56 protein-coding genes and 1 riboswitch (2 of these 57 cut by a window edge) are annotated in these 55,547 nt (G+C 72.8%); of the genes, 40 read left to right on the forward strand and 16 right to left on the reverse strand.

Translation table 11 applies throughout. The features are described 5' to 3' along the window. From IF00_RS0102315 to IF00_RS0102325, 3 genes are all read left to right on the forward strand, one after another. Positions 1-541, forward strand: partial view of a Xaa-Pro dipeptidyl-peptidase gene (locus tag IF00_RS0102315; RefSeq protein ID WP_388308167.1) — the final stretch only. The gene continues 1,505 nt to the left of window position 1, outside the view; the window shows 541 of its 2,046 coding nt (coding positions 1,506-2,046); its start codon lies beyond the left edge, outside the window; its stop codon occupies positions 539-541. Then, on the forward strand, positions 538-1,845 hold the full coding sequence (locus tag IF00_RS0102320; RefSeq protein WP_030313644.1) for a M14 family metallopeptidase: 1,308 nt from the start codon (positions 538-540) through the stop codon (positions 1,843-1,845). The genes IF00_RS0102315 and IF00_RS0102320 overlap by 4 nt, the downstream gene beginning before the upstream one ends. A 118-nt stretch (positions 1,846-1,963) precedes the next feature. Beyond that, positions 1,964-2,266: a hypothetical protein gene (locus IF00_RS0102325; protein ID WP_030313646.1), complete on the forward strand. Its 303-nt coding sequence runs from the start codon at positions 1,964-1,966 to the stop codon at positions 2,264-2,266. An 83-nt stretch (positions 2,267-2,349) separates the two neighbouring features. Here IF00_RS0102325 and IF00_RS0102330 read toward each other — a convergent pair whose 3' ends face one another. Beyond that, on the reverse strand, positions 2,350-3,306 hold the full coding sequence (locus tag IF00_RS0102330; protein WP_030313648.1) for an FAD-dependent oxidoreductase: 957 nt from the start codon (positions 3,304-3,306) through the stop codon (positions 2,350-2,352). 83 nt (positions 3,307-3,389) lie between these two features. Between IF00_RS0102330 and IF00_RS42510 the strand changes: the two genes are divergently transcribed. The 4 genes from IF00_RS42510 (at position 3,390) to IF00_RS0102350 (ending at position 7,151) form a co-directional block, all read left to right on the forward strand. Then, a complete protein-coding gene (locus IF00_RS42510) occupies positions 3,390-4,118 on the forward strand; it encodes a hypothetical protein (RefSeq protein WP_158710423.1) in 729 nt (242 codons plus the stop codon). A gap of 162 nt (positions 4,119-4,280) precedes the next feature. Further along, positions 4,281-5,918 carry an ABC-F family ATP-binding cassette domain-containing protein gene (locus IF00_RS0102340; protein ID WP_030313652.1) on the forward strand — a complete coding sequence of 546 codons (1,638 nt, stop codon included), beginning with the start codon at positions 4,281-4,283 and terminating at the stop codon, positions 5,916-5,918. Between the two features lie 106 nt (positions 5,919-6,024). Further along, the gene (locus IF00_RS0102345; protein ID WP_030313655.1) at positions 6,025-6,753 is read left to right on the forward strand and encodes a 2-phosphosulfolactate phosphatase; all 729 of its coding nucleotides are present in this window, start codon (positions 6,025-6,027) and stop codon (positions 6,751-6,753) included. Further along, on the forward strand, positions 6,750-7,151 hold the full coding sequence (locus IF00_RS0102350; protein WP_030313656.1) for a hypothetical protein: 402 nt from the start codon (positions 6,750-6,752) through the stop codon (positions 7,149-7,151). The genes IF00_RS0102345 and IF00_RS0102350 overlap by 4 nt, the downstream gene beginning before the upstream one ends. A 33-nt stretch (positions 7,152-7,184) precedes the next feature. On the opposite strand, the gene IF00_RS0102355 is transcribed toward IF00_RS0102350, so the two are convergent. From IF00_RS0102355 to IF00_RS0102365, 3 genes are all read right to left on the reverse strand, one after another. Next, a complete protein-coding gene (locus tag IF00_RS0102355; protein WP_030313658.1) occupies positions 7,185-7,634 on the reverse strand; it encodes a DUF2690 domain-containing protein in 450 nt (149 codons plus the stop codon). A gap of 182 nt (positions 7,635-7,816) precedes the next feature. Continuing rightward, positions 7,817-10,309, reverse strand: a complete 2,493-nt coding sequence (locus tag IF00_RS0102360; protein WP_030313660.1) for a Tex family protein — start codon at positions 10,307-10,309, stop codon at positions 7,817-7,819. 120 nt (positions 10,310-10,429) lie between these two features. Next, positions 10,430-11,299 (reverse strand): SCO6745 family protein, encoded by an 870-nt coding sequence (locus IF00_RS0102365; protein ID WP_030313661.1) that lies wholly within the window; start codon positions 11,297-11,299, stop codon positions 10,430-10,432. A 146-nt stretch (positions 11,300-11,445) separates the two neighbouring features. Here IF00_RS0102365 and IF00_RS0102370 point away from each other — a divergent pair, with 146 nt between their 5' ends. Then, on the forward strand, positions 11,446-12,417 hold the full coding sequence (locus tag IF00_RS0102370; protein ID WP_030313663.1) for a GlxA family transcriptional regulator: 972 nt from the start codon (positions 11,446-11,448) through the stop codon (positions 12,415-12,417). 11 nt (positions 12,418-12,428) lie between these two features. Then, the gene (locus tag IF00_RS0102375) at positions 12,429-13,073 is read left to right on the forward strand and encodes a DJ-1/PfpI family protein (protein ID WP_030313665.1); all 645 of its coding nucleotides are present in this window, start codon (positions 12,429-12,431) and stop codon (positions 13,071-13,073) included. Between the two features lie 18 nt (positions 13,074-13,091). Here IF00_RS0102375 and IF00_RS0102380 read toward each other — a convergent pair whose 3' ends face one another. Continuing rightward, positions 13,092-13,835 carry an enoyl-CoA hydratase/isomerase family protein gene (locus IF00_RS0102380; protein ID WP_030313666.1) on the reverse strand — a complete coding sequence of 248 codons (744 nt, stop codon included), beginning with the start codon at positions 13,833-13,835 and terminating at the stop codon, positions 13,092-13,094. 66 nt (positions 13,836-13,901) lie between these two features. On the opposite strand from IF00_RS0102380, the gene IF00_RS0102385 reads away from it, so the two are divergent. Together IF00_RS0102385 and IF00_RS0102390 are read left to right on the forward strand one after the other, a co-directional pair. Further along, positions 13,902-14,564, forward strand: a complete 663-nt coding sequence (locus IF00_RS0102385) for an HdeD family acid-resistance protein (RefSeq protein ID WP_106975753.1) — start codon at positions 13,902-13,904, stop codon at positions 14,562-14,564. 94 nt (positions 14,565-14,658) lie between these two features. Then, on the forward strand, positions 14,659-15,216 hold the full coding sequence (locus IF00_RS0102390; protein ID WP_030313670.1) for an ATP-binding protein: 558 nt from the start codon (positions 14,659-14,661) through the stop codon (positions 15,214-15,216). Here IF00_RS0102390 and idi read toward each other — a convergent pair. The 3 genes from idi to IF00_RS0102415 all read right to left on the reverse strand — a co-directional run bounded on the left by idi (position 15,182) and on the right by IF00_RS0102415 (position 18,349). Further along, the gene (gene idi, locus IF00_RS0102395; protein ID WP_030313671.1) at positions 15,182-15,811 is read right to left on the reverse strand and encodes an isopentenyl-diphosphate Delta-isomerase; all 630 of its coding nucleotides are present in this window, start codon (positions 15,809-15,811) and stop codon (positions 15,182-15,184) included. The genes IF00_RS0102390 and idi overlap by 35 nt on opposite strands. A gap of 152 nt (positions 15,812-15,963) precedes the next feature. Beyond that, the gene (locus IF00_RS0102400) at positions 15,964-17,211 is read right to left on the reverse strand and encodes a bifunctional class I SAM-dependent methyltransferase/N-acetyltransferase (protein ID WP_030313674.1); all 1,248 of its coding nucleotides are present in this window, start codon (positions 17,209-17,211) and stop codon (positions 15,964-15,966) included. 196 nt (positions 17,212-17,407) lie between these two features. Further along, positions 17,408-18,349 (reverse strand): cation diffusion facilitator family transporter, encoded by a 942-nt coding sequence (locus IF00_RS0102415; RefSeq protein WP_030313675.1) that lies wholly within the window; start codon positions 18,347-18,349, stop codon positions 17,408-17,410. Between the two features lie 427 nt (positions 18,350-18,776). Between IF00_RS0102415 and IF00_RS0102420 the strand changes: the two genes are divergently transcribed. The 19 genes from IF00_RS0102420 to IF00_RS46005 all read left to right on the forward strand — a co-directional run bounded on the left by IF00_RS0102420 (position 18,777) and on the right by IF00_RS46005 (position 37,522). Next, positions 18,777-20,567, forward strand: coding sequence for a DUF5941 domain-containing protein (locus IF00_RS0102420; RefSeq protein WP_030313677.1), 1,791 nt, complete (start codon positions 18,777-18,779; stop codon positions 20,565-20,567). Then, positions 20,564-21,301, forward strand: a complete 738-nt coding sequence (locus IF00_RS0102425) for a phosphocholine cytidylyltransferase family protein (RefSeq protein WP_030313679.1) — start codon at positions 20,564-20,566, stop codon at positions 21,299-21,301. Before IF00_RS0102420 ends, IF00_RS0102425 begins: the two co-directional genes overlap by 4 nt. Further along, on the forward strand, positions 21,289-22,350 hold the full coding sequence (locus IF00_RS0102430) for an iron-containing alcohol dehydrogenase family protein (protein ID WP_030313680.1): 1,062 nt from the start codon (positions 21,289-21,291) through the stop codon (positions 22,348-22,350). The genes IF00_RS0102425 and IF00_RS0102430 overlap by 13 nt, the downstream gene beginning before the upstream one ends. Then, positions 22,328-23,107 carry a CDP-alcohol phosphatidyltransferase family protein gene (locus IF00_RS0102435; RefSeq protein ID WP_078944524.1) on the forward strand — a complete coding sequence of 260 codons (780 nt, stop codon included), beginning with the start codon at positions 22,328-22,330 and terminating at the stop codon, positions 23,105-23,107. Before IF00_RS0102430 ends, IF00_RS0102435 begins: the two co-directional genes overlap by 23 nt. Positions 23,108-23,154: 47 nt before the next feature. Continuing rightward, positions 23,155-24,000 carry a glycosyltransferase family 2 protein gene (locus IF00_RS0102440; protein WP_051819794.1) on the forward strand — a complete coding sequence of 282 codons (846 nt, stop codon included), beginning with the start codon at positions 23,155-23,157 and terminating at the stop codon, positions 23,998-24,000. A gap of 49 nt (positions 24,001-24,049) precedes the next feature. After that, entirely contained in the window at positions 24,050-24,979 is a 930-nt protein-coding gene (locus IF00_RS0102445; RefSeq protein ID WP_030313686.1) for an ABC transporter permease, read from the forward strand. Beyond that, positions 24,972-25,769 (forward strand): ABC transporter ATP-binding protein, encoded by a 798-nt coding sequence (locus IF00_RS0102450; RefSeq protein WP_030313687.1) that lies wholly within the window; start codon positions 24,972-24,974, stop codon positions 25,767-25,769. The genes IF00_RS0102445 and IF00_RS0102450 overlap by 8 nt, the downstream gene beginning before the upstream one ends. 119 nt (positions 25,770-25,888) lie before the next feature. Beyond that, entirely contained in the window at positions 25,889-26,536 is a 648-nt protein-coding gene (locus IF00_RS0102455; RefSeq protein ID WP_030313689.1) for a TetR/AcrR family transcriptional regulator, read from the forward strand. 312 nt (positions 26,537-26,848) lie between these two features. Further along, the gene (hpnC, locus tag IF00_RS0102460) at positions 26,849-27,760 is read left to right on the forward strand and encodes a squalene synthase HpnC (RefSeq protein WP_030313691.1); all 912 of its coding nucleotides are present in this window, start codon (positions 26,849-26,851) and stop codon (positions 27,758-27,760) included. Beyond that, positions 27,757-28,707 (forward strand): presqualene diphosphate synthase HpnD, encoded by a 951-nt coding sequence (hpnD, locus tag IF00_RS0102465; protein WP_030313692.1) that lies wholly within the window; start codon positions 27,757-27,759, stop codon positions 28,705-28,707. The genes hpnC and hpnD overlap by 4 nt, the downstream gene beginning before the upstream one ends. Continuing rightward, positions 28,707-28,838 carry a hypothetical protein gene (locus IF00_RS47580; protein ID WP_280922602.1) on the forward strand — a complete coding sequence of 44 codons (132 nt, stop codon included), beginning with the start codon at positions 28,707-28,709 and terminating at the stop codon, positions 28,836-28,838. The genes hpnD and IF00_RS47580 overlap by 1 nt, the downstream gene beginning before the upstream one ends. Next, on the forward strand, positions 28,835-30,235 hold the full coding sequence (gene hpnE / locus IF00_RS0102475) for a hydroxysqualene dehydroxylase HpnE (protein WP_051819702.1): 1,401 nt from the start codon (positions 28,835-28,837) through the stop codon (positions 30,233-30,235). Before IF00_RS47580 ends, hpnE begins: the two co-directional genes overlap by 4 nt. Then, positions 30,232-31,332, forward strand: a complete 1,101-nt coding sequence (locus IF00_RS0102480) for a polyprenyl synthetase family protein (protein WP_209439725.1) — start codon at positions 30,232-30,234, stop codon at positions 31,330-31,332. Before hpnE ends, IF00_RS0102480 begins: the two co-directional genes overlap by 4 nt. Positions 31,333-31,439: 107 nt before the next feature. Further along, positions 31,440-33,467 (forward strand): squalene--hopene cyclase, encoded by a 2,028-nt coding sequence (gene shc, locus IF00_RS0102485; RefSeq protein ID WP_030313696.1) that lies wholly within the window; start codon positions 31,440-31,442, stop codon positions 33,465-33,467. Further along, positions 33,467-34,126, forward strand: a complete 660-nt coding sequence (locus tag IF00_RS0102490) for a phosphorylase family protein (protein WP_030313698.1) — start codon at positions 33,467-33,469, stop codon at positions 34,124-34,126. The genes shc and IF00_RS0102490 overlap by 1 nt, the downstream gene beginning before the upstream one ends. A 7-nt stretch (positions 34,127-34,133) precedes the next feature. After that, on the forward strand, positions 34,134-35,156 hold the full coding sequence (hpnH, locus tag IF00_RS0102495; RefSeq protein WP_030313699.1) for an adenosyl-hopene transferase HpnH: 1,023 nt from the start codon (positions 34,134-34,136) through the stop codon (positions 35,154-35,156). A 62-nt stretch (positions 35,157-35,218) separates the two neighbouring features. Continuing rightward, on the forward strand, positions 35,219-36,604 hold the full coding sequence (locus tag IF00_RS0102500; protein WP_030313700.1) for an aspartate aminotransferase family protein: 1,386 nt from the start codon (positions 35,219-35,221) through the stop codon (positions 36,602-36,604). Positions 36,605-36,677: 73 nt separating this feature from the next. Next, on the forward strand, positions 36,678-37,337 hold the full coding sequence (locus IF00_RS0102505; protein WP_245234406.1) for a helix-turn-helix domain-containing protein: 660 nt from the start codon (positions 36,678-36,680) through the stop codon (positions 37,335-37,337). Positions 37,338-37,369: 32 nt separating this feature from the next. Beyond that, the gene (locus tag IF00_RS46005; RefSeq protein ID WP_167346839.1) at positions 37,370-37,522 is read left to right on the forward strand and encodes a DUF6126 family protein; all 153 of its coding nucleotides are present in this window, start codon (positions 37,370-37,372) and stop codon (positions 37,520-37,522) included. A gap of 7 nt (positions 37,523-37,529) precedes the next feature. On the opposite strand, the gene IF00_RS0102515 is transcribed toward IF00_RS46005, so the two are convergent. Continuing rightward, positions 37,530-38,351, reverse strand: a complete 822-nt coding sequence (locus tag IF00_RS0102515; protein WP_030313704.1) for a tyrosine-protein phosphatase — start codon at positions 38,349-38,351, stop codon at positions 37,530-37,532. A 388-nt stretch (positions 38,352-38,739) separates the two neighbouring features. After that, positions 38,740-38,899, forward strand: a riboswitch (cyclic di-AMP (ydaO/yuaA leader). Between the two features lie 4 nt (positions 38,900-38,903). Between IF00_RS0102515 and IF00_RS0102520 the strand changes: the two genes are divergently transcribed. After that, positions 38,904-39,890 (forward strand): M23 family metallopeptidase, encoded by a 987-nt coding sequence (locus IF00_RS0102520; RefSeq protein ID WP_030313706.1) that lies wholly within the window; start codon positions 38,904-38,906, stop codon positions 39,888-39,890. 163 nt (positions 39,891-40,053) lie between these two features. Further along, a complete protein-coding gene (locus IF00_RS0102525) occupies positions 40,054-40,848 on the forward strand; it encodes an SGNH/GDSL hydrolase family protein (RefSeq protein ID WP_030313709.1) in 795 nt (264 codons plus the stop codon). Here IF00_RS0102525 and IF00_RS0102530 read toward each other — a convergent pair. From IF00_RS0102530 to IF00_RS0102550, 5 genes are all read right to left on the reverse strand, one after another. Further along, the gene (locus IF00_RS0102530) at positions 40,835-41,713 is read right to left on the reverse strand and encodes an STM4011 family radical SAM protein (RefSeq protein ID WP_051819796.1); all 879 of its coding nucleotides are present in this window, start codon (positions 41,711-41,713) and stop codon (positions 40,835-40,837) included. The genes IF00_RS0102525 and IF00_RS0102530 overlap by 14 nt on opposite strands. Positions 41,714-41,833: 120 nt before the next feature. After that, positions 41,834-43,171 carry an STM4012 family radical SAM protein gene (locus IF00_RS0102535; protein ID WP_030313713.1) on the reverse strand — a complete coding sequence of 446 codons (1,338 nt, stop codon included), beginning with the start codon at positions 43,169-43,171 and terminating at the stop codon, positions 41,834-41,836. After that, the gene (locus IF00_RS0102540; protein WP_037637411.1) at positions 43,168-43,989 is read right to left on the reverse strand and encodes an STM4013/SEN3800 family hydrolase; all 822 of its coding nucleotides are present in this window, start codon (positions 43,987-43,989) and stop codon (positions 43,168-43,170) included. The genes IF00_RS0102535 and IF00_RS0102540 overlap by 4 nt, the downstream gene beginning before the upstream one ends. A gap of 11 nt (positions 43,990-44,000) precedes the next feature. After that, complete coding sequence (locus tag IF00_RS0102545) at positions 44,001-45,152, reverse strand: STM4014 family protein (protein WP_030313717.1); 1,152 nt, start codon at positions 45,150-45,152, stop codon at positions 44,001-44,003. Continuing rightward, positions 45,149-46,138, reverse strand: coding sequence for an STM4015 family protein (locus IF00_RS0102550; RefSeq protein ID WP_030313719.1), 990 nt, complete (start codon positions 46,136-46,138; stop codon positions 45,149-45,151). The genes IF00_RS0102545 and IF00_RS0102550 overlap by 4 nt, the downstream gene beginning before the upstream one ends. Before the next feature lie 188 nt (positions 46,139-46,326). Between IF00_RS0102550 and IF00_RS0102555 the strand changes: the two genes are divergently transcribed. From IF00_RS0102555 to IF00_RS0102565, 3 genes are all read left to right on the forward strand, one after another. Next, positions 46,327-46,653 (forward strand): hypothetical protein, encoded by a 327-nt coding sequence (locus IF00_RS0102555; RefSeq protein WP_030313721.1) that lies wholly within the window; start codon positions 46,327-46,329, stop codon positions 46,651-46,653. A 25-nt stretch (positions 46,654-46,678) separates the two neighbouring features. Next, positions 46,679-47,788 carry a DUF6745 domain-containing protein gene (locus IF00_RS0102560; RefSeq protein WP_030313724.1) on the forward strand — a complete coding sequence of 370 codons (1,110 nt, stop codon included), beginning with the start codon at positions 46,679-46,681 and terminating at the stop codon, positions 47,786-47,788. Between the two features lie 171 nt (positions 47,789-47,959). Beyond that, complete coding sequence (locus IF00_RS0102565) at positions 47,960-48,727, forward strand: SIMPL domain-containing protein (protein ID WP_030313731.1); 768 nt, start codon at positions 47,960-47,962, stop codon at positions 48,725-48,727. Between the two features lie 42 nt (positions 48,728-48,769). Here the strand turns inward: IF00_RS0102565 and IF00_RS0102570 are convergent, their stop codons facing one another. Both IF00_RS0102570 and IF00_RS0102575 read right to left on the reverse strand, forming a co-directional pair. Beyond that, positions 48,770-49,474 (reverse strand): TetR/AcrR family transcriptional regulator, encoded by a 705-nt coding sequence (locus IF00_RS0102570; protein ID WP_280922603.1) that lies wholly within the window; start codon positions 49,472-49,474, stop codon positions 48,770-48,772. Between the two features lie 64 nt (positions 49,475-49,538). Continuing rightward, the gene (locus IF00_RS0102575; protein ID WP_030313735.1) at positions 49,539-50,717 is read right to left on the reverse strand and encodes a Glu/Leu/Phe/Val dehydrogenase dimerization domain-containing protein; all 1,179 of its coding nucleotides are present in this window, start codon (positions 50,715-50,717) and stop codon (positions 49,539-49,541) included. A gap of 165 nt (positions 50,718-50,882) precedes the next feature. Between IF00_RS0102575 and IF00_RS0102580 the strand changes: the two genes are divergently transcribed. The 5 genes from IF00_RS0102580 to IF00_RS0102600 all read left to right on the forward strand — a co-directional run. Further along, positions 50,883-52,178: an MBL fold metallo-hydrolase gene (locus IF00_RS0102580; protein ID WP_030313737.1), complete on the forward strand. Its 1,296-nt coding sequence runs from the start codon at positions 50,883-50,885 to the stop codon at positions 52,176-52,178. A gap of 392 nt (positions 52,179-52,570) precedes the next feature. Next, positions 52,571-54,493 carry a sensor histidine kinase gene (locus IF00_RS0102585; protein WP_030313738.1) on the forward strand — a complete coding sequence of 641 codons (1,923 nt, stop codon included), beginning with the start codon at positions 52,571-52,573 and terminating at the stop codon, positions 54,491-54,493. 5 nt (positions 54,494-54,498) lie between these two features. Further along, positions 54,499-54,933: a roadblock/LC7 domain-containing protein gene (locus IF00_RS0102590; RefSeq protein WP_030313740.1), complete on the forward strand. Its 435-nt coding sequence runs from the start codon at positions 54,499-54,501 to the stop codon at positions 54,931-54,933. Positions 54,934-54,935: 2 nt separating this feature from the next. Beyond that, the gene (locus tag IF00_RS0102595; RefSeq protein ID WP_037637413.1) at positions 54,936-55,307 is read left to right on the forward strand and encodes a DUF742 domain-containing protein; all 372 of its coding nucleotides are present in this window, start codon (positions 54,936-54,938) and stop codon (positions 55,305-55,307) included. Further along, a protein-coding gene (locus IF00_RS0102600; RefSeq protein WP_030313744.1) for a GTP-binding protein crosses the window boundary here: on the forward strand, positions 55,285-55,547 show its beginning. It continues 361 nt past the right edge of the window; only the first 263 of its 624 coding nucleotides appear in the window; its start codon is at positions 55,285-55,287; the stop codon falls past the right edge of the window. Before IF00_RS0102595 ends, IF00_RS0102600 begins: the two co-directional genes overlap by 23 nt.

Consider the following 55,547-nt stretch of genomic DNA (forward strand, 5'->3'; position numbering starts at 1 on the left):
GGACCTCGGACCGGACACGATCCGCGACTACGGGGCCGCGGGCGAGGGCATCACCACCCTCACCGACCGCACCTGCTGGGGCGCGAGCACCCCCGGTGACAGCGCCTGCTTCAAGGAGACCGAGGCGCGCACGGCGGACGTCGGGTACACGGTCGTCAGCCGGGGCTGGGCCGATCTCGGCACCTGGGCCGACCCGCGCGAGGAACGCCCGCTGACCCCCGGCAGGGCGTACACGATGACCCTGGACCTCGCCGCCACCGACCACGTCGTCCCGGCCGGACACCGCCTCGCCCTGATCGTCGGCGGTACCGACAAGGACCTGCTCGACCCTCCGTCGACCACCCCGACCCTGACCCTCGACCTCGCCCGCACCTGGGCGAAGCTGCCGCTGGTCGGCGGCGCCGAGGCCTTCGGCCGGGCCACCTCGGGGCCCTACCGGGCCGTGCCCTCGCTCACCCCCGTCGCCCCCTCGCCGAGCGCCGCCGTACCGCCGGCCGCCGTCGCCGGACCGCGCCTGCCGGGATTCGGAGCCGCCCGATGAACCCCCCGAGCGGACACCGGAGTTCCCGGCGCACCCTCGCCCTCGTGGCGGCCGCCGCCGCCCTCGCCCTGCCGCTCGTCACCGTCCCGGCGAAGGCCGCGGACAGCGCCCCCGTGAAGCCGCTGCCGCGCACCGGGTTCGAGACGAGCGGGGGTGCCCGATGGACCACCGAGGCCGAGGAGCGGGACTTCCTCGCGGCCGTCGACCGGGCCGGCGCACGGCTCTCGCTGCGGGTCATCGGCACCACCGCCCAGGGCCGCCCGCTCCGGCTCGCCTCCCTCGGTACGGGCCGCACCACGGTGCTGCTCGTCTGCAGCCAGCACGGTGACGAGCCCGCGGGCCGGGAGGCCTGTCTGAGCACGGTGCGGGACCTCGCCTTCGCCCAGGACCGGGAGACCCTGCGTTTCCTCGCCCGGACGACCCTCCTCGTCGTGCCCACCGCCAACCCCGACGGCCGGGAGGCCGACACCCGGGGCAACGCCGACGGCGTCGACGTCAACCGCGACCACATCGCCCTGCGCACCGCCGAGGCGCGTGCGGTCGCCGCCGTCATCCGCGACCGGAAACCCGAACTCGTCTACGACCTGCACGAGTACGGGGCCACCCCCCGGTACTACGACAAGGACCTGCTCGCCCTCTGGCCGCGCAGCCTCGACGCCGACCCGCACGTCCACGACGAGTCACGGACCCTCTCCGAGGAGTACGTGCGGCCCGCCGCCGGGCTCGCCGGATACAGCAGCGGCATCTACGGCATCTGGACCGACCCCCTCACCGGCAAGCCGCTCAAGCAGGTCGCGGGCGACGGCCAGGAGCGGATCCTGCGGAACACCGCCGGGATCAAGCACTCCGTCGGCCTGCTCGTGGAGACCCGGGTGGACGCCTTCGACGAGGCCGAGCAGAACGACCCGGCACGCAACCACCGGCGCCGTGTCGCCACCCAGCACGCCGCCCTGGAAGGCGCCTTCGACTACCTCGACGAGCGGCGCGGACCGCTCACGGCCGCCACCTCCGCCGCCCGGCGCGCCGGATACGCCGACCGGGGCCCGGTCTTCCTCGGCGGCGCCGACAACGACCCGGCGGAGGCGTCGGAGATCCTCGCCGACCCGCCCTGCGGCTACCGGCTGTCCGCCGCGCAGTACGCGGAGGCGGGCGACGAACTCGCCCTGCACGGCCTCGCCGTGCGGCCGGAGGGTACGGGAGTGTTCGTTCCTCTCGCCCAGTCGCGGCGCGCGCTCGTGCCGCTGCTCCTGGACGGGCGGGCCACCTATCACCTCGTCAGTGGGAGTCCTGTGGAGGAGTGTTGACGATCACGTGCCCCAGGGGCCGGGGTGGCGTGAATCCATCGTTTGCCGAGGTAAAGTTACCCACTGGTACTGACCATGCCTCGAACAGGTCCCCACGGCCTGGAAGTTGGAGAAAACCATGCGCACCACCACGACCGCACGTCGTGTCCTCACGTCCGTGCTCGCCACGACGCTGCTCGCCGGCGGCGTGCTGCTCGGGCAGACCGTGACCGCCGAGCCCGCGGCCGCGGCCAAGATGACCTGCAACATCACGCAGCTGAGGCACGACGCCCAGAAGGAGCGCAACCGCGCCGCGCAGCTCAGGGGCCTCGGCGCCCACGCGGAGGCCCGCAAGGCCCTCGCCAACGCCAACGCCCTGGAGACGCGCGCCCGTCAGTGCGAGGACGCTGAGAACAACAACAAGCCCCCGCTCTGGAAGTAGCAGAACGCGCCGGGCAAGCGATCCGGTGAGCAAACGCGGGGCGGGTGCTGTCCGAAAGGGCAGCACCCGCCCCGCGGCCGTTCTCACGCCTCCGCCAGCTCCGCCGCCCGCTCCGCGCAGCCCCAGGCCACCGTCACACCCGCGCCCCCGTGCCCGTAGTGGTGCACCAGGCGCCCACCGCCCGGCAGCGGCACCGCCTCGATCCGGACCCCGCCCACCCGCGCCGGCCGCAGGCCCACCCGGTGACCGAGCACCCGCGCCCCCGCGATCTCCGGCCGCACCCGCGCGCATCTGGCCACGATCGCCGCCGCCGTCGCCGGATCGGGCACCGTCCGCTCGTCGCCCTCCTCGGCCGTCCCGCCCAGGACCAGCCGCCCCGGCTGCGGGAAGAAGTACGTCGTCTCGCCGGCCGCCGCGTCCGCCGAGGTGAACCACTCCTCGATCCCCGGGTTCTCCACCAGGACCAACTGCCCCCGCACCGGCCGCAGTGCGGGATCCGGTACGAGTTCCCGCGCCGCGGCCCCCGTGCAGTCGACGACCACCCGCGCCCCGGCGGCCGCCTCCGCGAAGCCGGTGACCGTACGCCGCTCGAAGACCCCGCCCGCCGCCTCGAACCGGCCCCGCAGCCACGCCAGATGGACCGGCATGTCGATCAGGGGCAACCGCGCCGCGAGACCCACGTCGTACGGCCCCGGCACCTCCTCGGGCGTCAGCTGCCGAAGGCCCGGCACCTCCCGCGCCCAGGAGCCGAGCCCGTCCAGGACGGTGTCCGCGTGGACCCCGGTCACCCAGCGCACCCCCGTGCGCTCCGGATCAGCGGCGAGTTCCCCGTACACCCGCAGCGAGACCAACGCCCAGGCGCCCGCCTCCTCCTCGGGCTCGATCCGGTACGGCCACCACAGGGCTCCGGCCACCGCCGAGGTCGTCGCCGTCACCTCGTCCCGCGACCAGACCCGCACCCGAAGGCCGCGCTCCGCCAGCGTCACCGCGGTCGTCAGACCGACGACCCCGCCACCCACCACGATCACGTCGCTCTCCATGCCCGGGACCGTACCGGGACCGGGACATTTCCGGGACGGACCAGCCATGGAACGACGACCCCGACCGGGGAATGCTGGACGGCATGCCGGCCGTGTACACGACTCTCGACCTCGCCCCCGCCGTCCTCCCGGACGGTGGTGGTGTCCTTCCCGGGGCCTTCGCCCGCCCCCGCCCCGAGGACGTCGACCTCGTCGTCGACGGCAGGGCGCTGCTCCACCGGCTCGACGAGTCCGAGGGCGCCGACACGGTCTCGCCGCTGGCGGGCGACCTTCCGCCCGCCCTCCGCGCCGAGCACGTCCGCGCACTCCTCGACCCGGCCGCGGCCGCGGGCCCCGCGGCCTCGCTCCCGGGCGGCCGCCGGGTGATCTACTCCTGCCCCGACTGCGAGGACCTCGGCTGCGGGGCCGTCACCGCCGTGGTCGAGCACGACGGCGAGGACGTCGTCTGGCGCGACTTCGCCTGGCAGACCGGCCCCACCGCGGACCCGGCCCGCGAGGGCTACCCCGGGGTCGGCCCGTACCGCTTCCACCGGGCGGCCTACCGGACCGTCCTGCGCCGCCTCGGAACGGAGCCCCGGACCGAGCCCCGGACCGAGCCCGTGACGGAGAGCCGCGCGCGGTCCCGGGTCGAGCCCGTGACGGAGGCTCTCCCGGAGCTCGTGACGGGGGCCCGGACGAAGGCCACGGTGGAGCCCGCGACGGGGCCCCGCACCCGGCCCCGGGCCGAGCTCGCGACGGAGGCTCCCTCGGAGCCCGTGACGGCGCCCCGCACGCGGCCCCGGGGCGAGCCCCTGACGGAAGCACGCGGGTAGCCCTCATCCGTAGCCCCGTGTGGAGCCCCACATCCGTAGCCGCGTGCGGGCCCCGCACGCGGTCCCGCCGCGGCTCCGGACGGCGCCCCGCCCGGAGGTACCCGCCCCGCCCACCCTGACCGGGGCGGGGCGCGTCCGCCGTCGCCTAGGATTCGTACCCTGATGACTGCAACCCTCGTCGCCAAGGACCTCGCCGCCGGCCACGGCGAACGCACCCTCTTCGCCGGGCTCGACCTCGTCGTCGCCCCCGGCGACGTCATCGGCCTCGTCGGTGTCAACGGCGCCGGCAAGTCGACCCTGCTGCGGCTGCTCGCCGGGCTCGACACCCCGGAGGAGGGGGAGCTCCGGCTCTCCCCGCCCACCGCCGCCGTCGGCCACCTCCCGCAGGAGCCGGAGCGGCGCGTGGGGGAGACCGTGCGGGAGTTCCTCGCCCGGCGCACCGGCGTCGCCGCCGCCCAGACGGCGATGGACGAGGCCACCCAGGGCCTCGTCGACGGCACGCCCGGCGCCGACGACGCGTACGCGATCACCCTGGAGCGCTGGCTGAACCTCGGCGGCGCCGACCTCGACGAGCGCGCCGAGGAGGTCGCCGACTCGCTCGGCCTCACCGTCGGCCTCGACCAGCCGATGACCTCCCTCTCCGGCGGTCAGGCGGCCCGCGCCGGCCTCGCCTCCCTGCTGCTCTCCCGCTACGACGTCTTCCTGCTCGACGAGCCCACCAACGACCTCGACCTCGACGGGCTCGAGCGCCTCGAAGGCTTCGTGAAGGGGCTGCGCGCCGGCACGGTCGTCATCAGCCACGACCGCGAGTTCCTCACCCGTACGGTCACCAAGGTCCTCGAACTCGACCTCGCCCAGCAGCAGATCACCCTGTACGGCGGCGGTTACGAGGCCTACCTGGAGGAGCGGGACAGGGCCAGGCGGCACGCGCGCGAGGACTTCGAGGAGTACGCGGGCAAGAAGGCGGCTCTCGAAGCGCGCGGTCACATGCAGCGCTCCTGGATGGACAAGGGCGTCAGGAACGCCCGCCGCAAGTCCACCGACAGCGACAAGCTCGGCCGCAACGCGCGCAGCGAGGCCAGCGAGAAGCAGGCCGCGAAGGCCCGCCAGACCCAGCGCATGATCGAGCGCCTCGACGTCGTCGACGAGCCCCGCAAGGAGTGGGAGCTCCGCATGGAGATCGCGGCCGCTCCGCGCTCCGGCTCGGTCGTCGCCACCCTCCGCGAGGCCGAGGTGCGCCGCGGCGACTTCTCCTTCGGCCCCGTCACCCTGCAGATCGACTGGGCCGACCGGGTCGCCGTCACCGGGGCCAACGGCGCCGGGAAGTCGACCCTGCTCGCCGCCCTGCTCGGCCGGCTGCCGCTGGACTCCGGGGACGCGGTCCTCGGCTCGGGCGTCGTCGTCGGCGAGGTCGACCAGGCCCGCAAGCTCTTCCACGGTACGGAGTCGCTCCTGGAGGCGTTCTGCGCGGCCGTGCCGGAGACGGAGCCCGCCGAGGTCCGTACCCTGCTGGCCAAGTTCGGCCTCAAGGCCGTGCACGTGATGCGGCCCGCCACCACGCTCTCCCCGGGAGAGCGGACCCGCGCCGCGCTCGCCCTGCTCCAGGGCCGGGGCGTGAACCTGCTCGTCCTCGACGAGCCGACCAACCACCTGGACCTGCCCGCCATCGAGCAGCTGGAGTCCGCGCTCGACTCGTACACCGGCACGCTGCTGCTCGTCACCCACGACCGGCGGATGCTCGACGCGGTCCGCACCACGCGGCGCGTCGAAGTCGCCGACGGCAAGGTCACCGAGCTCTGATGACGGCCTCGCACAGGGCGGGCCGGCGCCGGCTCCTTGGAGCGACGGCCGCGCACGGGGCACGGCGGGCCGCGACGGCCGTCCCGTCGGCCGGCCGGGGCCGGCGATGACGGTCTCGTTCGGCTGGGGGCCCGTCGAGGCGCGGGTCCTCGCCCCCTCGGCCGCCTGTGTGGTCGTCGTCGACGTGCTGTCCTTCACCACGGCCGTGGGCGTCGCCGTCGAGGCCGGCGCGGCCGTCCATCCCTACCGGTGGCGGGACGCGACGGCCGTCGCGTACGCGGAGAGCGTCGGCGCGACCCTCGCCGTCGGACGCCGCGAGGCTGCCCCCGAGCACCCGTGGTCGCTCTCCCCGGCGGCCCTGCGCGCCGCCCCGATCCCGCCACGTCTGGTCCTGCCCTCGCCGAACGGCTCCACCATCTCCGCGGAGGCCGGGAGCGCGACCGTCGTCGCCGCCTGTCTGCGCAATCACTCGGCCGTCGCCCGCTGGCTCACGCGGCAGGGGTACGGCTCCGCCGAACGCCCCGTCGCGGTCATCGCGTCCGGCGAGCGGTGGCCGGACGGATCGCTGCGCCCGGCGCTGGAGGACCTGCTCGGCGCGGGCGCCGTCCTCGCCGGGCTGCGGGCCGCGGGCCCGCACATCCTCACTCCGGAGGCGAGCGCGGCGGCCACGCTGTGGTCGGCCACCGAGGACCCGGTCGCCGCCTTGCACGGCTGTGACTCGGGTCGTGAACTGTACGAGTACGGCTTTCCGCAGGACGTGGCCGTGGCCGCCGAGACCGACAGCTCGACGACCGTCCCCGTTCTCGTGGACGGCGCATTCCAGGAGGCACCATGACCGACCTACTGACCCGGCTGACCGAGATGCTGGACGATCTCGACGCCGACGTGGACGAGACGATCGACCTCGCCGACGAGATCGCCGCCTCGGGCGACGCCGGTCTCCTGCCGCGTCTCCAGGCGGAGCTGGACCGCGCCCTCACCGAGCGGAACGCGTACGCCCGTGAGCTGCTCGGCGGTGTCGTCGCGGCGATCGGGGGCCCGGAGGCCCTGCCGACCCTGATCCGCGCCTCCGCCGTCGACCTCGGTGACGACCAGGACGGTCTGGCCACCGAGATCGTCGATCTGGTCCAGGCCGACCCGAAGGCGGCCCGGGACCTCCTCCAGCCGCTGACGGAGGACGACGACCTCTCCGTCGCCAACCGCGCCGACTGGGCCCTGCGCTTCCTGCCGTAGCGGGTTTGCGGGGCCACGCGACCGGCTCAGGGTCTACCAGTAGCCGCTGCAGTCCACGTGGTTCGTGCCGGTGTCCTTGATGCAGACGCGGTAGTAGTAGCCGCTGCCGCCCAGCATGTTCGACCAGTCGGAGCCCGGGTTGGGGAACTTGACCGAGAGGCTGCGCAGGAGCGGTCCGGCGTATCCGTTGTGCTTCTCGATGTAGCCGTACTTGTCCCACCACTGGCCACCGGTGGAGTCGGTGACGCGGACCCAGGCCGCCTGACACGCGGGCGACCAGCGCAGCTCGGCCTTGAGTCCGCCGTCGGCGGTGGCGGTCTGCTTGGTGACCGCGTCGCCGTCGCAACTCTGCGAGACCGGGCCGAGGTTGTCGCAGCCGGCGCCGGTGCAGCCGGCGGCGTACGAGGTGCCGGCCAGCGGGACGAGGGTCATGGTCAGCGCGGCGGCCGAGACCGTCGCGATCTTCGTCAGGACGTGTTGCATCGGGAGACAACCTTCCGTAGCGGAATCGCCTGCGCCCTCCGAGGAGGCCGCAGACGATCTTGGTTGTCTGACCTGTGCGCGTCAACGGATAAAACGAGCAACTCGACGGCGAATCGGCCGGTCGGAGGTCGTCCCCATGGCCCGAACGGGACACACGGGGACGACTCCGACGACGCGTTCGGTCAGCGGCGCTTGCCGCCGCCCTCGCCCAGCAGACCCGCCTTGCGGAGGGCGTCGGCCATCGCGCTGTTCGCGGGCGCGGGCGCGGACGACCGGTCCCGGCCGCCCCGCTCGGACTGCCCGCCGCGACCGCCCTGGCCGCCTTGGCCGCCTTGGCCACCCTGTCCGTTCCGGCCGCCGCGGTCGCCCTGACCGCCACGGTCGCCGCGCTCGGCCCGGCGGCCACCGCCACCGCCCTGCCGCTGCTGCGGCGGTCGGCCGGAGCGCTCGCCCCGGTCACCGCGCTCGCGCTCGGGCGCCCCGTCCCCGGACTCCGCGGCGGACTGGTCGTCGAGCCGCAGCGTCAGCGAGATCCGCTTGCGCGGGATGTCGACGTCGAGGACCTTCACCTTGACCACGTCGCCGGGCTTCACCACGTCGCGCGGGTCCTTGACGAAGGTCTTCGACATCGCGGAGACGTGCACCAGGCCGTCCTGGTGCACACCGATGTCCACGAACGCCCCGAACGCCGCCACATTGGTGACGACGCCCTCCAGGACCATCCCGGACGCCAGGTCGCCGATCTTCTCGACGCCCTCCGCGAAGGTCGCGGTCCGGAACGCCGGACGCGGGTCGCGGCCCGGCTTCTCCAGCTCGCGCAGGATGTCCGTCACGGTCGGCAGACCGAAGGTCTCGTCCACGAAGTCGCCGGCCCGCAGCGAGCGCAGCGTCCCGGTGTCGCCGATGAGCGCCGCGACCTCGCCGCCCGTCGCCTTCACCATCCGACGCACCACCGGGTACGCCTCCGGGTGCACGGAGGAGGAGTCGAGCGGGTCGTCGCCGCCCCGGATGCGCAGGAAGCCCGCGCACTGCTCGTACGCCTTCGGGCCCAGACGGGCCACGTCCTTGAGGGCCCGGCGCGAGCGGAAGGGGCCGTTGGCGTCCCGGTGCGCGACGATGTTCTCCGCGAGGCCCGAGCTGATGCCCGAGACCCGCGAAAGGAGCGGCGCCGAGGCGGTGTTGACGTCGACGCCGACACCGTTCACACAGTCCTCGACGACCGCGTCGAGCGAGCGGGAGAGCTTCACCTCGGCCAGGTCGTGCTGGTACTGGCCGACGCCGATGGACTTCGGGTCGATCTTCACCAGTTCCGCGAGCGGGTCCTGGAGACGGCGGGCGATGGAGACCGCACCGCGCAACGACACGTCGAGGCCCGGGAGTTCCTGCGAGGCGAATGCGGAGGCCGAGTAGACCGAGGCGCCGGCCTCCGAGACCATCACCTTGGTCAGTTTCAACTCAGGGTGCTTGGCGAGGAGTTCGGCCGCCAGCTTGTCGGTCTCACGGGAGGCCGTGCCGTTTCCGATCGCGACCAGCTCGACCGCGTGCTCCTTCGCCAGCCGCGCCAGCCTGTCCAGCGCCTGGTCCCACTTGTTGGCCGGCACGTGCGGGTAGATCGTGTCGGTGGCGACGACCTTGCCGGTCGCGTCGACCACGGCGACCTTCACGCCCGTACGGAAGCCGGGGTCGAGGCCGAGCGTCGCCCGGGTGCCGGCCGGTGCGGCGAGCAGCAGGTCGCGCAGGTTCGCCGCGAAGACCCGGACCGCCTCATCCTCGGCGGCCGTCCGCAGCCGCAGCCGCAGGTCGATCCCGAGGTGCACGAGGATGCGGGTCCGCCACGCCCAACGGACCGTGTCCTGAAGCCACTTGTCCCCGGGGCGCCCCCGGTCGGCGACGCCGAAGCGACCCGCGACGATCCCCTCGTACGAGGAGGGGCCGGGGATCTCGGAGGGCTCCTCCGGCTCCAGGTCGAGGCTGAGCACGTCCTCCTTCTCGCCCCGCAGCATGGCGAGCACCCGGTGCGAGGGCAGAGCCGTGAAGGGCTCGGTGAAGTCGAAGTAGTCGGCGAACTTCGACCCCGCCTCCTCCTGTCCCGCGCGCACCGTGGCCACCAGCCGGCCGCGGCCCCACATGCGCTCGCGCAGCTCGCCGATGAGGTCGGCGTCCTCGGAGAACGTCTCGGCGAGGATCGCCCGCGCCCCCTCCAGGGCCGCGGCGGCGTCGGCGACGCCCCTGTCCGCGTCCACGAAGGCCGCGGCGGCCGCGGCAGGCTCCACGGACGGGTCGGCCAGCAGCCCCTCCGCCAGCGGCCCCAGACCGGCCTCACGGGCGATCTGGGCCTTCGTCCGGCGCTTCGGTTTGAAGGGCAGGTAGATGTCCTCCAGGCGCGCCTTGGTGTCGGCCGCCCGGATGCGGGCCTCGAGCTCCTCCGTCAGCTTGCCCTGCTCGCGTACCGAGTCGAGGATCGCCGACCGGCGGTCCTCCAGCTCGCGCAGATAGCGCAGCCGCTCCTCCAGGGTGCGGAGCTGCGCGTCGTCGAGCATCTCCGTCGCTTCCTTGCGGTAGCGGGCGATGAACGGCACGGTCGAACCGCCGTCGAGCAGCTCGACGGCTGCCTTCACCTGTCGCTCGCGTACGCCGAGTTCTTCGGCGATCCTTGCTTCGATGGACGTCGTCACGGTGTCCCGACTCGCCTTCTCGTGCCTCAAGCTTGCGAGTGCATTCTGCCGGGTCGGTCACCCGTACGCGGTAACCGGCCCGTCCCGCGCGCGTCCCGGGCGCCTCCGCGCGCCCCGCGGTCACCCCTTGCCGACGAGATCCGCCGGGAAGGCGCCCGCGACGGCGGCGGTGACCAGGAAGCCGCGCCCCAGCTCGGTGAGCCGCTCGACCCCGGCCGCGCCGAGGTGCTCGTACGGGGCGGCGTCGAGCCGGTCGGTGTGCTCCTCGATCTCGTCGCGGAGGGCCGTGCCCGCCCCGGTCAGCTCGCCCTCGGCGTCGAGCAGCCCGCGCCCGCGCAGCCGCTCCGCCGCGGCCTCCCAGTCGGCGCGCCGCCAGCCGCGGGAGCCGAGCACCCAGCGCGGGGCCATGCCCTTGCCGGTGGCGGTGTGGGAGACCAGGGCCTCGACGGGGTCGAGCCCGGCCGAGAGCAGGGCCGCGAGGTGCCCGTCGCCCCGGTGCTCGCGCAGCAGGGTGGCGGCGTACCAGTAGGCGAGGTGGGGCTCCTCGGGCACCGGCAGGTCCGCGTGGGCCGAGTAGAGCGGCCGGGCGTGCCGGGTGCAGGCCTCGGTGGCGCGCAGCGCGAGCTCCGCCGCCTCGGCCATCTCCGCCGAGGCGACCGTCTCCTCGCCGAGCAGCCGGCGCAGGGTGGCGTCGGCGGTGCGCAGCCGCGCGTCCAGGACCTGGGCGGGGGAGGCGGTCTCCCAGACGGCCGGGAGGTGCCGGGCGAGCAGCTCGTGGCTGTAGTTGTAGAAGGTCGCGGCGACCGTGCCCGCGCCCACCGCGCCGAGCGCGGCGCTGCGCGAGGCGAGCCGCATCGCCGACTGGTCGGTGAAGCCCAGGGCGCCGAACTCGCGGTCCAGATCGGGCGAGAAGTAGAGCGTGGAGTGCAGCGGGTTGAGGGCGTTGTGGCAGCGGCGTCCCGCGCGGGGCGGCAGAGCAGTCGTCGTCATGCCCGAAGGTTACCGACTGGTCGGTACGACGGGAACGGCCGGGACGGCTTCGGGGATCGCTCCGGGGCCGTTCCCCGGCACGCCATGGCAGAAAAGGTGGGATCGGCGTCATTGCGGCCGTCCCGGGCTCCTCGCAGGATGGAGACATGACGCAGCGACCCGTGCTCGTCGTCCTCTTCGACGGCGTGCAGAGCCTCGACGTCACCGGCCCCTACGAGGTGTTCGCCGGTGCCGGCCGCGCCTCCGGCGACCCGGAGGCCTACACGATCCGCACCGCCTCCCTGGACGGCGGCCCCGTCCGCACCCACAGCGGACTTCGCCTGCTTCCCGACACCACCCTCGCCGAGGCGGTCGCCGACGGCGCACCGCACACGCTCGTCGTCCCCGGCGGCGAGGGCACCCGGGAACCGGATCCGGCCCTGATCGACTGGCTCCGCACCCACGCCCCGGACGCCGGGCGGCTGGTCTCCGTCTGCACGGGGGCCTTGCTCCTCGCCGAGGCGGGGCTCCTCGACGGACACCGGGCGACCACCCACTGGGTGGCCTGCGACCACATGGCCCGCTGTTACCCCGAGGTCGAGGTGGACCCGGACCCCATCTTCGTCCGCGACGGGCGGCTCTCCACCTCCGCCGGGGTCACGGCCGGCATCGACCTGGCCCTCGCGCTGGTCGAGGAGGACCTCGGCCGGGACGTCGCCCTCACCGTCGCCCGCCACCTGGTCGTCTTTCTGCGCCGCCCCGGCAACCAGGCGCAGTTCAGCGTCCAGCTCGCCGCCCAGACCGCCCGCCGGGAGCCGCTGCGCGACCTCCAGCAGTGGATCACCGAGCACCCCGAGGGCGACCTCTCCGTGGAGACCCTCGCCGCCCGTGCCCGGCTCTCGCCCCGTCACTTCGCCCGCGCCTTCCAGGCCGAGACGGGCACGACACCCGGCCGCTACGTCGACCGCGTGCGCCTCGAACACGCCCGCCGTCTCCTGGAGGAGACCTCCCGCGGCGTCGAGGAGGTAGCCCGTGCCTCGGGCTACGGCACCCCCGAGGCGATGCGCCGCGCCTTCACCAAGACGCTCGGCACCGCACCTGCCGACTACCGCCGCCGCTTCCACTCACCCGTCAACTGAAAGGCTGCAGCATGCAGATCGCCGTCCTGCTCTACCCGGGCTTCACCACGCTCGACGCCGTGGGCCCGTACGAGCTCCTCGCCCGCATCCCCGGGGCCGAGACCGTCTTCGTCGCCAAGGAGAGCGGCCCCGTCCGCAACGACCAGGGCAGCCTCGCCCTCGTCGCCGACAAGACCCTCGCCGAGGTCCCGCGCCCCGACATCGTGCTCGTCCCCGGCGGCCCCGACTCGCGCGGTGCCATGAACGACCCGGAGATCCAGGCCTGGCTCCGGGCCGCCGACGAGACGAGCACCTGGACCACGTCCGTCTGCACCGGCTCCCTGATCCTGGCCGCCGCCGGCGTCCTCGACGGCCGCCGGGCCACCACCCACTGGCTCGCCCTCGAGGAGCTCAAGGAGCTGGGCGTCGACCCCACCGGCGAGCGGGTCGTCTTCGACGGCAAGTACGTCACCGCCGCCGGGGTCTCCTCGGGCATCGACATGGCGCTGCACCTGATCGGCCGGATCGCCGGGGACGAGGCCGCCCAGACGATCCAGCTGCTCACCGAGTACGACCCGCAGCCGCCGTACGACGCGGGCTCGCCGGAGAAGGCCCCGGCCGAGATCGTCGCGCGGTGGCGGAGCGTGAAGCCGGAGGACCTTCCCCAGGGGCGCTGAGCGGAGGCCTGCCGGGCCTCAGCTCCCGTACGTGAAGCGGGGCGCCCGGCGCTCCAGGAACGCGGCGACACCCTCCGCGGTGTCGCCGCTGCCGCGTGCCTGCTCCGCCCAGTGAGCGTCCCGGTCCAGCCGCCCGTCGGCGAACTCCTTGGCCGCCGACTGGGTCAGCAGTGAGCGTGAGGCGAGCACCCGGGCGAACTCGGCGACCCGCTTGTCCAGCTCGCCCACCGGGTGCAGCTCGTCCACGAGTCCGGTCCGCAGGGCTCGCTCCGCGTCGATCAACTCGCCGGAGAACAGCAGGTACTTGGCGGTCGAAGGGCCCACCAGGGCGGCGAGCCGCCGGGTCGACGAGGACGCGTAGACGATGCCGAGCTTCGAGGGCGTGATCCCGAAGCGGGCGCCCTCCTCGGCGAACCGCAGATCGCAGGCTGCGGCGAGCTGGCTGCCGCCGCCGACGCAGAAGCCCCGGACGGCCGCCAGGGTCGGCCGGGGGAACGCGGCGAGCGCCTCCTCGGCCCGTACCGCGAGCGTCTGCTGCTCGTCCCCGGGCTCCCGGAGTGCCGAGATGTCGGCCCCGGCGCAGAACGTGTCGCCCTCGCCGGTCAGCACCAGGACCCGGACGGCGGGGTCGGCGGCGAGCCGGTCCAGTACGCCGGGCAGCGCCCGCCACATGCCGGCGCTCATCGCGTTGCGCTTGGCGGGGTTGGCGATGACCACGGTGGCGACGCCGTCCGTGACGCTGTCCTTCAGCTGCGGCTCCATGGGCCGGATGCTATCCGCCCTGCCCGAACGTACGATCAGGAAGGGGTCGTCCCGAGGAGGCACCGCATGGCCGAGGACGCCCATGAGCCGGACGAGGCCCGGGACACGGTCCGGGAGATGGCACGCGAGGGGAGACGGCTCAACCGGAGCTTCAGCTGGCTGGCCGTGCTCGGCGCGCTGCTCGTGCTCGGCGGTGTCGTCGGTCTGATCTACACCGGTCTCGCCACCCTGACCTCGATGCTGCTCTTCGGCTGGCTGCTGCTGATCGGCGGAATCGTCGGACTCCTCCAGGCGATCCAGTCGCGCGGCACCAGCTACTTCTGGCTCGCCGTGGTCGTGGCCGCGCTGAACATCGCGGCCGGTGTCGTGGTGATCCGTCACCCGGAGGGCTCGGCCGAGGCGCTGACGATGTTCGCCGCCCTGCTCTTCCTCACCGGCGGTGTCTTCCGGCTGGTCGGCAGTGTCGTGGTGCGTGGGCCGCAGTTCGGCTGGACGCTGCTCCAGGGCGCCTTCGGCCTGCTGCTCGGTCTGCTCGTCCTGTTCGACTGGCCGGACAGCAGCCGGTACGTTCTCGGGGTCTTCTTCTCGCTCGCGCTGCTCTTCGACGGCCTCGGCCTGATCGCCATCGGAGTGGGCGGGCGGCGGATCGTCGGTATGGTGACGCCGGCCCCCTTGTCCAGCGCGCCTCCAGAGCGCTCAGAAAGCGCGCCCGATCAGTCGAACAACTGACATCGGCATACTCACCCGATCGGAAAGCAGCCGATAAGTGTCGACTTCTGGTCAGTAGGCCGGTCCGCCTGCGCGCATTGCCAAGACTCGATCCGTGGCGAGAATCGAGCACGAGGGTGGGAACCGTACCGTGGAGCACCACGGAGGTGGCCCCGCCCGGCATCCGTCCTACGAAGGAGTCTGGCGCTTCACCGCTGCCGCGGTCGACGTCTCCGTCCCGCAGGCCCGGCACGCCGTACGCGACCTGCTGGTCCGTCAGGGCGTCCCCGTCCATGAGGAGATCATGGACGGCCTGCTGCTGATCGTCTCCGAGCTGGTGACCAACGCCGTGCGGCACGCGGCGCTGCTGTCCCCGGAGATAGCGGTGGAGGTGGCGATCGGGCCCGAGTGGATCCGGGTGTCCGTCGAGGACAACCACCCTTACCGCCCCAAGGCCCTCGAGGCGGACTACGGGCAGACGGGTGGCCGCGGGCTGCTGCTGGTCCGCGAGATCGCCCAGGAGTCGGGCGGCGCGTGCGACGTGGAGCACACCGCGAGCGGCGGCAAGATCATCTGGGCGGCGATGCCCCTGGCCCCGATGGCACCGGGGCCGGGAGCGGCCATCCACCAGCCGGTCGTCACCAGCCCCCGGACGGACCCGTCAGTTCCCTGACCGCCGGACGCGCCGCGTCGAGCACCGTCATGAACCAGGCGGAGAACGGCGCGGCGGCATGGCGCTCGGCCAGCTCGGCCGCGGTGACGAAGACGGTGTCCTCGATCTCCTCCGGGTCCGGCCGCGGCGCGGCCTGGACCAGGCCGACGAAGAGGTGGTTGAACTCCTGCTCCACCAGGCCGGAGGCCGGGTCCGGGTGGTTGTAGCGGACCGTGCCGGCCTCCGCGAGCAGCGTGGGCGAGACGCCGAGCTCCTCGAAGGTCCGCCGGGCGGCGGCGGCGAACGGAGCCTCGCCCGGGTAGGGGTGGCCGCAGCAGGTGTTCGACCAGACACCGGGGGAGTGGTACTTGCCGAGTGCCCGGCGCTGGAGCAGCAGCCGGCCCGACTCGTCGAAGAGGAAGACGGAGAAGGCGCGGTGCAGCAGCCCGGGCGCCTGGTGGGCGGCGAGCTTCTCCGCCGTACCGATGGTCGTTCCGTCCTCGTCGACCAGTTCGAGCATGATCGGCGCCGGGGCCTCGGACGGCTGGACACCGTTCGACATCATCTCCGGCATCTCCGGCGAGATCTGAGCCGCGGTGGCTGGTGTGGTCGGCATACCCATCCTTCGCTTCGGTCCTCGCCCCGGCGGGGCGATCTCAGTCTGCCGTACAAAAGCGGCTTGTCCGTACTTCGGAGGCCGGACGTGGCCGCTCCCACCGCACCGGAGTACCACCGGCGCGGCGGGAGCGGAGCGACGGCAGGGGGTCACTAGACCCCGAAAGCCGCCGGATAAGCGATCGTGCCGGGCGGAACGGGCACGGAATCGTCCAGGACGAGCGCCATCATGGCCTCGTCCGGAACCTCGAAACCTGGCTTGATTCCATACTCGGACGCCCGTACGAACCCGAACTTCGGGTAGTAGTCCGGGTGCCCCAGGACGAGCACGAGCGACTCGCCCCGCAGCCGCGCCGCGTCGAGCACCGCCCGGACGACGGCCTTTCCGGCCCCCGTCCGCTGGTACGCGGGTGCCACCGCGACCGGAGCGAGCGCCGCCGCGGGAGCGCCGGCCACCAGGCAGCGGGTGATCAGGGCGTGTGCCGCGATCGAGCCGTCCGGGGCCTCGGCCACGTACGACAGGCCCGGGAGCCAGGCGTCCGGGTCCCGCCGGAGCGCGTCGACCAGCTCGGCCTCCGCCTCCGAGCCGAAGGCGGCCGCCACGAGCGGCCGCACCACCGAGGCCTCCTCTGCGGTCTCCGGGCGGGTGCGCCAGCGCGGATCCGCGGGTCGCAGGACGAATCCCGCGTACCCGTAGTCGGAGCCGTGCTCGCGCCGCATCGCGATCTCGGCGCGGGCCCCCGCCACCGCCTCGGCCATGCCGGGCGCGGTGGTGTCCGCCGCGTCGGCGTGTGCGGCGAGCGGTCCGTAGTACTCGGCCCAGTCGCCCTCGGGCTGGAGGACGGTCCCCAGGACGTGGTAGCCGCCCGCGACCGCCGCAGCCGAGAGCTCGGCGACGCTGCGGAGCGCGTAGTGCTCCTCCCAGAAGGCGCGGGCCGCCGGGCCGGGCTCCTCGGTGGTCCAGACGCACTCGGTGAGCACCAGGGTGCCTCCGGGGGCCAGCAGCCTGCGCCACTCGGCGAGCGCCCGGTCGAAGCCGAGGACGAAGACCGAGCTCTCGGCCCAGACCAGGTCGAAGGAGCCGTCCGGGAACGGCAGTGCGCCCATGTCGGCGCGGAGGGTGTGGATCGAGCCGTCGAGCCCGCGGTGGGCGGCGGACCGCCGCAGTTCCGCGAGGAACGGTTCGTGGAGATCGACGGCGGTCACCTCGGCGCCCGCCTCGGCCGCCAGGAGCAGCGCCGAACGGCCGGGGCCGCAGCCCAGGTCGAGCACACGCGGACGCTCGGGCAGTGACCCGGAGAGCGCGAGGAGCCGACGCGTGGTGGCGTCGGAGCCGGGACCCTGCCGCGGAAGACCGTGGTGCAGGGCGAAGAAGGAGTCGTGCAAGGCGTTGTCGGACAACGTGGGAAACCCTTTGTGAGAGGGCTCCGGCCGACGACGTGACGGACCGGTGGGAACCGGGATCAGGTCAGCCGGAGACCCGGAAGCTGAGGAAGGACCGGGTGCTGCCGCTCGGGACAGCCTCCATCGCGACGGTCATCAACCTCAGCTCCTCTCTCCACACGTCGGTGCGAAGAGGCTAACAGGCGGCCGGTTCTCACAGGCAGAGTTTCGCCTCGTGCTCCGCGTGCCCCACCGGCTCCAGCTGGAAGGTGCAGTGCTCCACGTCGAAGTGCGAGCCCAGGCATCCCTGGAGGGAGTGCAGCATCTTCTCGTGCCCGACCGAGTCGAGCGCGTCCTGGTCCACGACCACGTGCGCCGAGAGCACCGGCATCCCCGAGGTGATCGTCCAGGCGTGCAGGTCGTGGACGTCCTCGACGCCCGGCAGGGCCAGGATGTGGGCCCGCACCTCCGTCATGTCGACGCCCTTGGGAGCGGCCTCCAGGAGGACGTCCAGCGTCTCGCGCAGCAGCTTGACCGTACGGGGGACGATCATCAGGCCGATCAGGATCGAGGCGATCGGGTCGGCGTACTGCCACCCCGTGACCAGGATGATGCCGGCCGCGACGATCACGGTGACCGAGCCCAGCGCGTCCGCGAGCACCTCCAGATACGCCCCGCGCACATTGAGGCTGTCCTTCTGGCCCCGCATGAGCAGGGACAGCGAGATCACGTTGGCGACCAGGCCGATCGTCGCGACCGCGATCGCCAGACCGCCCTTGGTCTCGGCCGGCTCGAAGAACCGCTGGACCGCCTCGTACAGCACGTATCCGCCGACGCCGAGGAGCAGCAGACAGTTGGCGAGCGCCGCGAGGATCTCGGCCCGGGCGAAGCCGAAGGTGCGGTTCCCCGAGGGGGGCCGGTTGGCGAAGTGGATCGCGAGCAGCGCCATCGCCAGGCCGACCGCGTCGGTCGCCATGTGCGCCGCGTCGGCGATCAGCGCGAGCGAGTCGGAGAGCACGCCGCCGATGATTTCGATCACCATCACGGAGAGCGTGATGCCGAGCGCGATGCGCAACCGGTTCTTGTACGCGGCCCCGGCCGTACCCGTCGGCGCAGGGCCGCCGTGACTGTGCCCGTGGTCGTGTCCAGCCCCCATGACATGGCCTCCAGATCATCTGTTCGCAAGTGCCCCGAGTCGCAAGTCAACTACGGGTGGGGGGTATGTGCAACACGGTACTGAACACCGTTGTCATATGCTCTGACCTGCGGCGATGCATTCCGGACCGGTGGTGGCGGGAAGGTGTCGCCAGGGTCGCGGCCGGGTCCCCCGCCGACGGCCGTGGCCGTCGTTTTGTGAGGCGGGCCGCCGATCGCCCATGATGATCTCCACGGGGCGCGCGCACCCGTGCGGACACGGGTGGGCCCGGGGGAGTCCGGCCTGCGAAGCCTCGGTGAAATCATGCTCTGTCTCATCCGATAGCCTCAGCCGACGTGTCGCCGCCCCGACGTCGGGCCGCACCGCCGCGCCCGGGGCAGCCATGGGCCCCGCCGGCCCCTCCGTCAGCTCCAAGGAGTGAGTTCGTCTGTCGACCGCCATCCTCACCGGCCCGCCGGCACCCGGATCCTCGCTCGACGGAGATCTGCGGTCGCTCGGCTTCGACGTCCGGACCGCAGCCGGCCCCGACGAGACCGGGGCGCTGCTCGCCGCGGTCCCCGCGGGTGAGCGCGTCGCGCTCGTCGACCCCCGGTTCGTCGGCCATGTGCACGCGCTGCGCCTGGCCCTCACCGACCCCCGGTTCCCCGCGGCAGCCGCACCGGGCGCGCTGACCGTGCAGAACGGGGCCCGCCCCGCGCTCGTCCGCGCCCTGACCGCCGCCGGCACCGAAGGCGACGACCTCACCGGGACGCTCGCCGACGCCCTCGACGCCGACGGCGTCGCCGTGCACCGGCCCCAGCTCGGCACCCTCGTCGCCACCGTCCCCACCGACGCCGAGGCCCGCCACGAGGCCCGCGCCGCCGTGGACGCCGTGGACGACGAGGCCGTACGTCTCCGCTCCGCCGTGAAGGCCCACGACGGCTTCTTCACCACCTTCTTCATCAGCCCGTACTCGCGCTACATCGCCCGCTGGTGCGCGCGCCGCGGCCTGACCCCCAACCAGGTCACCACCGCCTCGCTGCTCACCGCGCTGATCGCGGCCGGCTGCGCGGCGACCGGCGAGCGCGGCGGCTACATCGCCGCCGGGGTCCTGCTCCTCGTCTCCTTCGTCCTCGACTGCACCGACGGGCAGCTCGCCCGGTACGCGCTGAAGTACTCGACGATGGGCGCCTGGCTCGACGCCACCTTCGACCGCGCCAAGGAGTACGCCTTCTACGCGGGCCTCGCCCTCGGGGCGGCCCGCAACGGCGACGACGTCTGGGGGCCGGCCCTCGGCGCGATGATCCTCATGACCTGCCGGCACGTCGTGGACTTCTCGTTCAACGAGGCCAACGCCGAGAGCACGGGCGCCACGGCCAAGACCAGCCTCGCCGTCTCAAGCCGGCTCGACAGCCTCGGCTGGACCGTCTGGGCCCGCCGGATGATCATCCTGCCCATCGGCGAGCGCTGGGCCATGATCGCGGTCCTCACCGCCGTCACCACCCCGCGGATCGTCTTCTGGGCACTGATCATCGGCTGCGCCTTCGGGGCCTGCTACACCACGGCGGGGCGCGTCCTGCGCTCCCTGACCCGCAAGGCGAAGCGCACCGACCGGGCCGCGCAGGCCCTGGCGGACCTCGCGGACTCGGGACCGCTCGCCGCGCTCACGAACCGGATCCTCGGCCGCACCGGCATCCTGATGCTGCCGCCGCTGGTCCTCGCCCTGATCGCCACGGGCGCCATGATCGCCGCGGCCCTGAGCCGTCCCTTCGGGTCCGACCAGACCGTCGTCGCCGCCGTCTTCTACGTGGTGTTCGCCGGCGCCGCCGTCGCCCGCCCCCTCAAGGGCGCCCTCGACTGGCTGCTCCCGCCGCTGTTCCGGGCCGCGGAGTACGGCACGATCCTGATCCTCGCGGCCCGCTCCGAGGTGAACGGGGCCTTGCCCGCGGCCTACGGACTGGTGGCGGCCGTCGCCTACCATCACTACGACACGGTGTACCGCATCCGCGGCGGCACCGGCGCGCCGCCCGCGTGGCTGGTGCGCACGATCGGCGGTCACGAGGGCCGCACGTTGCTGGTGACCGTCCTCGCCGCCCTGCTGGCGAGCCGTGGCAACGACTTCACCCTGGCGCTCACCGCCCTGGCGGTCACCATCGCGCTTGTGGTGCTCGTGGAGTCCATCCGTTTCTGGGTGTCCTCCGGAGCACCCGCCGTACATGACGAAGGAGAAACAGCATGATCGGTCTCGTACTGGCAGCCGGTGCCGGACGGCGTCTGCGCCCCTACACCGACACGCTTCCGAAGGCCCTCGTGCCCGTCGACGGTGAGACCACCGTCCTCGACCTCACGCTGAAGAACTTCGCCGAGATCGGCCTCACCGAGGTCGCGATCGTCGTCGGCTACCGCAAGGAGGCCGTCTACGACCGCAAGGAGGCCCTCGAGGCGAAGTACGGCCTCAAGCTCACCCTCGTCGACAACGACAAGGCCGAGGAGTGGAACAACGCCTACTCCCTGTGGTGCGCCCGTGAGGTCCTCAAGCGCGGTGTGATCCTCGCCAACGGCGACACGGTCCACCCGGTCTCCGTCGAGAAGACCCTCCTCGCCGCCCGCGGCGACGGCAAGAAGATCATCCTCGCCCTCGACACGGTGAAGAGCCTCGCCGACGAGGAGATGAAGGTCATCACCGCCGAGGGCAAGGGTGTCCAGCGCATCACCAAGCTGATGGACCCGGCCACCGCCACCGGTGAGTACATCGGTGTCACCCTCATCGAGGCCGAGGCCGCCGAGGAGCTCGCCGACGCCCTCAAGGCCACCTTCGAGCGCGACCCCGACCTGTACTACGAGGACGGCTACCAGGAGCTGGTCAACCGCGGCTTCACCGTCGACGTCGAGCCCATCGGTGACGTCAAGTGGGTCGAGATCGACAACCACGACGACCTCGCGAAGGGCCGTGAGATCGCGTGCCAGTACTGACCCGGCTGATCCCCTCGCCGGTCGTCGTCGACATCCGCAGGGGAGCGCTGGACGACCTGTCCGCGCTCCTCGCGGACCAGCGGATCTCCAGCAACGGCAAGATCGCCGTCGCCATCAGCGGCGGCTCGGGCCTCAAGCTGCGTGACCACTTCGCCCCCGAGCTGCCCGGCGCCGACTGGTACCCGGTCTCCGGCGGCACCATCGACGAGGCCGTGAAGCTCGCCGACGCCATGCGCGGCAAGCGGTACGACGCCGTGGTCGCCCTCGGTGGCGGCAAGATCATCGACGTGACGAAGTACGCGGCGGCCCGGGTCGGGCTGCCGCTGGTGGCGATCGCCACCAATCTCTCGCACGACGGGATCTGCTCCCCGATCTCGACCCTGGACAACGACAACGGCCGGGGTTCGTACGGTGTGCCCACCCCGATCGCCCTCGTCATCGACCTGGACGTGATCAGGGACGCGCCGGTCCGGTACGTGCGCTCCGGCATCGGTGACGCGATCTCCAACCTCTCCGCGATCGCGGACTGGGAGCTCTCGCACCAGGTGACCGGCGAGCCCGTCGACGGCCTCGCGGCCGCGATGGCCCGCAGCGCCGGAGAGGCCGTGCTCCGCCACCCCGGCGGCGTCGGCGACGACGACTTCCTCGTCACCCTCTCCGAGGGCCTGGTGATGTCCGGCATCGCGATGTCGATCAGCGGGGACAGCCGCCCCTCCTCGGGCGCCTGCCACGAGATCAGCCACGCGTTCGACCTGCTGTTCCCGGCCCGCGCCGCCAGCCACGGCGAGCAGTGCGGTCTCGGCGCGGCCTTCGCCATGCACCTGCGCGGAGCCCACGACGGGTCCGGCCGGATGGTCGAGACGCTGCGCCGGCACGGACTGCCCGTCACGCCGGAGGAGATGGGCTTCAGCGTGGACGAGTTCGTCCAGGCGGTGTCCTTCGCCCCGCAGACCCGGCCGGGCCGCTTCACCATCCTCGAACACCTCGACCTGTCCGACGACCAGATCAGGGACGCGTACGCCGACTATGCCAAAGCCATCGGTAGCTGAGCTCCGCCCGGTCGTCCACCCCCCGGGTGTGAAGGACCGGCGCAGCGGGGAGCACTGGGGCGGCCGCCTGTACATGCGGGAGATCTCACTCAGGATCACCCGGCGGCTCGTCGGCACCAGGATCACGCCGAACCAGCTCACGTACGTGATGACCCTCGCGGGCGTCCTCGCGGCACCGGCTCTGCTGGTGCCCGGGATCCCCGGGGCGCTGCTCGGCGCGCTCATGGTCCAGCTCTATCTGCTGCTCGACTGCGTCGACGGCGAGGTGGCCCGCTGGAAGAAGCAGTTCTCGCTGTCCGGCGTGTACCTGGACCGGGTCGGCGCCTATCTGTGCGACGCGGCGGTGCTCGTCGGCTTCGGCCTGCGCGCCGCCGACCCGTGGGGCTCGGGCCGGATCGACTGGCTCTGGGCCTTCCTCGGAACCCTGGCCGCCCTGGGCGCCATCCTGATCAAGGCCGAGACCGACCTCGTCGGCGTGGCCCGGCACCAGGGCGGGCTGCCGCCGGTCAAGGAGTCGGCCTCCGAGCCGCGCTCCTCCGGCATGGCGCTGGCCCGCCGGGCGGCCGGTGCGCTGAAGTTGCACCGGCTCGTCCTCGGCATCGAGGCCTCGCTGCTGATCGTGGTCCTGGCCATCGCGGACCAGGTCAGGGGCGACCTCTTCTTCACCCGTCTCGGTGTCGCCGTCCTCGCCGCCATCGCGCTGCTCCAGACCGTGCTGCACCTCGTGTCGATCATGGTTTCGAGCAGGTTGAAGTGAGGCCGGCCGTGAGCACGCCGCTCAGGGTGGGAGCCGTCGTCATCACGATGGGCAACCGCCCCGACGACCTGCGCGCGCTGATCGACTCGGTCGCCGGGCAGGAGGGCGACCGCATCGAGGTCGTCGTCGTCGGGCAGGGCACCCCGGTCTCCGGGGTGCCCGACTGGGTGCGGACCGTCGACCTGCCGGCCAACGTCGGCATCCCCGCCGGCCGCAACGTCGGCATCGAGGCCTTCGGACCCGGCGGCACCGACGTCGACGTCCTGCTCTTCCTGGACGACGACGGGCGGCTCGCGCACACGGACACCGCCGAACTGGTCCGGCAGGCCTTCACCGCCGATCCGCGCCTCGGCATCATCACCTTCCGGATCGCCGACCCGGAGACCGGGGCCACCCAGCGCAGGCACGTGCCGAGGCTCCGCGCCTCCGACCCGATGCGCTCCTCACGGGTGACGACCTTCCTCGGCGGCGCCAACGCCGTACGCACCAAGGTGTTCGCCGAAGTCGGCGAGCTTCCGGGTGAGTTCTTCTACGCACACGAGGAGACCGACCTCGCCTGGCGCGCGCTCGACGCCGACTGGATGATCGACTACCGTGCGGACATGGTGCTGCTGCACCCCACCACAGCACCCTCCCGGCACGCCTCGTACCACTTCAACGTGGCCCGCAACCGAGTCTGGCTGGCACGCCGCAATCTGCCCGCGCCCCTGGTGCCGGCGTATCTCGGCGTCTGGCTCCTGCTCACCCTGGCCCGTCGGCCCTCGCTCCCCGCGCTGAAGGCATGGTTCGGCGGATTCCGCGAAGGCTGGAAGACCCCCTGCGGACCGCGCCGTCCCATGAGGTGGCGTACGGTGTGGCGGCTGACCCGGCTGGGTCGCCCCCCGGTCGTCTGACATCGTGGTACCGACGTGCCGCGCATCTTGAACACGAAAGTTTCGACTTGTGAGTGACACACAGCAGGGCGGGGCGGTCGCGACGAGCGCGCCCCCGTCCGTCGACGACGGCCTGACCCCGGCCGCGCTCGCCGAGAAGTACGGGCTCTCGGTCAGCGGCGCCCGGCCCGGACTGTTCGAGTACGTCCGCGAGCTGTGGAGCCGCCGCCACTTCATCCTGGCCTTCTCCTCGGCGAAGCTGACCGCCCAGTACAGCCAGGCCAAGCTGGGCCAGGTCTGGCAGGTGGCGACCCCCCTGCTGAACGCCCTGGTCTACTACCTGATCTTCGGGCTCATCCTGGACGCCGGCCGCGGCATGACCAAGGACGTCTACATCCCGTTCCTGGTCACCGGCATCTTCGTGTTCACCTTCACCCAGAGCTCGGTCATGGCCGGTGTCCGGGCGATCTCCGGGAATCTGGGCCTGGTCAGGGCCCTGCACTTCCCGCGGGCCTCCCTGCCGATCTCCTTCTCGCTCCAGCAGCTCCAGCAACTGCTGTTCTCGATGATCGTCCTCGTGGCCATCGCGATCGCCTTCGGCAGCTACCCGTCGGCCCGCTGGCTGCTCCTGCTCCCGGCGCTGTTCCTGCAGTTCGTGTTCAACGTCGGCCTGGCCATGATCATGGCGAGGATGGGCTCCAAGACGCCCGACCTCGCCCAGCTGATGCCGTTCGTGATGCGGACGTGGATGTACGCGTCCGGTGTGATGTTCTCGATCCAGACGATGCTCGCCGACAAGCCGGCCTGGATCGCCGACATCCTCATGTACAACCCGGCGGCCGTCTACATGGACCTCATCCGGTTCGCGCTGATCGACGGCTACGGCGCCGAGAACCTGCCGGCGCACGTCTGGATGACCGCGCTCGCCTGGGCCCTGGTCTTCGGCATCGGCGGCTTCGTCTACTTCTGGAAGGCCGAGGAGAGGTACGGCCGTGGCTGACACCGACACGAACATCAAGCGGTCCGACGTTCCCACCGTCATCTGCGACGACGTCCACATCGTCTACCGGGTCAACACCGGTGGCGGCGGCAAGGGCAGCGCCACGGCGGCGCTCAGCCGGATCGTCGGCCGCGGCAAGGCCGAGGTCAGCCGGGGCGTCCGCAAGGTCCACGCGGTCCGCGGCGTCACCTTCACCGCCTACCGCGGCGAGGCCATCGGCCTCATCGGCTCCAACGGTTCCGGCAAGTCCACGCTCCTGCGCGCCGTCGCCGGGCTGCTCCCCACCGAGAGCGGCAAGGTCTACACGGACGGTCAGCCCTCGCTCCTGGGCGTCAACGCGGCCCTCATGAACGACCTCACCGGTGAGCGCAACGTGATCCTGGGCGGCCTCGCCATGGGCATGAGCCGCGAGGAGGTGCGCTCGCGGTACGACGGGATCGTCGACTTCTCCGGCATCAACGAGAAGGGCGACTTCATCAGCCTGCCCATGCGCACGTACTCCTCCGGCATGGGCGCCCGGCTCCGCTTCGCCATCGCGGCCGCCAAGAACCACGACGTCCTGCTTATCGACGAGGCGCTGGCGACCGGTGACCGCAAGTTCCAGATCCGCTCCGAGGAGCGCATCCGCGAGCTCCGCAAGGAGGCCGGCACGGTCTTCCTGGTGAGCCACAGCAACAAGTCCATCCGGGACACCTGTGACCGGGTGCTCTGGCTGGAGAAGGGCCAGCTCCTGATGGACGGGCCCACGGACGAGGTCCTCAGGGCGTACGAGCGGGAGACCGCCCGCTGATCTTCCGCGCCGTACCTTCGGGCCGCCCCCGCCGCTTTCCGGTGGGGGCGGTTCCGTTTTCCGCGCGTCGTGCCGTCACCCGGAATGTTCATGCTGGCAACATCGGGCAGGATGAGCCCATGGCAGCGATCTCGGGGGGAAAGACCTACCACCACGGCGATCTGCGCAACGCGCTGATCTGCGCCGCCGTCGACCTCGCCACCGAGGGCGGCCCCGAACGGGTCGTCCTGCGCGAGGCGGCCCGCCGGGTGGGCGTCTCGCCCACCGCCGCCTACCGGCACTTCGACGGCCGCGGCGAACTCCTCCGCACCGTCAGGACCCACGCCCGGTGCGTGCTCGCCGACGCCATGGAGCGCGCCGCGGGACGCGAGCCCGGGGCCGACGACCCCGCCCTCGCCGCGGAGCGCCGGCTCGCCGCCCTCTGCCGGGGGTACGTCGGCTTCGCCGTCGACCAGCCCGGCCTCTATCGGGCCGCGTTCTGCGTGCTCCGCCCGGACGGCACGGCCGGGGCGATGCCGGAGCGGCAGGTCCCCGAACCCGAGATCCGCGCCTTCACCCTGCTCCGGGACGCCATCGAGGGCCTCGCTCGCGTCGGCACGCCGCGCCCGGCCGTCCGCCCCGCCGCCGGTGCCGCAGCGTGGTCGGCCGTGCACGGACTGTCACTTCTCCTGCTCGACGGGCCTCTTCGGCGCCTCCCCGCACAGCGCAGGAACGCCGTCGTCGAGACCACCCTCGCCATGGTCGTCTCCGGCACGCGCGCCCTCTGACCTCCACGGAAGCCGAACTGCCTTGCGGTGCCGCAGGGTTGACGACTCGTACGGGTGACGCCGGGGACGCCTCGCACCCCGGAATGGCGACGGCCGTCGTACGACGTAAGCTGGACCGGTCTGTTTCGCGGCAAGTAGGGCGATACCCCACGACCATCGGGCCTCCGGGCGACGGCTCTACGGGCAGGGGTCGGCGGCGTGTCCGAAATAGGATGGATTGACTCGGCAGTGTAGAACGGGAGACGTGACGGCCATGACGCAGAATCTCCAGCTCCACGAGGGTCTCGCCGTCCCTCCGTCGGGCAGTGACCTGTGACGGAAACCCGGCAGGCGCGCATCGACGCCTCCTCGCGCACCACCCTCGGCAAGGCCGCGGACGAGAACTTCCCCGTGGCTCCCTTCTTCCTGCCCCGGGCCTGGCGCGACGACCTGATGGCGGTCTACGGCTTCGCCCGCCTCGTCGACGACATCGGGGACGGCGACCTCGCCCCCGGCGGGGCCGACGCCCGTCACCTCGGCCTCGACCCGGCGACGGCACAGGACCGGCTCTCCTTCCTCGACGCCTTCGAGGCCGACCTCCGCCGCGTGTTCGACGGCACCCCCCGCCACCCCCTCCTGCAGGGCCTCCTGCCGACCGTGCGCAGGTGCGGGCTCACCCCCGAGCCGTTCCTCGGCCTGATCGCCGCCAACCGCCAGGACCAGCAGGTCGGCCGCTACGAGACGTACGACGACCTCCTCGCGTACTGCGAACTCTCCGCCAACCCCGTCGGGCGGCTCGTCCTCGCCATCACCGGCACCGACACCCCCGAGCGGATCAGGCGCTCCGACGAGATCTGCACCGCCCTCCAGATCGTCGAGCACCTCCAGGACGTCGCCGAGGACCTCGGCAACGACCGCGTCTACCTCCCCGCCGAGGACCTCAAGCGGTTCCACGTCACCGAGAGCGACCTCGCCCTGCCCACCGCCGGCGCCTCCGTCCGCGCCCTGATCGCCTTCGAGGCCGGGCGGGCCCGCGACCTGCTCCACGCGGGCGCCCCGCTCGTCGGCAGCGTCCACGGCCGGCTCCGCCTCCTCCTGGCGGGCTTCACCGCCGGAGGGCTCGCGGCACTCGACGCGATCACCGACGCCGGATACGACGTGCTGACCGGCCCACCGAAAGCCACCAAGCCGAGCCTGATGCGCCAGGCGGGAGCGGTTCTGCTCCGGGCGCGGAGAGAGGGGTGAGCGCGACCGTGGAGGCACAGCCCCAGCCGTCCGCACCGGTACAGGCCGCCTACAGCTACTGCGAGGCGGTCACCGGACAGCAGGCACGGAACTTCGCCTACGGAATCCGGCTGCTGCCGACCGAGAAGCGCCAGGCGATGTCCGCGCTGTACGCGTTCTCCCGACGCGTCGACGACATCGGCGACGGCACCCTCGCGCCCGAGGCCAAGCAGGAACGCCTGGAGGCCACCCGCGAGCTGCTCGACCGGGTCCGCGCCGGGAAGATCGACGAGGACGACACCGACCCGGTCGCCGTCGCCCTCGCCGACTCGGCCCGCCGATTCCCCATCCCGCTCGGCGGACTCGACGAACTCATCGACGGCGTCCTCATGGACGTGCACGGCGCGCGCTACGAGACCTGGGACGACCTCAAGGTCTACTGCCGCTGCGTCGCCGGGGCGATCGGCCGGATCTCCCTCGGCGTCTTCGGCACCCAGCCCGGCGCCACGGGCGCCGACCGCGCCCCCGAGTACGCCGACACCCTGGGCCTCGCGCTCCAACTCACCAACATCCTCAGGGACGTACGCGAGGATGCCGGGAACGGGCGGACCTATCTGCCCGCCGACGACCTCGCCAAGTTCGGCTGCGGTGACGGCTTCGGAAGCGAGAAGCCGCCCGCCGGCGCCGACTTCGCGGGGCTCGTCCACTTCGAAGTGCGGCGCGCCCGCGCCCTGTTCGCCGAGGGCTACCGGCTGCTGCCGATGCTCGACCGGCGCAGCGGCGCCTGTGTGGCCGCCATGGCCGGCATCTACCGTCGTCTCCTCGACCGGATCGAACGCGACCCCGAGGCCGTGCTGCGCGGCCGCGTCTCGCTGCCGGGCCGGGAGAAGGCATATGTCGCGGTGCGCGGCCTCTCCGGCCTGGACACCCGCACCGTCGCCCGGCGCACCGTCAGGAGGCGTGCCTGATGCCTCCGCGCACCGCCACCGCCGCCCGCCGGGCAACCCCGGGCACCGCACCGGCGTCCCTGCCGTGGGCGGCCCGGGCCATGACGACCCCGACCGCGATGATCCCGACGACCCGAACGGAGGCCGTGTGACCCACGAAGGAACCGAGCAGCACGCCCGGAAGCCCCACGCCGTGGTCGTCGGCGGCGGGCTCGCCGGCATCACCGCGGCGCTCCAGCTCGCCGAGGCCGGCGTCGGCGTCACCCTGCTCGAAGGCCGGCCCCGGCTCGGCGGCCTGGCCTTCTCCTTCCGCCGGGGCGACCTCACCGTCGACAACGGCCAGCACGTCTACCTGCGCTGCTGCACCGCCTACCGCTGGTTCCTCGACCGGGTCGACGCCGCCCGGCTCGCCCCGCTGCAGGACCGTCTGGACGTCCCCGTCCTCGACGTCGGCCACCCGCGCGGGCCGAGGCTCGGCCGGATCCGCCGCGACAACCTCCCCGTACCGCTGCACCTGGCGCGCAGCCTCGCGACGTACCCGCACCTCTCGCTCGCCGAGCGGGCCTCCGTCGGCCGGGCCGCGCTCGCCCTGAGGAAGCTCGACCCCGCCGACCCGGCGCTCGACGGCATCGACTTCGCCACCTGGCTCGGCCGGCACGGCCAGTCCCCGCGGACCGTCGACGCCCTCTGGGACCTGGTCGGCATCCCCACCCTCAACGCCCCCGCCCCGCAGGCCTCCATGGGGCTGGCCGCGATGGTCTTCAAGACCGGTCTCCTCTCCGAGCCCGGTGCCGCCGACATCGGCTGGGCACACGTCCCGCTCGGCGAACTCCACGACACCCGGGCCGCGAAGGAGCTCGACGCCCTCGGGGTGCGCACCGCGCTCCGGACCAAGGCCGAGCGGATCTCCCGTACCGATGACGGGCGTTGGGCCGTCGACGTACCCGGCGAGACGCTCGTCGCGGACGCCGTCGTCCTCGCCGTACCGCAGGAGGAGACCCACGGCCTGCTGCCCGAGGGCGCCCTCGACGACCCCGACCGGCTCCTCGACATCGCCACCGCGCCCATCCTCAACCTGCACGTGATCTACGACCGCAAGGTGCTGAAGCGGCCGTTCTTCACCGCTCTCGGCTCCCCGGTGCAGTGGGTCTTCGACCGCACGGACTCCTCCGGGCTCACCGGCGAGGGCCAGTACCTCGCCGTCTCCCAGTCCGCCGCCCAGGACGAGATCGACGAGACCGTCGCCGCCCTGCGCGCCAGGTACCTCCCGGAGATGGAGCGGCTGCTGCCCGCCGCGCGCGGCGCCGGGATCCGCGACTTCTTCGTCACCAGGGAGCGGACGGCCACGTTCGCCCCCACCCCGGGCGTCGGCCGGCTCCGCCCCGGCGCCCGCACCCAGGCACCGGGGCTCTTCCTGGCCGGGGCCTGGACCGCCACCGGCTGGCCCGCGACCATGGAGGGTGCCGTCCGCAGTGGTTTCAGCGCCGCGGGTGCCGCGCTCTCCGCCCTCGGCCGCCGCCATGACCATCCGCTGCAGGAGGCGGCATGAGTGTGATTACCGGAACAAGAGGAGAGACCGTGCCGACTGTGCCGCCGGGTCATCCGGCCGTCGACACCGCGGACGTGTCCGCACTGCTGGAGCGGGGGCGGACCCTGTCCACCCCCGTACTGCGGGCGGCCGTCGACCGCCTCGCACCGCCCATGGACACCGTGGCCGCCTACCACTTCGGCTGGATCGACGCGCAGGGCAACCCCACGGAGGGGGACAGCGGCAAGGCCGTCCGCCCCGCGCTCGCCCTGCTGTCGGCCGAGGCCGCGGGCGTCGCCCCCGAGGTCGGGATCCCCGGGGCCGTCGCCGTGGAGCTCGTCCACAACTTCTCGCTGCTGCACGACGACCTGATGGACGGGGACGAGCAGCGCCGCCACCGCGACACGGTGTGGAAGGTGCACGGCCCCGCACAGGCCATCCTGGTCGGCGACGCCCTGTTCGCCCTGGCCAACGAGATCCTGCTGGAGCTCGGCACGGTGGAGGCCGGCCGGGCGACCCGCCGGCTCACCACCGCGAGCCGCAAGCTCATCGACGGCCAGGCCCAGGACATCTCCTACGAGCACCGCGAGCGGGTCACCGTCGAGGAGTGCCTGGAGATGGAGGGCAACAAGACCGGCGCCCTGCTCGCCTGCGCGGTCTCCATCGGTGCCGTCCTCGGCGGGGCGGACGACCGCACCGCCGACAAGCTGGAGGAGTACGGGTACCACCTCGGGCTCGCCTTCCAGGCCGTCGACGACCTGCTCGGCATCTGGGGCGACCCGGAGGCCACCGGCAAGCAGACCTGGAGCGACCTGCGCCAGCGCAAGAAGTCCCTGCCTGTCGTCGCCGCCCTCGCCGCCGAAGGGCCCGCATCCGAGCGGCTCGGCGAACTGCTCGCCGCGGACGCCAAGTCCAACGACTTCGACTCCTTCTCCGAGGAGGAGTTCGCCACCCGCGCGGCCCTCATCGAGGAGGCCGGAGGCCGCGATTGGACCTCCCAGGAGGCCCGCCGCCAGCACGCGATCGCGATCGAGGCACTCGACGAGGTCGACATGCCCGCCCGGGTGCGGGCGCAGCTCGTCGCGCTGGCCGACTTCGTGGTCGTACGGAAGAGATGATCACCATCACCCTGATATGAGTTCGCGGTCGCCGGCCGGTGCCACCCGGCGCCGGCCGACGGCAGACCCGTAGAAGCAGAAGTAACCGACTGCGCAAAGGGGAAGCCATGACAGCGACGACCGACGGAAGCGCCGGGGCCGTGGGCCCCCGGGCAGCCGCGGCCAGCACGACGAACGAGCTCCGACGGGGTGATGACGCCGCGTCGGGGATCGGCGGGACCGCCCCGCCCGACGCGTCCGGCCTCGACGGGGCCGCCGCGCGGGCGGCGGAACGGGCCGCCGGGCATCTGCTCGCCCGACAGGACCCCGAGGGCTGGTGGAAGGGCGACCTGGAGACCAACGTCACCATGGACGCCGAGGACCTCCTCCTCCGCCAGTTCCTGGGCATCCTCGACGCCGGCACCACGCACGCCGCGGCCCTCCACATCCGCCGCGAACAGCGCGAGGACGGCGCCTGGGCCACCTTCTACGGCGGGCCCGGCGACCTCTCCGCCACCGTCGAGGCCTATGTGGCCCTGCGGCTCGCCGGAGACGCGCCCGAGGCCCCGCACATGGCCCGGGCCTCCGCCTGGGTCCGCGCCGGCGGCGGCATCGCCTCCGCCCGGGTCTTCACCAGGATCTGGCTCGCCCTCTTCGGCTGGTGGCGCTGGGAGGACCTCCCCGAGCTGCCCCCGGAACTGCTGTTCCTGCCCAAGTGGTTCCCGCTCAACATCTACGACTTCGGCTGCTGGGCCCGGCAGACCATCGTGCCGCTCACCGTGGTCTCCGCGAAGCGCCCGGTCCGCCCCGCGCCCTTCCCGCTCGACGAGCTGCACACCGACCCGGACCTGCCCGCCCCGCCGCGGCCGCTCGCCCCGGCCACCGGCTGGGACGGGCTCTTCCAGCGCCTCGACAAGGCGCTGCACGTCTACCACCGGGTGGCGCCGCGCGCCCTGCGCAGGACCGCGATGAACCAGGCCGCGCGGTGGATCATCGAGCGCCAGGAGAACGACGGCTGCTGGGGCGGCATCCAGCCGCCCGCCGTCTACTCCGTCATCGCCCTCCACCTCCTCGGCTACGACCTCCAGCACCCCGTCATGCGCGCCGGACTCGAGTCGCTCGACCGGTTCGCCGTGTGGCGCGAGGACGGCTCCCGGATGATCGAGGCCTGCCAGTCGCCGGTCTGGGACACCTGTCTCGCCGCCATCGCCCTCGCCGACGCCGGGCTCGCACCCGACCACCCGGCCCTGGTGAAGGCCGTGGACTGGATGCTCGACGAGGAGATCACCCGGACCGGGGACTGGGCCGTACGGCGGCCCGGACTGCCCCCGGGCGGCTGGGCGTTCGAGTTCCACAACGACAACTACCCCGACATCGACGACACCGCCGAGGTGCTCCTGGCCTTCCGCCGGGTCAGGCACCCCGACCCCGCCCGGCTGGAGGCGGCCGTCGCCCGGGGCACACGGTGGACGCTCGGGATGCAGTCCAAGGGCGGCGCCTGGGGCGCCTTCGACGCCGACAACACCAGCGTCCTCCCCAACAAGCTGCCGTTCTGCGACTTCGGCGAGGTGATCGATCCGCCCTCCGCGGACGTCACCGCCCATGTGGTGGAGATGCTCGCCTTCGAGGGACTGGCCCAGGACCCCCGTACCCGCCGGGGCATCGAGTGGCTGCTCGCGGCACAGGAGCCGAACGGCGCCTGGTTCGGCCGCTGGGGCGTCAACCACGTGTACGGCACGGGCTCGGTGCTCCCCGCGCTCACCGCGGCCGGGCTCCCCGTCTCCCATCCGGCGATCCGCCGGTCCGTCCGCTGGCTCGGGTCCGTCCAGAACCAGGACGGCGGCTGGGGCGAGGACCTCCGCTCCTACCACGACGAGGCGTGGATCGGGCGCGGCGCCTCCACCGCCTCCCAGACCGCCTGGGCGCTGATCGCCCTCCTCGCCGCCGGCGAGCGGGACTCCGAACCCGTCCGCCGGGGCGTCGCATGGCTGGCCGAGACCCAGCGCGAGGACGGCTCCTGGGACGAGCCGTACTTCACGGGCACGGGCTTCCCCTGGGACTTCTCGATCAACTACCACCTCTACCGTCAGGTCTTCCCGCTCACGGCGCTCGGACGCTACGTGTACGGGGAGCCCTCGCCCGGCAAGGTCCGCTGATGGGCCGCGAGCCGGGACCCGGCGCCCCGCCGCCGCTGCTGATCGCCTGCGCCCTCGGCATCGAGCAGCTCGCCCTGCGCAGCGGGGACCGGGCCGGCGCCCCCGGGCCCGTCACCGTGCTCCGAACCGGCATGGGGCCCGACAAGGCCCGCCGGGCCGTCTCCCGGGCCCTCGGCGCGCCCGGATGGCAGGACGCCGCCGTCATCGCCTCCGGCTTCTGCGCGGGGCTCGCCCCCGGGATGCACCCGGGGGACCTGATCGTCGCCGACGAGACCCGCGGTCCCGACGGCACGATCTCCTGCACCGGGACCGAGCTCCTGGTGAAGGCCCTGGTCAGGGCCGTGCCCGGGCGGGCCGTCCACACCGGGCCGCTGACCGGCTCCGACCACGTGGTGCGCGGCCCCGAGCGGGCCGCGCTGCGCGCCACCGGCGCCATCGCCGTCGACATGGAGTCCGCCGCGACGCTGGGGACGGCCCGCGGCGGTCCGGGGCCGGACGCCCGCCCGGTTGCGGCCGTCCGGGTGGTCGTGGACGCTCCAGAACATGAACTGGTCCGGATCGGCACGGTACGCGGGGGAATATCGGCCTTCCGTGTTCTTCGTGCCGTCCTTCCCGCATTCTTCGAATGGCACCGTTCTTTGCTGCTCCCCAGGAGGTGAGCGAGTTATGGCCATGCCGCTCCGTCAGTCCATCCGGGTCGGGACCTACCTCTTCGAACAGAAGCTCCGCAAGCGTGAGAAGTTCCCGCTGATCGTCGAGCTCGAGCCGCTGTTCGCCTGCAACCTCAAGTGCGAGGGCTGCGGAAAGATCCAGCACCCGGCAGGTGTCCTCAAGCAGCGCATGCCGGTCGCCCAGGCGGTCGGCGCCGTCCTCGAGTCCGGCGCCCCCATGGTGTCCATCGCGGGCGGCGAGCCCCTGATGCACCCCCAGATCGACGAGATCGTGCGCCAGCTGGTGGCCAAGCGGAAGTACGTCTTCCTCTGCACCAACGCGATGCTGCTGCGCAAGAAGCTGGAGAACTTCACGCCCTCGCCGTACTTCGCCTTCGCCGTCCACATCGACGGCCTGCGCGAGCGGCACGACGAATCCGTCGCCAAGGAGGGCGTGTTCGACGAGGCGGTGGCGGCGATCAAGGAGGCCAAGCGGCGCGGCTTCCGCGTCACCACCAATTCGACCTTCTTCAACACCGACACCCCGCAGACCATCATCGAGGTGCTCAACTACCTCAACGACGACCTTCAGGTCGACGAGATGATGATCTCGCCCGCGTACGCGTACGAGAAGGCCCCCGACCAGGAGCACTTCCTCGGCGTCGAGCAGACCCGCGAACTGTTCAAGAAGGCCTTCGCCGGCGGAAACCGGCGCCGCTGGCGTCTCAACCACTCGCCGCTCTTCCTGGACTTCCTGGAAGGAAAGGCGGACTTCCCGTGCACCGCCTGGGCCATTCCGAACTATTCGCTCTTCGGCTGGCAGCGACCCTGCTATCTCATGAGCGACGGATACGTCCCCACGTACCGCGAACTCATCGAGGACACCGACTGGGACAAGTACGGCCGCGGCAAGGACCCGCGCTGCGCCAACTGCATGGCGCACTGCGGCTACGAACCCACCGCCGTCCTGGCCACCATGGGTTCTCTCAAGGAATCCCTGCGCGCGGTCAGGGAGACCGTATCCGGGAACAACGGGTGATCGACCGTGAAGGGGCGACCGCTCATGAGGCCGGAGACCGCCCATGAAACGGGTGAGCGACCGTGAAGGGTGAGTTCGACCTGAGGGCGCTGCTCGCCGAGCGCGGCGGCGAGCGGTACGAGCTGCACGCCCGCTATCTCAACCACCAGTTGCCGCGCATGCTCCACACCATCGGCTTCGACAAGGTGTACGAGCGGGCCGAGGGCGCCCACTTCTGGGACGCCGACGGGGTCGACCACCTCGACATGCTCGCCGGCTTCGGCGTGATGGGCCTCGGGCGGCATCACCCCGTCGTCCGCAAGGCCCTCCACGACGTCCTGGACGCCCAGCTCGCCGACCTCACCCGCTTCGACTGCCAGCCGCTGCCCGGGCTCCTCGCCGAGCGGCTGCTCGCCCACAGCCCGCACCTCGACCGGGTCTTCTTCGGCAACAGCGGCACGGAGGCCGTGGAGACCGCCCTCAAGTTCGCCCGGTACGCCACCGGGCGACCCAGGGTCCTCTACTGCACCCACGCCTTCCACGGGCTGACCACCGGCTCCCTCTCCGTCAACGGTGAGAACGGCTTCCGGGACGGCTTCGCCCCGCTGCTGCCCGACACGGCGATCGGGCTCGGCGACCTCGGCGCCCTGGAGCGGGAGCTGCGCAAGGGCGACGTGGCCGCCTTCGTCGTGGAACCCATCCAGGGCAAAGGCGTCCACGAGGCCCCGCCGGGCTTCCTGCGCGCCGCCCAGGAGCTGCTGCACCGGCACGGGGCGCTGCTCATCGCCGACGAGGTGCAGACCGGCCTCGGCAGGACCGGCGACTTCTACGCGTACCAGCACGAGGAGGGCGTCGAACCCGACCTGGTCTGTGTCGCCAAGGCGCTCTCCGGCGGTTACGTGCCGGTCGGTGCCACCCTCGGCAAGGACTGGATCTTCAAGAAGGTCTACTCGTCGATGGACCGGGTCCTGGTCCACTCGGCGAGCTTCGGATCGAACGCGCAGGCCATGGCGGCCGGGCTCGCCGTCCTCTCGGTCATGGAGGACGAGGGGACGGTCGCGCACGCCCGTCGGATCGGCGACCTGCTCTCCGGGCGGCTGAGGGAGCTCGTGCCCCGGTACGAGCTGCTCCACGAGATCCGCGGGCGCGGCCTGATGATCGGGATCGAGTTCGGCAGGCCGTCCTCCCTGGGGCTGCGCGGGCGCTGGACCATGCTCCAGGCGGCCCGGAAGGGTCTCTTCGCCCAGATGGTCGTCGTGCCGCTGCTCCAGCGGCATCAGATCCTCACCCAGGTCTCCGGGGATCATCTGGAGGTGATCAAGCTGATCCCGCCGCTGGTCGTCGACGAGGCGGATGTGGACCGGTTCGTCACGGCCTTCACCGCGGTCATGGACGACGCCCACGGTGGCGGCGGGCTGATGTGGGACTTCGGGAAGACCCTGGTGAAGCAGGCCGTCGCACAGCGCTGACCGTACGGCTCAGAGCTTTTGCCTCTGAGGTAAGAAACTTGCCTCAGAGGCACGATCCTGGCGGAATGGACGCATGGACCACGTCCCCGGGGACACCTCCCCGGACCCCGTCACCCCGGCTCCCGGCGCCCCTGGTGCCGTCGGCCCCGACGTCCTGCCCGACGTCGCCCCGCAGCTGCGGGCCCTGCGCCGCCGCCGGGGACTCACCCTGGAGGCCGCCGCCCAGCGGGCGGGCCTCTCGCCGGCCCACCTCTCGCGCCTGGAGACGGGGAACAGGCAGCCCTCGCTCCCGATGCTGCTCGCCCTCGCCCGCATCTACGGTACGACGGTCTCCGAGCTGCTCGGCGAGGCGCCCCCCGAACGCGACCCCGTCGTCCGCGCCGGGCGCTCCGAACCCGTCGAGGCCGACGGGTGGATCTACCGCCAGGCGGGCGGCGCCGGGCGCGCCCTGCAGTGCCTGCGGGTCCACGTGCCGTACGCCACCCGGGCCGACATCGTGCGCGTCCACCCCGGCGAGGAGTGGATCCACGTCCTGGAGGGCCGGGTGCGGCTCGCGCTCGGCGAGGCCGTCCATGTCCTCGATCCCGGGGACAGCGCGCACTTCGACTCGCCGACCCCGCACCGGATCGGAGCGGCGACCCCCGGAGGGGCCGAGCTGCTCTTCGTCCACACCCTGATGCAGAGCCCCGTCGCCGAGCTGTGTCTCGGCGACGGAACTCCGCACCGGCGCTGATCCCGTACTTCCTTCGAAAGAAAAGGACCGAGATGTCCGAGAAGTCACGAGCTGTCACCGGCGAAGAGCGAGGCGAGGGCAAGTTCCCCAAGGGTCTCGTCCTGCGCCTCTTCGCCTATCTGATCGCCGGGCACCTCTTCGCCGGCTTCCTCTACCTGCTCTTCATGCTCGGCGGGCAGCAGTAGGCCCGGGTCACGCCTCCGTGAGCAGCCGCTCGCGCAGCCGCTCGCGGGTCTCCGGGGACAGCTTCAGGCCGTCCGCGAGGTAGGCGTCCACCGAGCCCCAGGTCGCCTCGATCGTCTCGAAGGCGCCCCGCAGATACTCCACCCGCGCGTCGAACAGCGGGCTCAGCAGCTCCATCACCTCGGGCGACATCGCGTCCGGGGCGGTGGAGCTGCGGCGCACCTTGTAGCGGCGGTGCGGGTCGTTCGACTTCACGTAGTCGGCCTCGATCGCCTCCCGCTCGACCCCGACGGCCAGCAGGGTGATCGCGATGGAGAGCCCGGCGCGGTCCTTGCCGGCCGCGCAGTGCATCAGGGCGGGGAGGCTGTCCTCGGCCAGGGAGTGCAGGATCCGGCTGTGCTCCACGGTCCGCTCGACCACCATCTTCCGGTACGAGTCGGACATTCGGTCCGCGGCCTTGCCCTCGCCGAGGATGTCCCGCAGCTGCTCGATGTCGCCGTCGCGGACCAGCTTCCAGAACTCCTTGCCGTCGGCCGGGTCGTTGAGCGGTATGTTCACGTTCCGCACGCCCGGCAGTTCGACGTCCGGGCCCTCGATCTTCCGGTCGGCGAGGTTCCGGAAGTCGAAGACGGTGTGCAGGCCGAGCGAGTCGAGGAAGACGACGTCCTCCTCGGTGGCGTGGGCGAGGTGGCCGCTGCGGAAGAGGCGGCCGGGCCGCACGGCGCGCCCGTCCGTCGTCGGCAGGCCGCCCACGTCCCGGAAGTTGCGGACCTCGGCCAGCTCGGGTTCGTTCGCTTCGATGGGCGGGACCTGCGGCAGCTGCTGCGTCACGGATGCTCCTGATGGTCGACGTTCGGGTGCCCGACGCGAGATCGGTTCCAGGGACAATCATCCAGGTGGGGGCGCGATGACGCACCCCCCTGGACGGGAATGGGTGATCTGTCCGAATTGGGGCGTTGCTTATAACGCGCCCTGTTTACAGGCGAGATGAGCTCGGGCGCGTGAGCAGGGTCATAGAAGTGACGGATCGTGGCCGAAGGGCCGGAGCAATTCCCGTGCGGAAAAAGGAAATCGAGGGTCCGTCATCCACGGAGGGTGACCGGCATTCCGAGGGAAAGGCCGTGCCCGGAAAGCCGGGAAAAATCATTGGCTTGTTCGCGCCGACCCCGCTCGTCTAGCGTCACCGTCAATCCGGTCGGACCGCCGAATCCTGCCACCGTCCGGAATTCCACTCATCCCATGCGTGGCAGGAGCGGGGGACCCAGGAAGTACGCCGGTCCCGCGACGCAGGACGGCTCGGGGTGAAGCCGCGTGAGAGCGCGGCCGGACATCTCCAGTCCGAACCCGACAGCTCACCTCGTAGGCGCCGGAGAGGAATTCGCCATGCCCGCGAAGGGTAAGCACCGCCGCATCAAGTCCAACCGCCTCACCCGCGGAATCGCCGCCGCCGGTACGGGAGGCGCCGTCGTCGCCCTCCCGCTCCTCGGCGCCACCGGCGCCCACGCCGCCGAGCAGGCCCCGGTCGCCGCTCCCGGCCAGGCCGTCACCGCCGCCGCCCAGGTGAAGGCCCCCGCCGTCGCCAAGACGGCGCCCGCCGCCGCGAAGGCCGCACCCAAGACGTACTCCGTCGTGCGGGGCGACTACCTGTCGAAGATCGCCGCCGAGCACCACCTCGCCGGCGGCTGGCAGAAGCTGTACGCGGACAACCGTCAGGTGGTCGGCGAGAACCCCTCGCTCATCCTGCCCGGCATGAAGCTCACCCTCGGCGCCAAGAGCACCGCCAAGGCCGCCGCGCCGAAGAGCGCCGCTCCCAAGGCCGCCGCCCCCAAGGGCTCCGCGAAGAACGGCGACACCTCGCGCGCCTCCCGGAGCAGCGAGCGCTCCTCCGCCCCGGCCGCGAGCACCCCGTCCGCGGACACGTCCGCCGCGCAGACGTCGAAGTCCTCGGGCGCCGCGACCTCCGCGTCCGGCTGGTTCGCCCCGGTCAGCGGCGGCATGTCCACCCCCTACCGCGCCTCCGGCTCCATGTGGTCCTCCGGCTACCACACCGGTGTCGACTTCATGGCCTCCACCGGCACCACGATCGTCGCGGTCGGCCCCGGCACCGTCTACTCCGCGGGCGACGGCGGCGCGTACGGCAACCAGGTCGTCATCCAGCACGCCGACGGCACCTTCTCGCAGTACGCCCACCTCTCCTCGATCTCCGTCTCCGCCGGCCAGACCGTGAGCGGTGGCGAGCAGATCGGCCTCTCGGGCGCGACCGGCAACGTCACCGGCCCGCACCTGCACTTCGAGATGCGTACCGGGCCGGAGTACGGCTCCGACATCGACCCGATCGCCGCCCTGCGCCAGCACGGCGTGAACATCTGACGCCCCGTCGTCACGCGGAGGCCCGGCACGCATGTGCCGGGCCTCCGGCGTGTTCCCGGTCTATTCCGGCTTGGCGAATTCTTTATCGGTGGCATATGTCACCCGACGTCAACCCCTCCTTACGGTCGCGTAGGTCACATCCGAAGGGGAAAGATGTGCTCCCGTGGCAGACGATTCGAGATCAAGAGACAAGCACGCATTCGGGTCGTACGCGGCGATCGGTGACAGCTTCACCGAGGGCGTCGGAGACCCCGGGCCCGACGGGACGTACGTCGGCTGGGCGGACCGCTTCGCGGTGCTGCTGGCCGACCAGCTGCCGGAGCACGACGCCTTCCGCTACGCCAACCTGGCCGTACGCGGGCGTCTCCTCGACCAGATCGTGGCGGAACAGGTCCCCCGGGCGAAGGAACTCGCCCCCGACCTGGTGACCTTCTGCGCCGGCGGAAACGACATCATCCGCCCCGGCACGGACCCCGACGAGGTCGCCGAGCGCTTCGAGCGCGCCGTCGCCGAACTGACCTCCGCCGTCGGCACCGTGATGGTGACCACCGGCTTCGACACCCGAGGCGTCACGCTCCTCAAGCACCTGCGCGGCAAGATCGCCACGTACAACGGGCACGTCCGGGCCATCGCGGACCGCTACGACTGCCCGGTCCTCGACCTCTGGTCCCTGAAGTCCGTGCAGGACCGACGCGCCTGGGACGACGACCGGCTGCACCTCTCGTCCGACGGCCACACCCGGGTCGCCCTGCGCGCCGCCCAGGTCCTCGGCATGCCGGTGCCGGCCGACCCGGACCAGGAGTGGCCGCCGGTACCCCCGCGCGGCACGCTCGAGGTGCGCCGCGACGACATCCACTGGGCCAAGGAGTACCTCGTGCCCTGGATCGGCCGCCGGCTGCGCGGCGAGAGCTCCGGCGACCACGTGGAGGCCAAGCGCCCCGATCTCATGCCCCTGTAGTCCAGGGGACCGCCGGCGGGTGCACCTTGGCGGGGATCCGCTCCAGGACCCCGCCGGCGAACACGTCGTACAGCGGCAGCGTCTCCAGATGGACGTAGCCGATGTGACAGTCGCAGACGGCGAGGGGGCAGGCCCGGGGGCGGAGGGCGGCGCGGTACGAACCGTCGTACAGGTTCCCCAGCTCCGCCTTGACGAAATGGCAGCGCCGTACCGTCCCCTCGCCGTCCACCGAGATCACCGACTCCCCGGTCCGGCACGGCAGCCCCGCCGAGCGGTGCGGATGACGGCTGTACGGGAAGAGCGGGTCGATCCGCGCCCACTCCGCGGCCTCCGCGTCGGTGTACGTGTGCCCCTCCGCGGCGTTCACCCAGAGGTAGACGTGCGCCGGCAGCGCGGCCCGCAGCCGCCGGGCGTGCTCCGCGTGCTCGGGAAGCCCGACGACGCCGACGCTGTAGCGGACGCCCCGCTCGGCCAGCTCCCCGCACTTGGCGAGGAAGCGCTCGTACGGCGTCTGCCCCGGGTGGTACGTGCACCAGAGCGCCACGCTCTCCGGGTCCGCCTCCTCCAGCCAGTCGGTCCGGCAGCTCAGATTCGTCTGGATCGCCACCCGCTCCACGTGGGGGAGCCGGGACAGCTCGACCAGTGCCCGCCGGTACCAGGAGCGGACCAGGCCCTCGCCCCAGGGGGTGAAGAGGACGTGCAACCGGTCATCGGTCTGCCCGGCGGCCCACCCGGTGAACCGTTCGAGCGCCGCGCGGTCCGCGCGCAGCCGCTCCCGGCTGTCCCTGCGCTTGGCGAACGGGCAGTACGGACAGTCGAAGTCGCAGGAGGAGAGCGGCCCGCGGTAGAGCAGCGTCAGGTCCATGCCCGGACCCGTCGGCCCCGGGACGGGCGGCGGTGTCAGGTCCATGCCCGGGCCCATGATCGGGATCGGGGTCCGGATCGCGTTCGGGTTCGGGGAAGGTGTCAGGTCCATGGTCGCCGCCTACTTCGGCTCGTACGCGGCCATCGCGGACCGCACCGAGGGGGAGAAGAGCTCCGGGCCGAGGCCGTCCGAGTGGGCCAGACCCTCCGCGGACAGCCGGAGCAGCCCGGACGGTGCCTCCTCGTCCAGCCAGCCGAGGGCTTCGAAGCGGCTCAGCTCCGCCGGGAAGTCCGCGAACGGCGAGGAGCCGAACCGCTCCTCGTACCCGGCGACCGGCATGCCCTCGGCCTGGAGCAGCGACTGGAGCAGATGGCGGCGCCTGGCCTCGCCGGCGTCGACCCACCGGCCGACCTCGGCCCGCGAGAAGTCCGCGCTCTCCGTGTAGGCGTCGATGATCGTACGGATCTCCCGCATGTCGACGGCATAGTCGAAGGAGTAGTGGAGGGCCGAGGTGTACGAGCGGGCCCCGCAGCCAAGGCCGATCATGCCGTCGGTCTGGCAGGCGTAGTCGTCGGGGCCGAGCGGTGCGGCGTCCGTCCGGCGGAACATCCGCATCGACACCTGCTCGTAGCCGTGCGCGCGGAGATGGTCCCGGCCGTACCGGTAGAGGCGGAGCCGCTGCTCGTCCCACTCCCGGTCGGCGGCGGGGGAGATCCGGCCGAGGCCGGTGAGCGGCCGCACGTACAGCGGATAGAGGTACAGCTCCTCCGGGCGCCAGGCGAGGGCGGCGTCGAGAGAGGAGCGCCAGGAATCCTCGGTCTGGCCGTCGATGCCGTAGATCAGGTCGATGTTGAGCACGGGGACGCCGGTGTCCCGGATCCGGCCGAGGGCCGCTTCGACGTCGGAGCGGCGCTGCGGCCGGACGGCCGCCCGTGCCTCGGCCTCCACGAAGCTCTGCACCCCGATGCTGAGCCGGGTCGCGCCCCGCTCGGCGAGCAGGGCGAGGCGGTCGGCGGTCGCCGTCGCGGGAGAGGTCTCCACGGACAGCGGCACCGCCCGCAGATCCACGCCCATCCGTTTCTCGGCGATGTCGCAGAGCCGCTCCAGCTCGCCGGCGGTGAGGAAGGTGGGTGTGCCGCCACCGAACGCGGCCGTCGCGAACCGCACCGGGTCCCGGTCGCCGAGTGCCTCGCGGACGGCCGTGGCCTGGCGGTCGAGCGCGTCGAGATAGCGCGTGGTCAGCTCGTCGGGGGCGCCGATCCGGGTGAAGAGATTGCAGAAGCCGCAGCGGACCTCGCAGAACGGTATGTGGGCGTAGAGGGAGAGCGCGTCCTTCGGCTCGTCCCGCCAGAGCGCGGCGAGCGAGGGCGCTGGGTCGGGGAGCGGCCGGTACGCCGTCTTGTGCGGGTAGGCGTAGACATAGCTCCGGTACGGACGCGGGGCGGCGCTGTCGCTCATGCCACGGCCTCCCGCTCCGGGCCGGCCAGCTCGAACTGGGCGTACGGGACCGTCCACACGACCTCGTGGCCGAGCCGGTGACCGGTGTACCCGTCCTCCCCGTACGCGGTGCCGTGGTCGGAGCTGACGATCGCGAAGCACGGGCGGCGGCTGCTCATGGCGGCGAAGAGCCGCCCGATGTGCCGGTCGACGTACTCGAGTGCGGCGGCGTGGGTGGCCCGGGAGTCACCGGCCTCGCGGGTGGCGCCCGGCAGGTGGAACCAGTTGGGCTGGTGCAGCGCGGCCACGTTGACGAAGAGGAACAGCCGCCGCTCGTGAGGGAGACCGGCGACGACCTCCTCGGCGCGGGCGACCTGCGACTCGAAGGAGGTGGGGGAGGCCACGCCGAACGACGGCTCCCAGTGACTCTCCTGGAACAGCCCGGGGAGCACGGTGCCGAGCGGCGGCTGCTGGTTGAAGAAGCCGACCCCGCCGACGCAGACCGTGCGGTAGCCGGCGCCGGCGAGGGCGGACACGAAGTCGGGGGTGTCGTGGACGTAGGTGCCGTCCGCGGTGGTCTCGCTGCCGGCGAAGCGCGCCGCGAACAGCCGTGGGTGCGGGCCGGGGGAGGCCGGGGTCGGCAGGAATCCGGCGAAGATCGCCTGGTGGGAGGCGTAGGTGAAGCTGCCGGGCGCGTGTCGCCGCTCCCAGACGCCGCCGGGGAGGTGGCGGACCAGGTTCGGGATGCGGCCCGCGGCCGCGAGTTCGACCGCCACGTCGTACCGGAGCGTGTCGAGGGTGACCAGGAGCAGATCGTGGCTCCCGACGATCGCGTTCATGTCGGGCTGGTTCACGCGGTGCTCGTTCCTGTGGTGCTGGTGCTGGTGCTGGTGAGCCGATGGGTGTGGGGGAACTGGGCGGCGACCTGGGCCGCGTAGGTGTCGAGGCCCTCGGCACCGCTGCCGGGCAGGCCCGTGAGGCCCGGCAGCAGATCGCCGAAGGCGTTGACCTCGCCCACGGCGAACCGGCGCCAGCCCGTCGAGGGCAGCAGATCGACGCCCACGCACCGGGTGCCGGGGAAGACCGCGGCGGCCCGCTCGCACACGTCGAGCGCGTCCGTCCACCGCGCGCCGGCCGCGCCGATCGCGGCGCGGGCCGCGAGCAGATCGCCCCGGGTCCCGCCCAGATGCAGATTGGTCATGGGGGAGCGGCTGGTGCGCAGCACCGCGTGGGTGGCCCGTGCGTCGATCACCACCACCCGAAGGTCGGCCGCCCGGCCGCCCTGGGCGGCCTTGGGCAGCCAGCGCTCGACGTGCAGCCCGTCGGGGGCGAGGGCGTCCACGATCGCGCCGACCTCGCGCTCGCTCGTGTAGCGCCGCACCCGCAGGGAGTTGAAGAGCCGTCCGCCGGGCCCGCGCTCCACCGAGGTGGTGGCGTGCACCCGGCCCGCGCCGTTCGTCTCGACCGCGAGGACTCCCGAGGCGGAGGAGCCGTGCGCGAGCTTCACGAAGACCCGGCGCAGTCCCGGCTCGGCGGTGAGGGCCCTGACGTCCGCCCATCCGCGTACGACCGGGGCGGAGGGGCCCGACGTCGGCGATTCGGGCACCGGTACCCCGGCCGCGCGGAGCAGGCCGTGGCTCAGCCGCTTGTCGAACAGATCCGCCAGCTCGGCGGGGTCGTCGACGAGCACGGCGCCCGCCTCGGCGACGGACCGGGCGAGCTCCGCGGTGGCGGCGACGAACCGCGCGTACCAGCGGCCGGTGCCCTCGACCCGCGCCGGATCGTCGACCTCCCGGAGCAGCCGGTCGGCCTCCGGGTCCTCGCCGGGCGAGTCCAGGCGGACGGTCTCGCCCTCCGCGAACCGCGCCGCACCGCGCAGCACCTCGGGCCAGGACACCACCCGCGCACCGGGCAGCCCGGCGGACCGCAGCGCGTCCTGGAAGAACGCGACGCGGCGGCCCGCCGGATCCCCGACGACCACGAGGCGCGGGTGGGCTGTCATTCGGCGACCGCGACGTACCGCCAGACCCGGCCGTCCCCCTCGTCGTCCGCCTCCTGCGCGTCGCCGAGGTCGACGGCCACGCCGTGCGGGGCGAGCGCGGCGAGCACCCGCTCCTGCATGGCCTTCGAAAGGTAGTGGTGGGAGAGGTCGAGCCGGCCGAGGTGGGTCAGGGGCTGCCCGTCGAGCAGGGCCGCCGCGCCCTCGTCGGTGAGGACGCCCATCGACAGGTCGAGCCGCTCGATCCGCGCGAGGACGGGGGCGCCCGCCACGGCGGCGGCCACGGCGTCCTGGATCACGCTGTTGCGCAGGCCGAGCGCGCGCAGGGCGGGGAACGCCGCGCCGGAGAGCAGCGGCGCGAGGTCGTCCGCCGTGCTGTCGCCGCCGTACTCGTCGGTGCCGAGCCAGAGTTCCAGGTTCTCCAGGGCGGGCAGGTCACTGCCCACGATCCCGCGCACGACCTCGGCACCCAGACCGCCGGTCTCCACGACCAGGGTCTCCAGACCGGTGTGCCGGATCGAGGGGAAGGCCAGCCTCGAACCTCCGCGCACCCCGAACTCCCGCAGGTTCGGGTAGGCGGCGAGCAGCGGGGTCACGTCGGACTGGATGATCCAGGAGATCTCGCAGTCCTCGCTCGTCATGTCGCCGAGGAAGACCGCCTCCAGGGCGGTCAGCCGGTTGTTGGCGGCGATGAGCGCCGTGACGATGTCCGCCGAGGAGTTCTCGTACGCCTCGTCCCAGCCGCCGACGACCAGCGCGCGCACCCGGCCCACGTCGACCGTCTTCAGGAACCGCTCGAACTGCGCACCCCACTGCTCGTCCTCGTCCTCGCAGTAGGTCGGCGAGGAGAGCCGCCAGGCGACCGCCGCGGCGTCGGGCAGTTCGACGCTCGCGCCCGAGCCCGCGCCCGAGTCCGAGTCGGAGTCCGTGTCCGGGAAGTGGAACACGGGCAACCCGTGGAATTCCTCGAGGTAGTGGCCAACGGTCATGACTGAGCTCCCGGCAACGGACGGCGTGGATCGGCTGATGGCAAGAGTTCTACCAAGCGGCACCGACAACGCCCTCCGGCGGGTGGGCCTCCGAGGGCCCGGCTCGGAACCCGGGACCGAATGTCAGACCCGGCCTCTAGCGTCGTTCTCGTGTTCGGCCGTACCGCGCCGAACGGGAGGGGAGAGCCATGTACCGGCAGGGAGACGTACTGATCGCGCCCGTCGAGGAGACGGCCGTTCCGGAGCGGGTGAAGACGGCGGCGGGGGAGCCCCGGGACGGCCGGGGCCGACTCGTCCTCGCCCTCGGCGAGGTCACCGGGCACGCCCACGCGATCCCCGGGCCCGGACGACTCGTCCGGGAGGCGGGGCCCTTCGGCCCGCTGCTGCTCGAACTGCCCGAGGGCGGCCGGGTGGTGCACGAGGAGCACGCCCCGATACCGCTGCCCAAGGGCTGGTACCGGGTGGTGCGCCAGCGGGAGTACGTACCCGGGGCGTACCGGATCGTCGCGGACTGACCGAGAGAGACCTGGGGGCTTCCACATGAACCACGCCGACAAGAACAGCGCCGGCAAGAACCACGCCGACACGAACCGCACCACCGCACAGGACAGGTGGCGGTCCGTCGCCGCGGCCACGGGCCCCGCCGACCGCGCCGCCGCGGAGGCCGGAATCCGGCTCGCCTACCGCACGGCGGGCCTCGCCGAACCGGCGCGGGTGCTCTGGGCGGACTCGCCGCTCGCCGCCGTCGCGCTCGTCAGAGGGCTGGACGACCAGGGCCGTTCGGTCCGGGACGAGGTGCGCACCCGGCCCTGGGCCGAGGAGCGGCGCCGGCTCCACGACACCCTCGGGCCGGCCGGCTGGGCCGCCCACTGGCAGGCGACCGGGGCCCCGCTCTGGGACCTCACCCGGAGCCTGGCCGACCGGATCCGGGCCGCGGTGACGGAGGACGCGACCGCCCCCGGTCCGGCCGCGCAGGCAGGCGCCGGGGCAGGCGGGGCGGCCGTGCGGCCTTCAGGGCCGGAGGCGACCGCGGTGCGGCTCGTGCTGCTCGACGCGGTGCTCGGCCAGCACGACGCGGCCTGGCTCGCCGCTTTCGACGGTCACGGCGACCGCCTCGCGGGCCTCGCCGCCGCCGCCGAACACGCGGGCTGGTGGTGGCCGTACGAGAACGTCGCCGTGATCTGCGAGCGGCCCGTCGAACTGCACCGGGACGAGGCCGGGCGGCTCGACCGGGGCGACGGCCCCGCGCTGGCCTTCGCCGACGGCTTCGCCGTGTACGCCTGGCGGGGGATGACCGTGCCGGCCGACTTCCTCGCCGGGCTCGCCGGCCTCACCCCCGAGCGGATAGGGCAGGAGGACAACGCCGAACTGCGGCGCGTGATGCTGGAGTACTACGGCTACGACCGCTACCTCACCGCCTCGGGCGCGCGGCACGAACACCGTGACGAGACCGGCGTCCTGTGGCGGATCGAGCTGGCCGACGACGAGGACGTGGTGATGGTGGAGGTGGTCAACTCCACGCCCGAGCCGGACGGCAGCCACCGCACGTACTGGCTCCGGGTCCCGCCCGCGACCCGGACCGCGCGGGAGGGTGTCGCCTGGACCTTCGGGCTGCGCCCCGAGGTGTACGAGCCGCTCGTCCAGACCTGAGCCCACGGCCCGGGACGGCGTCCCGCAGCCGCGGTCCGGCCGTGCGGAGGCGCGACTGGTACGGAGAGGTGAAGGGCGCCGACGGTCGGGAGTGGCGTACCGGAGGCGGCGGTGGCGGGTGCTGGGATGTGCCCGCCGGAGCCCCGGCACCCAGCCTCGAAGGGACCGCCCGTGACGATCCGCCGGCCAAGCGCCGTCCGTACCGCCCGTCTGCTCGCCGCCACCGCCGTGCTCGGCGGGCTGCTCGTCGGCACCGTGGCGCCCGCCCTGGCCGCCGCACCCGAGCGGACGGCCCCGCGTGCCGTCCGGGCGGAGGCGCCCGCCACGGTCACCGTCTCCGGTCACGGCCGCGCCTCCGCCGCGCCCGACCTGGCGATCCTCTCCGTCGGGGTCGAGGCCACCCGTAAGACCGCGAAGGAGGCGATGGCCGCGCAGAACACCGCGGCCGAGGCCCTTCTCCTGGTGCTGGACAAGCAGGGGATCGCCGAGCGGGACATCCGTACCGACAGCCTCTCGCTGTCCCCGGTCTACACGCAGAACGCCGCGGGCGAGAGCAAGGTGACCGGCTACCAGGCCGGGCAGTCCTTCTCCGTGAAGGTCCGGGAGATCGACAGGGCCGGCCAGGTCATCGGCGCCGTCAACGACGCCACGGGGGACTCCGGCCGGATCAACGGCGTCGTCTTCGACGTCGCCGACCCGTCCGCCCTGCGGGTGAAGGCACGCGAGGCCGCCTACCGGGACGCGTACGACAAGGCGGCGCAGCACGCCCGCCTCAGCGGCCATCAGCTCGGCCGGCTCGTCTCGCTCAGCGAGGGGGAGTCCGTGCGCCCCGGTCCCGGCGCCGCCCCCGGCGTCGCCCACGACGAGGCGAGCGTTCCGACGGCCCCCGGCGAGGTCGAGGAGCAGGTCACGGTCTCGGCGGTCTTCGAGCTGGTGTGACCCGGTGGGGGCGGCTCGCAGGCCCGCCGTCCGAGCCGGTGGTCAGGTACCGGACGGCGCGTCGTCCCCGTCCGGGCCCGTATCCGTGTTCTCGCCGAAGTCGATGCCGACGCCTCCGCTGCGGCCTCGGCCCTGATCCTCGCCCTCGCCCTCGTCCGGCAGGTTCAGCTCGCGGGCGAGAGCGGCGTCGGCCCAGCGCAGCATCGCGGTGCGGGAGAGGGAACCGGCGTAGGCGGTCGTCTGGACGGCGAGGCCGTCGAGGAAGGCGGTGAGCCGCCAGGCGGCGGCCGCCGGGTCCGCGCAGCGGAACTCCCCGGCCTCGGCCCCCTCCGCGATCACCCGGGTCAGCGCCGCCTTCCACTCCTGGTCGAGGGAGGCGGAGACCCGGCGCAGTTCGGGGTCGCGCAGAGAGGCCGCCCAGCCCTCGATCCACAGTCGCCAGCCCTTGGCCTGCCCGGTCGGCGCGTACCAGCGCACGGCGGCCCGGAGGCGGCGCACGGCGCTGGAACGGCGCCCGAGGAGCCGGCGCAGATGGGCGAGGTCGCCCTCGGCGGCGTGCGCGAACGCCGCGGCGACCAGTTGCTCCTTGGACGAGAAGTGGTAGAGCACCAGGGCGTTGCTCACCCCGAGCGCCGAGGCCACGTCGGCGATCCGGACGGCCGCGACCCCGCGCGCCTCGATCTGCTCGACGGCGGCCCGCAGCAGCTCCTCCCGCCGCTCGGCCACGCTCAACCGCACTCTCGCCACGCCACGCACCTTACACAGCACGTGACGCGGGCATGATCGTCAGTGACTCCGTGGGGGTGCGGGTTCAGTACCAGCCGTAGCGGTCGGCGATCTGCGGCAGCCGCTCGTCCACCAGCGCGTGCGCTGCGGCGCGCGGGCTCGTGCCGTCCGCCTCAGCCCGGTCGAGGATCCCGTCGACGAGCGTCCGCATGGCCCCGCGCACCTGGGCGAAGGCCTGGTCGGCGTCTGCCTCGATGTCGCCGAAGAGGGTCCACCACCACCAGGCGTTCGTGCACGAGTTCACGACCACGTCGGGCAGCACCGTGACCCCGCGCGCGGCGAGGGCCTCCTCGGCCTCGGGCAGCACCGGCATGTTCGCCGCCTCGGCGATCCAGCGGGCCGTGATCCGTCCCTGGTTCCCGGCGTCGATCGCGTACGAGACGGCCGCCGGGACCAGCACCTCCGCCTCGGCCGCGAGCCAGGCGTCCCCGGGCTCCTCCCGGTCCCCGGGCCGCAGGGCGGAGCGGTCGACCGCTCCGTGGGCGTCCCGGGCGGCGAGCAGCGCCTCGACGTCGAGGCCGTCCGGGTTCACGATCGTGCCCCGGACGTCGGCCACGGCCACCACCCGCAGCCCGGCGCGCGCCAGGAACCGGGCGGTCGCCCCGCCCATCGTGCCGAGCCCCTGCACCGACACCCGTGTCCCGGCGTACCCCCGGTCGGCCCGGTCGAGGGCGGTGAGGACCGACTCGGCGACCCCCAGGCCGCCGACCAGCTCGTCGAGGCCGATGCCGTCGACCTCGATCGCGAAGGCGTCGGCGAGCCGCGCACGGGCCGCCGCCTCGTCGTCCAGGAGCGGGTACACGGCCTGCACGGAGGAGACCAGGCCCGCCTCCGCCACGGCGCGGTCCACCAGGTCCTGGGTGAGTCCCAGGTCCTCCCCGGTGGTCCAGAACCGCTCGACGTACGGGCGCATCGCCCTCAGATAGCGCACGAGGACGCCGTACGCCTCGGGGGAGCGGGGGTCGCAGTCGATGCCGCCCTTGGCGCCGCCCAGCGGCACGTACCGGGCCTTCGGGTCGTAGTGCAGGGCCTCCTTCATGGTCATCCCGCGGGCGAGCCCGGTCACCTCCTCGACCGTGCAGCCCTCCCGCATCCGCAGGCCGCCGCTGGCCACCCCGCGCACCAGTCGGTCGACCACCAGATGGCCCGAGCGACCGGTCACGTGGTCGGTCCAGCCGACGGAAAGCAGGGGGGCGGAGCTCATCGGACATCTCCTCGGGAGGGGCGGGCCGGCCGGGTGCCGGACGGGCCGGGAGGCCGGTGGGACCTGCCGGGCATACTGAATGACGGTTCAGTATGGCGGACCGTCCCGACCGTTCGCGGCGCGGGCCGCCCATAATGGAACGACCCCCAGAGATCAGGAGGTCCTGTGACCGGTACCGGCTCCGACCACTCGCCACGGGCCCGGCTGCGCGCGCTGCGCCCCGAGTCCTTCGGCGCGGACCCCACGGGCGAGCGCCTCGCCCGCATCCACCGCTCGCCGAACTTCGCGGACGGGATCTTCCAGAACCCCGAACCCGCCCGACGCGGCCCCTCGGGCTCCAGCGTCGAGTTCGCCAAGATCTACTTCGACAAGGAAGCCCGCTCGCGCCGCGCCCCCACCGGCACGATCCCGGTCCACCCCACCACGGTCGCCGACCTGGCCAGGCCCCCCGCCACCGGGCTGCGCCTGACCTGGATGGGGCACTCCGGCGTCCTCGCCGAGATCGACGGCCACCGCGTCCTCTTCGACCCGGTCTGGGGCGAGCGCTGCTCCCCCTTCCCCTTCGCCGGTCCCAAGCGGCTCCACCCGGTGCCCGCGCCGCTCGCCGCCCTCGGCCCGGTCGACGTCGTGGTGATCTCGCACGACCACTACGACCACCTCGACCTGCCGACGATCAAGGCACTCGCCACCACCGACACCGTCTTCGCGGTGCCGCTGGGCGTCGGAGCCCACCTGGAGCGCTGGGGAGTGCCCGCCTCCCGGCTGCGCGAGCTGGACTGGAACGAGTCCACCGAGATCGGCGAGCTGCGTCTCACGGCCACCCCGGCCCGGCACTTCTGCGGGCGCGGACTGCGCAACCGGCAGATGACGCTCTGGGCCTCCTGGGTCGTGACGGGCCCCTCCCACCGGATCTTCCACAGCGGGGACACCGGCTACTTCTCCGGATTCAAGGACATCGGCGCGGCCCACGGCCCCTTCGACGCCACCATGATCCAGATCGGTGCCTACTCGGAGTTCTGGACCGACATCCACATGACCCCCGCCGAGGGCATGCGGGCGCATCTGGACCTCCAGGGCGGCGGGGCCGCCGGGGTGATGCTGCCGATCCACTGGGGCACCTTCAACCTCGCCCCGCATCCGTGGGCCGAACCGGGGGAGGGCACCGTCGAGGCCGCAGCCGGAGCCGCCCAGCGGATCGCCCTGCCCATCCCGGGCGAGCCTTTCGAACCGGGGGCCGAACACGTGCCCGACAGCCCCTGGTGGCGGCCGGTCGCCCGTGTCCCCTCCGGTGGCTGGACGGTGCCGGCTCTCACCGACGGTGACGGTTCGCTCACCGGCGTGTCGCGCGGGAAAGCGGACGCAAACGCGGACGCGAACACCAGCGCGGACGCGGGGCGGACCTCCGGCGAGCCCGGCACGGACACCGGCCGGGGTGCGCCCGAGGCGGCACGGACCCCCTGAGGCCGCGAGCGGGCCGGGCGGTCCGCACCTCTCCCCGGATTCCGGTCGGGGACGATTTCCGCAGAGGGCGGAGGCGTGAGAACGCCTCCGCCCTCTTCCGTTCCCGGTGCTCAACGCCCCCTCCGCACCGCGACGTCGAGTTTCGGCCGAAGCTTCTCGGCCTGTCATGACAGGGCCGATACCAGAGCGGGCCGGTCTACGGGTAAGTTTGCCAACTGCGCACCGCACATGAACGGTTGACGACTACAGTGTGTGGTTGGTGATCATCGGTAGGCTCTTCGCACGCACGTCGCACACTCCATGAACCACCCCTTGCAGTACCCCCCGTAGTCCACCCCCGTAGCTCACCCGCAGTACGCCGATTCCTGGGCACGTACGTACCAAGGACACTCATGTCTCAACTTCGCGCACCCGCCTCGCGGTCCGATCGACGCGAGGGCGGGCGGCACGGCCGGTCAGGCGCCCGCCCCGCCCCCGGTACCGGTGGCAACCCCCCGGCGCAGCCCCCCGCGTCGCACACCATGGAAGCCCGCATACGCCCCCAACTGCTCCGTACCTCCGTGCTTCCCGCCGTCGCGGTGGCACTCGGCGGGGCCGCGGCCGTGCTCTTCACCATCCGCTCCACCGGCGCCACCCCGACGCCCGGCCTCTGGGCCGCGCTCACCGGCGCCGCCGCGATCACGGTGGCCTCCGTGACGGCCGCCGCGCTCGGCGCGGACCGGGCCGCCAAGGCGGTTCTCGACCGCTGCAACGCCCTGCGCCGCACCAGCGCCCGCGGCCAGAACGAACTGCATACGATCCTCGAACAGTTGCGCAAGGGTGAGGGTCTTCCGCCCCGCCCCGCGCCGCCCACCGGCGCCGCGTCCGGCGACGAATTCGACCTGCTCTCGCAGGAGCTGACGCGCTCTCACGAGGCCGCCGTGGCAGCCGTCGTGCAGGCGTCCAGGCTCTCCAGCAGCGTCGGCAACGAACAGAAGGTCGAGGTCTTCGTCAACCTCGCCCGGCGCCTGCAGTCCCTGGTCCACCGCGAGATCCAGCTCCTCGACGAGCTGGAGAACGAGGTCGAGGACCCGGAGCTGCTCAAGGGTCTGTTCCACGTCGACCACCTGGCCACCCGTATCCGCCGGCACGCCGAGAACCTCGCCGTGCTCGGTGGCGCGATCTCCCGCCGCCAGTGGTCGAACCCGGTCACCATGACCGAGGTGCTGCGCTCCTCGATCGCCGAGGTCGAGCAGTACCCGCGGGTCAAGCTCGTACCCCCGATCGACGGTACGCTCCGGGGCCATGCCGTGGCCGACGTCATCCACCTCCTCGCCGAACTCGTCGAGAACGCCACGCTGTTCTCCGCGCCGCACACCACGGTGCTGCTCCGCGCGCAGTACGTCACGGCCGGCCTCGCGATCGAGGTCGAGGACCGCGGTCTCGGCATGCCGGTCACCGAGCAGAACAAGATGAACGCCCTGCTCGCCGACCCCGACCAGGTCAACGTCGCGCATCTGCTCCAGGACGGCCGCATCGGACTCTTCGTCGTCTCCGCCCTCGCCCGACGCCACGGCATCGCCGTACGACTCCAGTCCAACATCTACGGCGGCGTCCAGGCCGTCCTCGTGCTCCCGCAGGGCCTCCTCGGAGCCGACCCCGAGGGCCTCGCCCAGCACGAGCGCCAGGCCGCCGCGACCGCCGGCTCCTCCGCGGTCCCGCCGAACCAGGTGCAGATGCAGCCCCAGCCGACGGCGCAGTCGCACGTGCCGTCGCAGCCCGCGCCCGCGGTCGCCGCCCCGGCGACGGCCCCGGCTCCCATGAGGGCGCCGATGCCGGCACCCATGACCGCCCCGGCACCGGCCCACCCCCAGGCGCCCGTGCCCGCGGCCATGACCACGACGGCCACGACCGCACCCGCACCGCACTCCGTACCCTCCCCGGAGCGGACCGCCGTCCGCCACCAGGAGACCCCCGTCCACGAGCCGCTCGGCTACCCCCGTACCACCGAGCGGTCCCACGGCTACGCGGACTCCGGCCGGACGCCTGCGACACCGGTGCAGTCGACCGGAGCGGAACACTCGGGCCCGCCGGCCTCCCTCCTCTCGCCGCTCCCCCAGGCGCCCGAGGCCAACGGCCGGCCCGTGCTCCCCAAGCGCCGGGCTCAGGAGCACATCGTCCCGCAGCTGCGCGACGAGCCGGTGGCCCGCAAGCCCGAGGAGCACGCCCTGCACGACCCCGGCTTGATGGCCGCGTTCCAGCGCGGCATCGGTCTCGCCGAGTCCCAGCCCGCCCCCCATGAATCGCTGCGTCCAGGCGACGCGCACAAGGAGTAGACACCATGGCGAGCAATGTGCCGACCGGCCATTCCTCGGACCTCGACTGGCTGCTGAGCGGACTGGTCCAGCGGGTCCCGTACACCCGCAACGCCGTTCTGCTCTCCTCCGACGGCCTCGTGAAATCCGTCCACGGCCTCGACCCCGACGCCGCCGACCACATGGCGGCCCTCGCCTCCGGCCTGTACTCCCTCGGCCGCAGCGCGGGCGCCCGGTTCGGCGACGGCGGCGAGGTGCGGCAGGTGGTCGTGGAGCTCGACTCCACCCTCCTGTTCGTGTCCACGGCGGGCTCCGGCACCTGCCTGGCGGTGCTGGCCGGCCGCGAGGCGGACGCCGCGGTCCTCGGGTACGAGATGGCGATGCTCGTCAAGAGCGTCCGGCCGTACCTGGTCACCCCCGCCCGGCAGGCAGCCGGAGCGGTGGGCGGCATCGGCCAGTGAACGTGACGACCCCCCAGGAAGGGCCCTGGCTCGACGACGCGGCCGGCCGGCTGATCCGTCCGTACACCGTCAGCGGTGGCAGGACCAAGCCGACCACCGCACTGGACCTGCTGTCCATGGTGATGGCGACCGGATCGTCACCCCAGACCCACATGGGTCCGGAGCACAGCCTGGCCCTCGGGCTGTGCGACGGGCCCACCTCGGTGGCCGAGATCGCGGCGCACTTACGGCTTCCGGCCGTGGTCACCAAGGTCCTGCTCTCCGACCTCGTGGACTGCGGGGCGCTCACCGCCCGCGCTCCCCGGTTCCACGCCAACCCAACCGACCGTTCCTTGCTGGAGGCAGTGCTCGATGGCCTACGACAACGGCTCTGAGCGCCACGACAGTTTCGCGACCGACCCGTTCCCCACCGCGCTCAAGATCCTGGTGGCGGGCGGCTTCGGCGTGGGCAAGACGACGCTCGTGGGCGCGGTCAGCGAGATCGAACCGCTGAGCACCGAAGAACTGCTGACCTCGGTCAGCGCCGCCACCGACAGCCTGGAGGGCGTGGAGTCCAAGACCACGACCACGGTGGCCATGGACTTCGGCCGCATCACGCTCGACGACCGCCATGT

Source organism: Streptomyces flavochromogenes (assembly GCF_000717595.1).
Lineage (GTDB): Bacteria > Actinomycetota > Actinomycetes > Streptomycetales > Streptomycetaceae > Streptomyces > Streptomyces flavochromogenes.

Coding starts and splice junctions, on each gene's coding strand:
- idi (WP_030313671.1), bottom strand. CDS start 15,811: ATGCCGACCACACCAGCCACCGCGGCTCAGATCTCGCCGGAGATGCCG.
- IF00_RS47580 (WP_280922602.1), top strand. CDS start 28,707: ATGCCTCCGCGCACCGCCACCGCCGCCCGCCGGGCAACCCCGGGCACC.
- hpnH (WP_030313699.1), top strand. CDS start 34,134: ATGGCCATGCCGCTCCGTCAGTCCATCCGGGTCGGGACCTACCTCTTC.
- IF00_RS0102380 (WP_030313666.1), bottom strand. CDS start 13,835: ATGGAGCCGCAGCTGAAGGACAGCGTCACGGACGGCGTCGCCACCGTG.
- IF00_RS0102550 (WP_030313719.1), bottom strand. CDS start 46,138: ATGACCGTTGGCCACTACCTCGAGGAATTCCACGGGTTGCCCGTGTTC.
- IF00_RS0102490 (WP_030313698.1), top strand. CDS start 33,467: ATGGGCCGCGAGCCGGGACCCGGCGCCCCGCCGCCGCTGCTGATCGCC.
- IF00_RS46005 (WP_167346839.1), top strand. CDS start 37,370: ATGTCCGAGAAGTCACGAGCTGTCACCGGCGAAGAGCGAGGCGAGGGC.
- IF00_RS0102350 (WP_030313656.1), top strand. CDS start 6,750: ATGACCGACCTACTGACCCGGCTGACCGAGATGCTGGACGATCTCGAC.
- IF00_RS0102375 (WP_030313665.1), top strand. CDS start 12,429: ATGCAGATCGCCGTCCTGCTCTACCCGGGCTTCACCACGCTCGACGCC.
- IF00_RS0102555 (WP_030313721.1), top strand. CDS start 46,327: ATGTACCGGCAGGGAGACGTACTGATCGCGCCCGTCGAGGAGACGGCC.
- IF00_RS0102545 (WP_030313717.1), bottom strand. CDS start 45,152: ATGACAGCCCACCCGCGCCTCGTGGTCGTCGGGGATCCGGCGGGCCGC.
- IF00_RS42510 (WP_158710423.1), top strand. CDS start 3,390: ATGCCGGCCGTGTACACGACTCTCGACCTCGCCCCCGCCGTCCTCCCG.
- IF00_RS0102590 (WP_030313740.1), top strand. CDS start 54,499: ATGGCGAGCAATGTGCCGACCGGCCATTCCTCGGACCTCGACTGGCTG.
- IF00_RS0102340 (WP_030313652.1), top strand. CDS start 4,281: ATGACTGCAACCCTCGTCGCCAAGGACCTCGCCGCCGGCCACGGCGAA.
- IF00_RS0102325 (WP_030313646.1), top strand. CDS start 1,964: ATGCGCACCACCACGACCGCACGTCGTGTCCTCACGTCCGTGCTCGCC.
- IF00_RS0102415 (WP_030313675.1), bottom strand. CDS start 18,349: ATGGGGGCTGGACACGACCACGGGCACAGTCACGGCGGCCCTGCGCCG.
- IF00_RS0102535 (WP_030313713.1), bottom strand. CDS start 43,171: ATGAGCGACAGCGCCGCCCCGCGTCCGTACCGGAGCTATGTCTACGCC.
- IF00_RS0102330 (WP_030313648.1), bottom strand. CDS start 3,306: ATGGAGAGCGACGTGATCGTGGTGGGTGGCGGGGTCGTCGGTCTGACG.
- IF00_RS0102560 (WP_030313724.1), top strand. CDS start 46,679: ATGAACCACGCCGACAAGAACAGCGCCGGCAAGAACCACGCCGACACG.
- IF00_RS0102480 (WP_209439725.1), top strand. CDS start 30,232: ATGAGTGTGATTACCGGAACAAGAGGAGAGACCGTGCCGACTGTGCCG.
- IF00_RS0102365 (WP_030313661.1), bottom strand. CDS start 11,299: ATGACGACGACTGCTCTGCCGCCCCGCGCGGGACGCCGCTGCCACAAC.
- IF00_RS0102455 (WP_030313689.1), top strand. CDS start 25,889: ATGGCAGCGATCTCGGGGGGAAAGACCTACCACCACGGCGATCTGCGC.
- IF00_RS0102355 (WP_030313658.1), bottom strand. CDS start 7,634: ATGCAACACGTCCTGACGAAGATCGCGACGGTCTCGGCCGCCGCGCTG.
- shc (WP_030313696.1), top strand. CDS start 31,440: ATGACAGCGACGACCGACGGAAGCGCCGGGGCCGTGGGCCCCCGGGCA.
- IF00_RS0102540 (WP_037637411.1), bottom strand. CDS start 43,989: ATGAACGCGATCGTCGGGAGCCACGATCTGCTCCTGGTCACCCTCGAC.
- IF00_RS0102425 (WP_030313679.1), top strand. CDS start 20,564: ATGATCGGTCTCGTACTGGCAGCCGGTGCCGGACGGCGTCTGCGCCCC.
- IF00_RS0102440 (WP_051819794.1), top strand. CDS start 23,155: ATGGGCAACCGCCCCGACGACCTGCGCGCGCTGATCGACTCGGTCGCC.
- IF00_RS0102585 (WP_030313738.1), top strand. CDS start 52,571: ATGTCTCAACTTCGCGCACCCGCCTCGCGGTCCGATCGACGCGAGGGC.
- IF00_RS0102530 (WP_051819796.1), bottom strand. CDS start 41,713: ATGGACCTGACGCTGCTCTACCGCGGGCCGCTCTCCTCCTGCGACTTC.
- IF00_RS0102575 (WP_030313735.1), bottom strand. CDS start 50,717: ATGAGCTCCGCCCCCCTGCTTTCCGTCGGCTGGACCGACCACGTGACC.
- IF00_RS0102345 (WP_030313655.1), top strand. CDS start 6,025: ATGACGGTCTCGTTCGGCTGGGGGCCCGTCGAGGCGCGGGTCCTCGCC.
- IF00_RS0102320 (WP_030313644.1), top strand. CDS start 538: ATGAACCCCCCGAGCGGACACCGGAGTTCCCGGCGCACCCTCGCCCTC.
- IF00_RS0102385 (WP_106975753.1), top strand. CDS start 13,902: ATGGCCGAGGACGCCCATGAGCCGGACGAGGCCCGGGACACGGTCCGG.
- IF00_RS0102370 (WP_030313663.1), top strand. CDS start 11,446: ATGACGCAGCGACCCGTGCTCGTCGTCCTCTTCGACGGCGTGCAGAGC.
- IF00_RS0102520 (WP_030313706.1), top strand. CDS start 38,904: ATGCCCGCGAAGGGTAAGCACCGCCGCATCAAGTCCAACCGCCTCACC.
- IF00_RS0102435 (WP_078944524.1), top strand. CDS start 22,328: ATGCCAAAGCCATCGGTAGCTGAGCTCCGCCCGGTCGTCCACCCCCCG.
- IF00_RS0102505 (WP_245234406.1), top strand. CDS start 36,678: ATGGACCACGTCCCCGGGGACACCTCCCCGGACCCCGTCACCCCGGCT.